Source organism: Saprospira grandis (genome assembly GCF_027594745.1).
In the GTDB taxonomy this organism is placed as follows: domain Bacteria; phylum Bacteroidota; class Bacteroidia; order Chitinophagales; family Saprospiraceae; genus Saprospira; species Saprospira grandis.
In genome coordinates this window covers 1,825,066-1,882,736 of sequence record NZ_CP110854.1, presented here as the reverse complement: position 1 = coordinate 1,882,736, position 57,671 = coordinate 1,825,066, and the positions used below count along the sequence as shown (strand labels likewise).

General features: G+C 47.0%; 40 protein-coding genes and 1 pseudogene (2 of these 41 only partly in view). 32 read left to right on the top strand and 9 right to left on the bottom strand.

The window, feature by feature from the left end:
* From OP864_RS07550 to OP864_RS16965, 20 genes and pseudogenes are all read left to right on the top strand, one after another.
* Positions 1-474 carry the 3' portion of a hypothetical protein gene (locus tag OP864_RS07550; protein WP_270100607.1) on the top strand. The gene continues 63 nt to the left of window position 1, outside the view, so the window shows 474 of its 537 coding nt (coding positions 64-537); its start codon lies off the left edge, out of view; the stop codon is at positions 472-474.
* Between the two features lie 15 nt (positions 475-489).
* Positions 490-1,623, top strand: a complete 1,134-nt coding sequence (locus OP864_RS07545; protein ID WP_270100606.1) for a DegT/DnrJ/EryC1/StrS family aminotransferase — start codon at positions 490-492, stop codon at positions 1,621-1,623.
* Between the two features lie 574 nt (positions 1,624-2,197).
* Entirely contained in the window at positions 2,198-2,992 is a 795-nt protein-coding gene (gene rsmA / locus OP864_RS07540) for a 16S rRNA (adenine(1518)-N(6)/adenine(1519)-N(6))-dimethyltransferase RsmA (RefSeq protein WP_349294438.1), read from the top strand.
* Between the two features lie 141 nt (positions 2,993-3,133).
* Positions 3,134-4,078: an NAD(P)-dependent oxidoreductase gene (locus tag OP864_RS07535; protein ID WP_270100604.1), complete on the top strand. Its 945-nt coding sequence runs from the start codon at positions 3,134-3,136 to the stop codon at positions 4,076-4,078.
* A gap of 368 nt (positions 4,079-4,446) precedes the next feature.
* Positions 4,447-8,265, top strand: a complete 3,819-nt coding sequence (locus OP864_RS07530; RefSeq protein ID WP_270100603.1) for a TonB-dependent receptor — start codon at positions 4,447-4,449, stop codon at positions 8,263-8,265.
* Positions 8,266-8,510: 245 nt separating this feature from the next.
* The gene (locus OP864_RS07525; RefSeq protein WP_270100602.1) at positions 8,511-10,448 is read left to right on the top strand and encodes a hypothetical protein; all 1,938 of its coding nucleotides are present in this window, start codon (positions 8,511-8,513) and stop codon (positions 10,446-10,448) included.
* Positions 10,420-12,594 (top strand): hypothetical protein, encoded by a 2,175-nt coding sequence (locus tag OP864_RS07520; protein ID WP_270100601.1) that lies wholly within the window; start codon positions 10,420-10,422, stop codon positions 12,592-12,594. The genes OP864_RS07525 and OP864_RS07520 overlap by 29 nt, the downstream gene beginning before the upstream one ends.
* 66 nt (positions 12,595-12,660) lie before the next feature.
* Positions 12,661-13,737: a PorV/PorQ family protein gene (locus OP864_RS07515; protein WP_015692280.1), complete on the top strand. Its 1,077-nt coding sequence runs from the start codon at positions 12,661-12,663 to the stop codon at positions 13,735-13,737.
* Positions 13,738-13,882: 145 nt separating this feature from the next.
* Complete coding sequence (locus tag OP864_RS07510; protein WP_270100600.1) at positions 13,883-15,640, top strand: hypothetical protein; 1,758 nt, start codon at positions 13,883-13,885, stop codon at positions 15,638-15,640.
* Positions 15,641-16,120: 480 nt separating this feature from the next.
* A complete protein-coding gene (gene mnmE / locus OP864_RS07505; RefSeq protein ID WP_270100599.1) occupies positions 16,121-17,488 on the top strand; it encodes a tRNA uridine-5-carboxymethylaminomethyl(34) synthesis GTPase MnmE in 1,368 nt (455 codons plus the stop codon).
* Positions 17,489-17,589: 101 nt separating this feature from the next.
* Positions 17,590-18,597, top strand: coding sequence for a hypothetical protein (locus OP864_RS07500; protein WP_270100598.1), 1,008 nt, complete (start codon positions 17,590-17,592; stop codon positions 18,595-18,597).
* Between the two features lie 89 nt (positions 18,598-18,686).
* Complete coding sequence (locus tag OP864_RS07495; protein ID WP_270100597.1) at positions 18,687-19,658, top strand: Fic family protein; 972 nt, start codon at positions 18,687-18,689, stop codon at positions 19,656-19,658.
* A 77-nt stretch (positions 19,659-19,735) separates the two neighbouring features.
* A complete protein-coding gene (locus OP864_RS07490) occupies positions 19,736-20,173 on the top strand; it encodes an NUDIX hydrolase (protein ID WP_270100596.1) in 438 nt (145 codons plus the stop codon).
* 78 nt (positions 20,174-20,251) lie between these two features.
* Positions 20,252-21,229: a UDP-3-O-(3-hydroxymyristoyl)glucosamine N-acyltransferase gene (locus tag OP864_RS07485; RefSeq protein WP_270100595.1), complete on the top strand. Its 978-nt coding sequence runs from the start codon at positions 20,252-20,254 to the stop codon at positions 21,227-21,229.
* Between the two features lie 505 nt (positions 21,230-21,734).
* The gene (locus OP864_RS07480; RefSeq protein ID WP_270100594.1) at positions 21,735-23,075 is read left to right on the top strand and encodes a peptidoglycan-binding domain-containing protein; all 1,341 of its coding nucleotides are present in this window, start codon (positions 21,735-21,737) and stop codon (positions 23,073-23,075) included.
* Between the two features lie 206 nt (positions 23,076-23,281).
* Positions 23,282-24,973, top strand: a complete 1,692-nt coding sequence (locus OP864_RS07475; protein WP_270100592.1) for a tetratricopeptide repeat protein — start codon at positions 23,282-23,284, stop codon at positions 24,971-24,973.
* A gap of 189 nt (positions 24,974-25,162) precedes the next feature.
* Positions 25,163-27,868, top strand: a complete 2,706-nt coding sequence (locus tag OP864_RS07470; protein WP_270100591.1) for a valine--tRNA ligase — start codon at positions 25,163-25,165, stop codon at positions 27,866-27,868.
* Between the two features lie 208 nt (positions 27,869-28,076).
* Positions 28,077-28,607 (top strand): hypothetical protein, encoded by a 531-nt coding sequence (locus OP864_RS07465; protein ID WP_270100590.1) that lies wholly within the window; start codon positions 28,077-28,079, stop codon positions 28,605-28,607.
* A gap of 7 nt (positions 28,608-28,614) precedes the next feature.
* Entirely contained in the window at positions 28,615-29,607 is a 993-nt protein-coding gene (locus OP864_RS07460; RefSeq protein WP_270100589.1) for an SDR family oxidoreductase, read from the top strand.
* A gap of 193 nt (positions 29,608-29,800) precedes the next feature.
* Positions 29,801-33,160, top strand: a pseudogene (locus OP864_RS16965) (methylmalonyl-CoA mutase family protein).
* A gap of 834 nt (positions 33,161-33,994) precedes the next feature.
* On the opposite strand, the gene OP864_RS07445 reads toward OP864_RS16965, so the two are convergent.
* A complete protein-coding gene (locus OP864_RS07445; RefSeq protein WP_148268309.1) occupies positions 33,995-35,158 on the bottom strand; it encodes a coiled-coil domain-containing protein in 1,164 nt (387 codons plus the stop codon).
* Positions 35,159-35,582: 424 nt separating this feature from the next.
* Here OP864_RS07445 and OP864_RS07440 point away from each other — a divergent pair, with 424 nt between their 5' ends.
* The 3 genes from OP864_RS07440 (at position 35,583) to OP864_RS07430 (ending at position 39,545) form a co-directional block, all read left to right on the top strand.
* Entirely contained in the window at positions 35,583-35,990 is a 408-nt protein-coding gene (locus OP864_RS07440; protein ID WP_270100587.1) for a lipocalin family protein, read from the top strand.
* A 331-nt stretch (positions 35,991-36,321) separates the two neighbouring features.
* A complete protein-coding gene (locus tag OP864_RS07435; RefSeq protein WP_270100586.1) occupies positions 36,322-37,902 on the top strand; it encodes a peptide chain release factor 3 in 1,581 nt (526 codons plus the stop codon).
* Positions 37,903-37,904: 2 nt separating this feature from the next.
* On the top strand, positions 37,905-39,545 hold the full coding sequence (locus OP864_RS07430) for an Ig-like domain-containing domain (protein ID WP_270100585.1): 1,641 nt from the start codon (positions 37,905-37,907) through the stop codon (positions 39,543-39,545).
* A gap of 217 nt (positions 39,546-39,762) precedes the next feature.
* Here the strand turns inward: OP864_RS07430 and OP864_RS07425 are convergent, their stop codons facing one another.
* From OP864_RS07425 to OP864_RS07415, 3 genes are all read right to left on the bottom strand, one after another.
* Positions 39,763-40,722, bottom strand: a complete 960-nt coding sequence (locus tag OP864_RS07425) for an Rpn family recombination-promoting nuclease/putative transposase (RefSeq protein WP_270100790.1) — start codon at positions 40,720-40,722, stop codon at positions 39,763-39,765.
* A 470-nt stretch (positions 40,723-41,192) separates the two neighbouring features.
* The gene (locus OP864_RS07420) at positions 41,193-41,552 is read right to left on the bottom strand and encodes a DUF779 domain-containing protein (RefSeq protein WP_270100584.1); all 360 of its coding nucleotides are present in this window, start codon (positions 41,550-41,552) and stop codon (positions 41,193-41,195) included.
* Between the two features lie 13 nt (positions 41,553-41,565).
* The gene (locus tag OP864_RS07415) at positions 41,566-43,086 is read right to left on the bottom strand and encodes an aldehyde dehydrogenase family protein (protein WP_270100583.1); all 1,521 of its coding nucleotides are present in this window, start codon (positions 43,084-43,086) and stop codon (positions 41,566-41,568) included.
* Positions 43,087-43,366: 280 nt separating this feature from the next.
* On the opposite strand from OP864_RS07415, the gene OP864_RS07410 reads away from it, so the two are divergent.
* The 5 genes from OP864_RS07410 (at position 43,367) to OP864_RS07390 (ending at position 50,677) form a co-directional block, all read left to right on the top strand.
* Entirely contained in the window at positions 43,367-44,257 is an 891-nt protein-coding gene (locus OP864_RS07410) for an AraC family transcriptional regulator (RefSeq protein ID WP_270100582.1), read from the top strand.
* A gap of 373 nt (positions 44,258-44,630) precedes the next feature.
* Positions 44,631-47,963, top strand: coding sequence for a preprotein translocase subunit SecA (gene secA / locus OP864_RS07405; protein ID WP_270100581.1), 3,333 nt, complete (start codon positions 44,631-44,633; stop codon positions 47,961-47,963).
* A 284-nt stretch (positions 47,964-48,247) separates the two neighbouring features.
* Entirely contained in the window at positions 48,248-48,721 is a 474-nt protein-coding gene (locus OP864_RS07400) for a DUF1569 domain-containing protein (protein WP_270100580.1), read from the top strand.
* A 200-nt stretch (positions 48,722-48,921) separates the two neighbouring features.
* The gene (locus tag OP864_RS07395; protein WP_270100579.1) at positions 48,922-49,137 is read left to right on the top strand and encodes a hypothetical protein; all 216 of its coding nucleotides are present in this window, start codon (positions 48,922-48,924) and stop codon (positions 49,135-49,137) included.
* A 28-nt stretch (positions 49,138-49,165) separates the two neighbouring features.
* Positions 49,166-50,677 carry a S8 family serine peptidase gene (locus OP864_RS07390; protein ID WP_270100578.1) on the top strand — a complete coding sequence of 504 codons (1,512 nt, stop codon included), beginning with the start codon at positions 49,166-49,168 and terminating at the stop codon, positions 50,675-50,677.
* Between the two features lie 70 nt (positions 50,678-50,747).
* On the opposite strand, the gene OP864_RS07385 is transcribed toward OP864_RS07390, so the two are convergent.
* The 3 genes from OP864_RS07385 to OP864_RS07375 are packed head-to-tail and all read right to left on the bottom strand — an operon-like array spanning position 50,748 to position 52,740.
* A complete protein-coding gene (locus OP864_RS07385; protein WP_270100577.1) occupies positions 50,748-51,074 on the bottom strand; it encodes a HesB/IscA family protein in 327 nt (108 codons plus the stop codon).
* A 24-nt stretch (positions 51,075-51,098) separates the two neighbouring features.
* Complete coding sequence (iscU, locus tag OP864_RS07380; protein WP_015692242.1) at positions 51,099-51,485, bottom strand: Fe-S cluster assembly scaffold IscU; 387 nt, start codon at positions 51,483-51,485, stop codon at positions 51,099-51,101.
* A 34-nt stretch (positions 51,486-51,519) separates the two neighbouring features.
* Positions 51,520-52,740: an IscS subfamily cysteine desulfurase gene (locus tag OP864_RS07375; RefSeq protein WP_270100576.1), complete on the bottom strand. Its 1,221-nt coding sequence runs from the start codon at positions 52,738-52,740 to the stop codon at positions 51,520-51,522.
* Positions 52,741-53,120: 380 nt separating this feature from the next.
* Here OP864_RS07375 and OP864_RS07370 point away from each other — a divergent pair, with 380 nt between their 5' ends.
* The 3 genes from OP864_RS07370 to OP864_RS07360 all read left to right on the top strand — a co-directional run bounded on the left by OP864_RS07370 (position 53,121) and on the right by OP864_RS07360 (position 55,926).
* On the top strand, positions 53,121-53,873 hold the full coding sequence (locus OP864_RS07370; protein WP_270100575.1) for a TrmH family RNA methyltransferase: 753 nt from the start codon (positions 53,121-53,123) through the stop codon (positions 53,871-53,873).
* A 20-nt stretch (positions 53,874-53,893) separates the two neighbouring features.
* Positions 53,894-54,655: a coiled-coil domain-containing protein gene (locus tag OP864_RS07365; protein WP_270100574.1), complete on the top strand. Its 762-nt coding sequence runs from the start codon at positions 53,894-53,896 to the stop codon at positions 54,653-54,655.
* A gap of 227 nt (positions 54,656-54,882) precedes the next feature.
* On the top strand, positions 54,883-55,926 hold the full coding sequence (locus OP864_RS07360; RefSeq protein WP_270100573.1) for an OmpA family protein: 1,044 nt from the start codon (positions 54,883-54,885) through the stop codon (positions 55,924-55,926).
* A gap of 79 nt (positions 55,927-56,005) precedes the next feature.
* On the opposite strand, the gene OP864_RS07355 is transcribed toward OP864_RS07360, so the two are convergent.
* Together OP864_RS07355 and OP864_RS07350 are read right to left on the bottom strand one after the other, a co-directional pair.
* Positions 56,006-56,245 carry a hypothetical protein gene (locus OP864_RS07355; RefSeq protein WP_015692236.1) on the bottom strand — a complete coding sequence of 80 codons (240 nt, stop codon included), beginning with the start codon at positions 56,243-56,245 and terminating at the stop codon, positions 56,006-56,008.
* A gap of 196 nt (positions 56,246-56,441) precedes the next feature.
* Positions 56,442-56,903: a DUF2147 domain-containing protein gene (locus OP864_RS07350; RefSeq protein WP_270100571.1), complete on the bottom strand. Its 462-nt coding sequence runs from the start codon at positions 56,901-56,903 to the stop codon at positions 56,442-56,444.
* A gap of 234 nt (positions 56,904-57,137) precedes the next feature.
* Between OP864_RS07350 and dnaN the strand changes: the two genes are divergently transcribed.
* Positions 57,138-57,671 carry the beginning of a DNA polymerase III subunit beta gene (gene dnaN, locus OP864_RS07345; RefSeq protein ID WP_270100570.1) on the top strand. It continues 585 nt past the right edge of the window, so 534 of the gene's 1,119 nt are visible here — the first part of the coding sequence; it begins with the start codon at positions 57,138-57,140; its stop codon lies off the right edge, out of view.

Genomic DNA, 57,671 nt, shown 5'->3' with positions numbered 1-57,671 from the left:
GCGGCCCAAGAACGGCCCGCTCGGCTTTTTGTGCAGGCCCGCTTAAATAATCCGCCTCGAAAAGCTTTGGTGGGCATTTGTTTGTTGGCCTATGAAGATGAGGATTTTGTCTATTGGGGCTACCCTTATTTTTGCCGCTTGTTTTCTAACCAACGCTGTGTCAATGAATTTTTTAAGAGCCCAAGGGCAGAAGTAGCCGATTTATATCCCGAATATAAACTCGATTTTTATAGCCTGCGCCTAAGAGATCGGATTCGGGCTTGTATTCGAGAGCAGGAAGAGCTCTTGGATGGGGTTCATTTTTTGGGCTTTACTTACCGTATGCCGCCAAAAATTAAAACTAAAACAGATTGTTTTGAAATAGAGGTCCGGGCCTACCGGCGGTTTCGTTCTTCGGGAGAAGAGCGGAGCGAAAAACATAGCTATTACCTGAAATTGAGTCGGCCCGATTTGGCCCTGCTTGATTATCGTTAAACAGATTATTTTAAGATGAAGAAGATTCAAATGGTGGATTTGCAGAGCCAATACCGCCGCTTTAAAACAGAAATTGATGCTGCTATTCATGAGGTGTTGGATAGCTCGGCCTACATTAACGGTCCCGCTGTAAAGGGCTTTCAGGCTGCTTTGGAGGAATACCTAGGGGCCAAGGCCGTGATTCCCTGTGCCAATGGAACCGATGCCTTGCAAATTGCCCTAATGGCCCTAGATTTGGCCCCTGGCGATGAGGTGATTGTGCCTTCTTTTACCTATGTGGCCACGGCTGAAGTGGCGGCTCTGCTGCGTTTGAGCATTGTGATGGTAGATGTTGATCCTCAAACCTTTAACCTGCGTGCAGAAGATGTTGAGGCGGCTATTACGCCCCAAACTAAGGCGATTGTGCCCGTGCATCTCTTTGGCCAAAGTTGCGATATGCAGCCCATTATTGAGCTGGCCGAAAAACACCAACTCTATATTGTAGAGGATAATGCGCAGGCGATTGGGGCCGATTATAGCTTCCCCAATGGCGAGCAGAAAAAGACGGGTTTGCTGGGCCATATTGGCTGCACCTCTTTTTATCCCTCCAAAAACTTGGGCGCTTATGGCGATGGCGGCGCCATTTTTACCAATGATGAGGCCCTAGCCGATAAAATTCGCATGATTGCCAACCACGGCCAAAATCGCCGCTATTATCACGATCGGGTAGGGGTGAACTCTCGCCTAGATGGGATTCAAGCGGCCCTTTTGCATGTAAAACTCAAGGCCCTAGATGAGTTTTCGGCCGCTCGCCAAAAAGCTGCGGACTACTATGATGCGGCCTTTGCCGAGCTAGAGGAGGTCCAAACGCCTTATCGCGCGCCTTATAGCAGCCATGTTTTTCATCAGTACACCCTTTTGGTCCCCGCCGATCAGCGAGATGCTTTGCAAGCGCATTTGCAGGCGGCTGAGGTGCCCTGCATGATTTATTACCCCCTGCCTTTGCACGAACAAGCCGCTTTTGAGGGCTTTGCTCGCAAGGCCAAAGCCGAGCTGCCCAATACCGAAATGCTTTGCCAGCAGGTTATTTCGCTGCCCATGCACTCGGAGCTAGAGACCGACCAACTGGCTTATGTGGCCGAGCAAGTCAAGGCGTTTTTCAAAAAATAGCCAGCCGCATAGGGGAACATACTATATATAGTCTCTTCTGATTGTAGAATTATGTAAAGCTCCCTGCTAGACCTCTTCCTTTTTGGAAGGGGTCTTTTTTTGGGGCCTCCGCCTCGCTTTGCTCGTCGGCGCTACGTTTCGCAGCTCGCTGTTCGCTCGGCCCTGCGGCGGCTTTGCCGCCTTGGTCTGGCCTGACGGCCACTGCTGCACATCGCTAGGCCTGCGGCCCTTCGGGCCTGTAGGATGGATATATAGACCTGCGGGTTAAAACCCGCAGCCAATTTCGGAACAGATTAGTTAAGATTTAGCCGCCCTCTGGCCTGCAGCTTAAAAGCCGCAGGACCTGAAAAATCAAATAGCTCCTTTCTTAATTGAAGCAGGGGCTTTTAAGCCGCTGCGGCGAGAAAAATAATGACCCAAGCAAATTGGCTGCGGCCTTTAGGCTGCAGAAACAGGGATTTTGGCCTCTAATTGTTAGTAAATTGTTAAAAATAGAAATAATGTAACAAAATCAAAAAGGGCAAAAGTTCGGTCTAGTGTTCTAATTTGGTGTATCCGAGATAAAAGCGTAATTTTGGGCTTCACAAATACAGGAAAACAGTTGAAAGCAAAAAAATCATTTGGCCAGCACTTTTTGAAGGAGGGGCCTATTGCGGAGCGGATCGCCAAGAGTTTGATAGAAGAGGGGCCCAAAGAGGTATTAGAAGTAGGGCCGGGCATGGGCATGCTCACGCAATATCTTTTGCAAGAAGACTGGGATTTAAAAGCGGTAGAGGCGGATAAGGACATGGTCAGTTATTTGGCCCAGCATTATCCTCAGTTGCCCGTTTTTGGAGAAGACTTTTTAAAATTAGACTTTCAGACTGTATTTGATGGGCGGCCCTTTCGTTTGATTGGCAACTTTCCCTATAATATTTCTTCACAGATCTTGATTAAGGCCGTAGATAATGTAGCCTTAGTTCCGGAAGTAGTGGGGATGTTTCAGCGGGAGTTGGCCGAAAGAGCGGCGGCCAAGCCGGGCTCTAAAATATATGGGGCTTTATCGGTAGTGGTGCAAGCCTTTTATGAGGTAGACTATCTGTTTACGGTCAAGCCGGGTAGTTTTAACCCACCCCCAAAAGTATTTTCGGGCGTAATAGCTTTGAAAAGACGAGAAAATTACTTAGATTTAGGATGTAACACGCGACTTTTCCGAACCTTAGTCCGTGCTAGTTTTGGCCAGCGCCGCAAAATGTTGCGCAATACCATGAAGCTCTTTTTACCGAAAGAGGTCTTATTTGGGGATGCGTTTTTTCAGCAGCGGCCCGAACAGCTGAGCCTTGAAGATTTTATTTCCTTGACGAACATTGTGGACGAGCATCGTAGCTAGAGAGCTGCCTTGCTGCTTTTTTATGCCTTTTATCTACTGAGGATAAACAGGCTATAATTCTTTGTGCCTATTTGGACCTTTTCCAAACAACTTTTAGCAAAAAGCGGAAAAGGCTGTATCTTGGGCGCCAAAATGCTCAGTATGCAAAAGAAAGTACTTATCACGGATGCCGTAGATCCTTTATTGATATCGGGTTTGGAGGCGGCGGGATATGCTTGTGATTATCGGCCCAAGGCCAGTTTGGCGGAGGTACGTCAGATGTTGGCGCCTTATGCGGGTTTGGTCATCAACAGTAAAATCATAGCGGATGCGGCTTTTTTGGCAGCGGGTCCCCAGTTAGAATTTATAGCTCGTTTGGGTTCTGGATTAGAGATCATTGATTTGGAGGAGGCTGAAAAGCGGGGCATCTTGGTCCATAGAGCGCCAGATGGCAATTGCGATGCGGTAGCGGAGCACATTCTGGGCATGTTGTTAATGTTGGCTCATCGGCTTCGGTTGGGGGACCAGCAAGTGCGGAGCATGGCTTGGGACCGAGAGGCGGCCAGAGGATGGGAGCTAAAAGGGAAGAAGTTGGGTATTTTGGGCTTTGGCTATACGGGTCGGGCGCTTTGGCGGCGTTTGGCTGGTTTTGAGCTAGAGTGCATGGTTTATGACAAATACCAGAGGGATTATCCTGGGGAGACGGAATTAGAGAAGTTGTTGGCGGAGGTAGACATATTGAGTTTACATTTGCCGGCAACGGCCGAGACCTTAGGTTGGATGGACGGGGCGTTTTGGCAGCGGCTAGCCAAGCTGCGGGCAGGGCGGCCATTAGTTTTGCTCAATAGCTCTAGAGGGAAGATTATCCCGATAGCGGCATTAGTGGGGGCCTTAGAGTCGGGAATTATTTCGGCGGCGGCCTTAGATGTATTTGAGCAAGAGAAAACGGCTTTATATACAGCAGAAGAGCGAGTATTATATGGTCGGTTGGTAGAAATGCCTCAGGTTGTTTTGAGTCCGCATGTAGCGGGATGGACAAAAGAATCTAAGGAGCGACTAGCCAAATTGCTCTTAGGGCGCATCTTATCAAAAGCGGCTAGAATATAGGGCGTAGGCAAAACTGCTATTTAGAGCAAGGACTGCGCCGATTTTGGTCCAGAAAGGGGGCGCAGCCCCCTTGGCCTAGCGATGTGGAGCAGTGCGGCGAAGCCGCAGACCCAGGCCGTTAGGCCGCAGGGCCGAGCAGACTTGCGAGCTGCGCAACGTAGCGCCCGCCGCAGGCGGGAGGCCCCAAAAGCAAAATAGCAGTAAAAAAAGCTGATATTTTTGAAAGAAGGGCCGCTTAAAAGACTGGAAAATTGTAACTCTTTCTTAACAAGGGAAATAATTTATTAACTTTGGCATGCAAGCCTTAGGGCTTCAGCCGAAAATTTTTTTAGACATTCATTACAAACACTTTTAAAGTTTATGTGCTTATGATTCGTTACATGCTTTTACTCTTGCTCCTGTCAGTGGGCTCGGTGGTGGCTTTTGGCCAGACCACGGGGGACCTGCAGGGTAAAGTAAAGGACGAGAACGGGGAACCCCTAGCGTTTGCGAATGTGGCTTTGTATAAAGAAGACGCATTGATTCGGGGAACATCCACCAACTTCGACGGCCTTTACAATTTTGCCCAAATTGAGGCAGGAACCTATGACCTAGTGGTGACCTATGTGGGTTATCCGACGCTAAAAACCGAGGGCGTAATTGTTAAAATTGGTCAAACGGTGGAACTAAACGTAGATTATCAGGAAGATGATTTGATTGCGGGATTAGATTCGCTTGCCGAGGAGACCGTAGTGGTTCGAGGATATCGGATTCCTTTGATTGAGACGGATAACACCACCGGTGGACAGACCTTGGGATCTGAGGATATTGAAAAACTGGCCACACGTAACATTTCTAGTATTGCGGCCACTACGGCTGGGGTCAACCAGAAAGATGAGGGCGAGGAGCTCAACTCGAATGGTGGGCGTAGTTCTGGAAACGATGTTTATGTGGATGGTGTACGTGTAATTGGCGGTGCATCTATTCCGGAGACAGAGATTGACCAGGTGCAGGTAATTACCTCTGGTGTACCTGCCGAGTTTGGTGATGCGACTGGAGCGATCACCAACATTATTACCAAGGGTCCATCTGCGCAGATGTCTGGAGGAATCCAGGTAGAGACCTCGCAGTTTTTGGATGCATTTGGTGCTACGACTATTGACTTTAGCTTGGGTGGACCTTTGATGACGGAGGTTAAATTGAGCCCTAGCGGAGATACCTTGAAAAAAGACGGTAAGCCTCAGCGCAAAGCGATTTTGGGTTATCGTATGGCGGGTCGTTATGCGACCAACTTGGACTCACGTCCTTCTGCTTTGGGATCTTTCCGTTTGACGGATGAGAAGCTCAGCAGCATTTTGAATGATCCTTTGTTGAATGTAAACGGCGGTATTGTACCTAATGCCGAGACCATTACTGAAGATGATTTGGTAGAGGTAGATGTACGTCCGAATGGCCGTAACTCTGTAGGTTTATTGACTGCAAAGGTAGACTACAAGCCTAGCGAAGACTTTTACTTTGTAGCTGGTGGTCAGGGTTCATTTAACTGGGGGTATTCTCCTTCAACGGTGAACCGCTTGATGAACTCGGACTTTAATCCTTATTACAAGAGCAGTGTTTTCCGTGTGTACGGTCGTTTCCGTCATACGATTTCTAGCACAATTTATAAAGCAGGAGCGGATGCAGATTCTACTACAGTAGAGCCTGTTTTCCAGAACTTCAGCTATGAGGTACAGGCCGATTATACGCAGAGCAACAACTCTATAGAAGATTCACGTTTTGAGGATCGTGCTTGGGAGTATGGCTATGTGGGGCAGATTCGTCGTAGCCTTACGCCTGTAGTTGGTGTAGTAGATACGAACTACATCATCAACTCTGCTGGCGACACTTTGGGAACAGAGGAAGTACAGGGACATGCCTTTAACCAAGTAACCTTTGATGGTTATTCTGATGCAGGTCAGTTTGGTTATAATGATGGTTTGTCTCGTTACAACCGAGTGGTAGATTTTGATGCAATTACAGATATGGAGCAGATGCAAGTGATCAACGGACGTTTCACTTCTTCTAATTCTACTGTATTTGGTCTTTTCAATAATGCTTATTATACAGGAGCAGGTCTTGTTCGTGGTTCTATAATTGGAAGTGGTATTGAAAAAAGCCAATCTAGCCAGGTATGTGGAAACATCAAGACCAACTTTGACTTGGTGACCAATGGCGGTAAAGTTCGTCACTCTATCCAAGCGGGTGGGGTATATGAGCAGCGGGTATTCCGTTCTTACAGCATGTCTCCATTTAGCTTGTGGACCTTGGCGGATCAGTCGGCCAACTCTCACATCTCTAATGCAGCCGATGCCAACAGCCCTGTATTGGATGCCAATGGCAATCCTGTAGAATTCTTTGATCCTGTTACACAGCGTTACTACATCCAGAACAACTCACTGATCCGTACGGATGAGAATGACGAGCAAGTCTCTATGAGTGCATTTGGAGAGAACCTACGTAACTTCATGGGCAAAAATCCTGAAGATTGGGTAAACGTTCATGAAATGGATCCTAACGATATGGACCTTGCTTGGTTTGAGCCGACTACCCTAATTTTGGGTGCTCAGCAGCTAGTGAGCTACTATGGTTATGACTACTTGGGTAATGCTTTGGGGACCAACACGACCTTTGATGACTTCTTTAATGCTGTAGATGCCAATGGTCGCAAGACTCGTCCTGTAGCTCCTTTTGCTCCTATTTATGTAGCGGGATACATTCAGGATAAGTTCAAGTACAATGACATCATCTTCCGTATTGGTGTACGCTTTGACAGCTACGATGCCAACACAAAAGTATTGAACGACCCCTACTCTGTAACGGGATACTACACGGCATCTGAGTTTACCAACTTAGAGTCTGGCTATACTGCTGGCCAACAGCAAGGCTTTAGCCATCCTTCCAACATTGGCGACGACTTTGCCGTCTATGTAAATGAAAACAGCCCCGACGCTTCTGTTGTTGGTTACCGTGATGGTGAGCAATGGTATGACGCTAGCGGTAACCCTGTGACTACCCCTACTCAGCTAGGAAGCACAATTGTACCTGCTCTACGTGGCTTTAGCACAGCGCAGATTGATCCTCAGGGTGAGGAATACGATCCTTCTCAAGCCTTTAGCGACTATGATCCTAACTTGGTAGTGATGCCTCGTATTTCATTCTCTTTCCCTATTGGTGATTTTGCCAACTTCTACGCCAACTACGATATCTTGGCCATGCGTCCACCAGAGGCTACTTTGGCTACGGCACTTACTTACTTCAACTTCCGCGAGAACAAAGACTTGATGTCAAACCCCAACCTTCGTTCTCAGAAAACCATCAACTATGAAGTAGGTTACCAGCAAAAAGTATCTGACAACTCTAAGGTGAAATTCTCTTTGCTTTACCGTGAAGAGCGCGACCTTATCCAGGCTCGTCAGTATATCTTGGCTTACCCCATTACCTATACTTCTTTTGGTAATGATGACTTCTCTACTGTAAAATCACTTAAGGTAGAGTATGATATGCGCCGCGTTAAGAACTTCCGTTTCTTGGCCAACTATACCCTACAGTTTGCAGAAGGTACCGGCTCTAGCCCCACCTCTTCTTTGGCTGTAGCTGCAGAAGAACTCAAGTATATCTTCCCACTAGATTTTGACCAACGCCACACTTTCTTCTTCCTATTCGATTACCGCTACGGAGAAGGCAAAAAGTATGATGGTCCCAAAATCGGTAAGTTCGATGTTCTAGAAAATACAGGAGCCAACCTATCATTCAACTTTAGCTCAGGTACCCCCTACACACGCAAACTCACTCCTGGTGGTATCGGAACTAGCTTCCCCAATGCTGTAACTGACGGAAGCATTAACGGCGCCCGTATGCCTTGGAACTTCCGCATAGATCTTCGCTTCGATCGCGATATCGTGATCGGTAAAAATAGCGATCATCCTATCTATGCTAATGTTTACCTACGTGTACAAAACTTGCTCAACACGCAGAACGTACTCAATGTCTATCCCGTAACAGGTAGCCCCACAGAAGACGGCTTCTTGACTATCGACGATAGCCCCGGTCTAGGACTATTGGCCTCTCGCGCTCAGTCTTACCAGTTGTTGTACGATCTTCGTATGCGTAACCCCTTCAATATCTCACGTCCTCGTCGGATCTTCTTGGGTGCACGCTTTAGCTTCTAAAACCAAGTCTTAGTTTTTGCCAATATTGAGGTTTGCCCTGTTTTGGGGCCTCCCGCCTTCGGCGGGCGCTACGTCCGGCAGCTCGCTATTCGCTCGGCCCTTCGCAGGCTTCGCCTGCTCGGTCTGGCCTGCGGCCACTGCCTACCATCGCTAGGCCGTTTTGGGCCTTCGGCCCAATTGCAGCGCAAACCTCAAGCTTGGTCTTCTGTCTAAACTGAATCATTTTTATTAAAATAATTGCAAACATGAGTAGATTGAAAAACTTCTCTACAATCGTGCTATTCCTCTTCACGGCCAGCTCACTCTGGGCCATCGAAGACCGGAATTTTGTGGGAGGTAATAGCAATAGCTCCAACAGCACCAATAACAACAGTTATCGTGCTGCTTGTATCGAGGCTCGCTCAGAACGCGATCTAGATATTAACAACGTCCGCGCTCGCCTCCGCACCGGAGGTGATCTCTGGTGGGACGGTGACCGAGCTCGCTATATCGTTCCTAATGTAGACCCTGCTTCTGGCCAACCAGAAGTATCTTCTCTCTTTGCCGGAGGTATCTGGCTAGGGGCTTTCGATGATGGGGGGAACCTTATCCTCGCTGCCCAAACTTACCGCCAAACTGGTAACGATTACTGGACTGGCCCCCTAGATGTAAATACGGGTACAATCGAAAAAACCGATTGTGAAAAATGGGACCGCTTCTTCGAAGTATACGGTTCTGAAATTGACGCCCTCCGTGCCGACTATTTCGAACCCGACCCCGTTACTGGCCAACCCGATGAGTCTATCGAGAACCGCCCCGCCCGAAATATCTTGGGCTGGCCCGGCCGCGGTAACCCCTATTTTGCAGAAATTTACGGTTTCGACCTTCCTGACCAAGAACTTGCTCCCTTTATTGAGCCTCCCGGAAAGGAAGACGGTATCTATAACCCCTACGATGGTGACCACCCCGTAATTGAGGTAGTGGGCTGTCCTAAGGATTATTTCAACCCCGTATATGCTGACCAAATGGACTGGTGGGTCTATAACGATAATGGTAACATTCACACCAATACTAACGGTCAACCCATGTTTATGGAGGTACACGGTCTAGCTTTTGGCTACCGCACTACCGATGCCATTAACAACATGACGTTCTATCGCTATAAGTTGCTCAACCGAAACAACTTGAGCCTTAACGATACTTACTTCTCGCTTTGGTCAGATCCCGATTTGGGCTGTTTCAATGATGACTATATTGGTGTAGATACTATTACTGGTATGGGCTATGTATACAATGCCGATGCTGATGATGATGCTACCTGTGGTAATGACGCCGTAGGATATGGTGCCGCTCAAATTCCTGCCCTAGGGGTAGACTACTTCCGTGGTCCTCTAGATTCTACAGGTGCAGAGCTTGGCCTCTCCTCTTTTGTTTACTATGAAAATACCAATGACGCTATCCGTGGTAACCCGAATAGTGCTGTACAGTACTATCGTTTGATGGATGGTCTTTGGTTGGATGGTCGCCCCATCTCTCGTGGTGGAACAGGAGACAACGGTCCTACTGCCGATAAATTCCCTTACGTATTCTACTCTTTCCCCAACGAATCGGGAACAGATGTATGGTCTATGTGTGAGGAAGGAATTACCGGTAATGACTACCGCTTCTTGCACACTTCTGGTCCTTTCGTTTTGGCACCTGGTGCAGTAAACGAATTGATCTCAGGTGTAGTTTGGGTTCCCGAAATTCCAGATTATCCCTGTCCTGCTTTGACCGAATTGGTAGAGGCCGATATCTTGGCCCAAAACCTTTTTGATGACTGTTTCAAAATTACTGACGGTCCCGATGCACCTTATATGGATGTAGTCGAGCTCGAAAATGAGTTGATTTTGAACTTGAGCTATGTTCCTGCTCAAAATAACTACGAACTCAATTACTCTGAGTCTCCTGCTATTCTTCGCAACACTGCCGATACTACTTATACCTTCCAAGGCTATAAAGTATATCAGGTAATCAACGAGAATATCTCTGTAACTGAATTGAACGATCCTGAAAAAGCTCGTCTTATCCGTCAGGTAGACCTTCGTGACTCTATCGGCAAAATTGTAAACTGGAATGCATTCAGCGATCCCGATGTACAGGCTTTCATTCCTACTATTATGGTAGATGGCGCCGATGAGGGAGTTAAGCATACCTTTATTTAATATTACAACAGACGAATTTGCAGAGGGATCAAGCAAACTCGTTAACCATAAGTCTTACTACTTCTGTGTAGTTGCTTATGCCCACAATGAGTATCAGGCTTATGATCCTACACTCAATACCGGACAAGCACTTCCTTATCTACAAGGTCGTCGTAACTTCCGCGTCTATACTGCTGTACCTCGTCCCAATGATCCTGAGTACAACGGTTTGGTCCTCAACTCTGCTTATGGAGATGGCCCAGAAATTACTCGCGTAGATGGTAAAGGAAACGGTGGAGGACTCTTCCTCGACTTTAAAGATCCTGCCGCTGCAGAAGCCGATGTATTGAACAACGGCCGTATCGGTCGTGTGACTTATGCCGCTGGTCAAGGTCCTGTTAATGTAAAAGTAGTAGATCCTTTGCGCGTTCCTGCCGCTCAGTTCCAACTCTACATCAGCGACCAAAACTATACTTTCCGCTATGATACTGCTGCTGACGGTAGCATTGTCGTTACTCCAGAGCCTCCTACAGGCGTTACCGCTTTGTCTGACTCTCTCTTCTGGTTGCTAAAAGATGCCAATGACCCCTCTGCGGTTTGGTCTTCTTACCAGCCTCTAGATGTGAACTATGAGCAGTATATCCCCGATTTGGGTATCTCTCTTCTCGTTGAAGATATTCCCGCTCCTGGTACAAATGGCGTAAGCGGATTTGTAGGTTCTGCTGCCGTTTATGAAGATGAAACTAATGCAGGTTGGTTCCAAGGTGTTCAAGATGGCAATGGCATCAACGATATCTTGAAAACTGGAAATGCTCAAGATGATCAGGCACTAGATCCTAATCAAGATTACTCTGGTATGGCCGGTGGCTGGCACCCTGTTCGCCTAGCTGACTGTGTATTCCGTACTGATGAATACTATTTCTCTACTTCAGAAATCGTGCTTTCTTCAAATGCCTTGAGCTTCTGCCAAGCATGGAGAGCTGGTAATACCAGCCAAGTGCTACGTAATGTACGCAACGTCAATGTGGTCCTCACTCCTGAAAAGAGCCAGTGGAGCCGCTGTGTGGTTGTAGAATCTGCTAGTATGTACCATACACAATCACTCGGACTTAGCATTCCTGGTGGTTATGGTCAACTACAATGGAAACGCAATGAGCCTAGCCGTGATATCGATGGCCAAGTAGAAGCCGGTACCGGTATGTCTTGGTTCCCCGGTTTTGCTTATGATGTTGAAACTGGTGAGCGCCTCAATGTATACTTCGGAGAAAACTCTCTCTATGATGGTTCTTTCTTTGATGCCAATACTTATCCCGGTGCTGCTACAGGTAATGACATGCTCTTTAACCCCACCGATTTGCAACAGGTGACGCCTACCAACGGATTCCCCGTATTTGGTAATGCCAACACCTTTATGTCAACAGTGAATGGTGGACAGCACGTTATTTATGTAACCAACACTGCCTACGATGAATGTGCTTCTGTAGTGACTGCCCTAACCACAAACTTGGGTATCTTCACTCCTCCTTACCGTTCTTTGAAAGACCAATTGGTTTGGGGTACATTTATGTATATGGCTCCTGGTACAAGCATGCTTAACAATGCTGGAGCTCCTGAAGTAGGTGGACATGTGCCTCCTTCTAAGGTGACCTTCAAGTTGCGTGTTTCTACTCCTTACGAAATCTATGCAGCAACTAACGATAACCAAGGTTATCCGCTCTATGAGTTCGACCTTACTGGCCTTGCTCCTACCAAGGAAGATAAAGCCACGGCCGAAAGTGCTCTAGATCTTATTGGGGTAGTTCCTAACCCTTATTATGCTTACTCTGAATATGAGCAGACAGAAACGCAAAACGTAGTGAAAATTACGAACTTGCCAGCTAGCTGCGAAGTGAATATCTATTCTATTGAAGGCCGCCTGGTTCGTCATTATGATGTTGCTCAGGATTACAATGCAGAGGTACGTAGTGGTATCGCTCGTGTAGGTGCTTTTGGTAGCGGTGATATTGAAACTCAGGTAAGTACTTCTCTCAACTGGGACCTCAAGAACCAAGCTGGTGTTCCTGTAGGTAGTGGGGTATACCTCATCCATGTTGTTGTAGAGGGTGTTGGTGAAAAAGTAGTGAAAAGCTTTGTCATCAACCGTGCACTTGATGCTCAAAAACTCTAGTGATTTATTTTCGTTTTGCTCCCTCTGTCTTGGAGGGGGCAAAACCCTTTTAAACGATTTCATAGCATGACTAAATATACTTCTTTGTTGTTTGTGGGCCTTTTTTGCCTCAGCTTTCTAGCTGCTTCGCCCACAGCAAAAGCAGGAAATCCGGACCGACAAGGGGAAGCCGGTGCCTATGAGTTGATCATGAACCCTTGGGCTCGCTCTGCTGGCCTCAATGGCTTGGTGGCTGCTCGCGTAACTGGGGTAGAGGCGCTTCGCTTTAATCCTGCCGGAATTTGCCGCATCTCTGGAAAAACAGAGGTGGCATTAGGACATACACAATATATGGCCGGTACGGGCATTAGCCTTAATGCTGCTGGATTGGTCCAGAAAATTGGCGATAATGGCGCCTTTGGTGTAGAACTAATGTCTGTTGGTTTTGGAGATATTCCTTTGACTACTGTTGACCAACCTGGCGGAATTACCACTTTTAGCCCTTCTTTCTTTAATATTGGCCTCTCTTATGGCTATGTATTTAAAGATGAAGACGGAAACGAGAAGGTTTCTGTAGGCTTTGGTGTTCGCGTGGTTTCAGAATCTATTGCCAATGCTTCTGCTACTGGTGTAGGTTTTGACGCTGGTGTACAATATGTTACAGGTGTTGATCGCCAAATCAAATTTGGTGTGGCTCTCCGTAATTTTGGAACCAAAATGTCTTATTCTGGCGATGGTCTAGCCTTTGTTGGTGTGGCCCCCAATAATACAACAGCACTTACCGTAAATAGCCGAGGCGCTGGCTATGAATTGCCTTCTTTGCTGCATATTGGTATGTCTTATGACTTTTACCTCGGTAGCAAGATTAACCGCCTAACGGCAGTGGGTAATTTTACCGCCAACTCTTTCTCTCGCGACCAATATGGTGTAGGCTTTGAATATGCCTTTAAAGAGATGTTTATGGCACGTACCGCTTTCCGCTATGAAAGCGATATGTATAGCTCAGAAACTTCTAGCACAGCTTCTGGTGGATTAACCGCAGGTGTTACTGCCGAAATCCCTCTCCGTAAGGGCTCTGCTAAGAAAATTGCCTTCGATTATGCCTATGAGTATACTCAGGTATTTAAAGGGACGCACTCTTTGACTTTGAAGTTGAAGCTCTAATTGCTCCCCGCTAAATGATTAGACCTCTAAGCCCTCGGCTTAGAGGTCTTTTTTTTTGAGAGAATAGATAAATTGGCGTTCTTGCAGACATTTGTTTAGGCCCAAAGCCGCCTAGGCTATTTTTTCACTTCATTGTTCCCCTAATATGAAGCTCAGTCCAACTTTTTATCTTGCCGTTTTAGTTGTATTGCTTACTCACTTTTTGTACTACCCAAAATGGAGCAAAGGCGGAACGGAAGCGACGATCTCCTGGGATGTTTCTGGCTATTATATGTATTTGCCCGCTAGCCTGATTTATCAAGATATTAAGGGCTGTGGCTTTAAGGATAGTATTCTTCAAAACTATGGCCCCACCCCCAATTTTCAACAGGCTTTTGTGCATGAGGCTTCTGGCAATTATGTGATGAAGTATTCTATGGGCCAAGCGATTTCTTTTTTACCCGCTTTTGGCCTCGCTCATTTATATGCCAAAAGCACGGCCTATCCCGCCGATGGATTTTCTTTTCCCTATCAATTGGCCATTTCTTTAGGGAGCTTGTTTTGGGCGCTTTTGGGCCTTTATTATTTGCGCAAGTTTTTGCTCTTTTTCTATCGACCTAAAATAGCTGACTGGAGCATTTTAGGGCTGGTTTTAGGCAGTAATTACCTCAATTATTCCGCTATAGATGGGGCCATGACGCATAATACCCTTTTTACGCTCTATAGCCTGCTGCTTTATGTTACGGTCCGCTTTTATCAACAGCCTAGCTACCTAAAAGGAGCGGCTATTGGGGCTTTGGTGGGCTGGGCCGCCCTGATTCGCCCTACCGAAATTATTGCCTGTATTATTCCCCTAGCTTGGGGCCTGCAAGCTTGGGTCTGGACGGACTTGAAACAACGCCTGCAGTTTGTGGCCCAACATTTTGGGAAGTTGCTTTTGGCGGTTTTGATTACGGCTTTTATTGGTAGCTTTCAGCTGATGTACTGGAAGTATGCAACAGGAGAATGGATTGTTTATTCTTATCAAGATCAGGGCTTTAGTTGGTTGAGCCCTCATTTGCATGCTGGCTTTTTGAGCTATAAAAGTGGCTGGCTGACCTATTCTCCTTTTATGCTGTTGCCGCTTTTGGGGTTTGGGCCTTTTTTCAAACAGCAGAGAAGCTTGTTTTCGGCGGTGTTTGTCTTTAGTTTGCTCTTTATTTATATCACTTTTGCTTGGGATATTTGGTGGTATGGCGGCTCTTTGGGCCAAAGGGCCATGGTGCAGGCTTATCCCGTTTTAGCCCTGCCTTTGGCGGCATTGGTTCATTGGCTTAGCCAACAAAAGTTATGGCTAAAATTGCCCATTTTTGCTTTTGTCCTACTGAGCTTTTATGCCAATCTTTGGTTTACGCATCAGGCGCATAAGGGCGGTTTGCTGCGCCCTGGCGAGATGACAAAGGCCTATTATTGGGCCACGCTTTTCCGCTACGATAAGGATCCTGAGCGCCTGAAATTATTGGATGGGGTTCGCCAATTAAAGAAGGGGGAGCTCAAGGAGGCTAGTCTGGTTTATTCCGATACCAGCTGGCAGGCGCAGTTGGACCAAAACCAGCAGTTTGCGCCAATTATTTCCTTGACTTTGCCCAAAATGCCCGAAAAAGAGGGCCTTAGAGTGAGCATTCTAGCCCAAATTATGGGTCCAAAAGAATGGGAGTTTTGGTGGATGACGCAGTTTACCGTTAGCCTCAAAAAAGAGGGGCAGCTTATTGATGAGCAGATGTTTCGTCTGCAGCGCCATATACAAGAGGGAGAAGAAAAGCGCTTGTATATGGATTTGCCCGTTCAGGGAGCCGATAGCCTAGAAATTAAGTTTTGGAATGCCGATGGAAAGAAGGCCATAAAGTTGAGTCAGCCAGAGGTTTGGCGTTATGTTTTAGACTGATGATTTGGGGCTGCCCCGCCCTTCGGGCGGGTCGCTCCCTCCGCAGCTCGCAGGGCTAGCGCAAATCGGCCTAGCGATGTGCAGGGGTGGCCGTCAGGCCAGACCAAGGCGCTTTGCGCCGCAGGGCCGAGCGAACAGCGAGCCCCGAAACGACAACAAGCCCTTTAGGGCGCAGTTCGACGACCAAAGGGAGTAACCGCCGCAAGCGGAGCGCAGCGGAGGCCCTCAAGGCTGGGCGGGCCCTTTTTCATTCGCTCCAGCCCGCAGGGCTAGCGCAAATCGGCCTAGCGATGTGCAGGGGTGGCCGAAGGCCAGACCTAGGCGCTTTGCGCCGCAGGGCCGAGCAGACCTGCGAGCCCCGAAACGTAGCGCCGCAAGCGGAGCGCAGCGGAGGCCCCAAAACATCAAAAAAAAGGGAAAAGAATAGTCTTTTTCTCCAAAGGCCTGTATTTTTGAGTTTGCATAAAAAAAGGCGCTAAAATGTACAACTACCTAGATTTACAAGACACCATTGTGGCCGTGGCCAGCCCTGCCGGAGCTGGAGCCATTGCCGTCATTCGCTTATCGGGCAAATCGGCCATTAGCATTGCCAACGGGATGTTTCGGGCCAAGGATTTGAGCCAGCAAGACAGCCACAGCCTGCATTTGGGCTACATTTATGATGAGGCGGGGCAGCGGGTCGATCAGGTACTTTGTTCGGTTTTTAAGGGACCAACTTCTTACACTCGAGAAGACGTCATTGAGTTTTCTTGTCATGGTTCGCCATATATTCAGCAGCGCTTGCTTAGTTTGTGTTTGCGTTCGGGCGCGCGTTTGGCCAAAGAGGGGGAATTTACCCTGCGGGCTTTCCTCAATGGGCAATTGGATTTGGCCCAGGCAGAAGCCGTGGCCGATCTCATTGCGGCAGATTCGGAAGCGGCGCATCAGATGGCTTTGCAGCAAATGCGAGGCGGTTTTTCTCAGCAAATTGAGGGCTTGCGGAAAGAGCTTTTGCAATTTGCCTCCCTGCTAGAGTTGGAGCTTGATTTTGGCGAAGAAGATGTGGAATTTGCGCAAAGAAAAGAGCTAGAGGAGCTCCTTTTGAAAATTCGGGCCATGATTAAGCAATTGATGGACTCCTTTCAGTTGGGCAATGTATTGAAAGAGGGGGTAAGCACCGTTTTGGCGGGCCGTCCCAATGCGGGAAAATCGACCTTGCTCAATGCTTTATTGAATGAAGAGCGGGCCATTGTGTCGGATATAGCGGGCACCACTCGCGACAGCATCGAAGAACTGCTCAATATAGACGGGATTCAGTTTCGCCTAATTGATACGGCGGGGATTCGGGAGGCCAGCGATCAAATTGAGGCCATTGGGGTAGAAAAAACCTATGAAAAAATTGCGCAATCTACGGTCTTGCTCTATGTCTATGATGCCAGCCAATTGAGCCAAGAAGAATGCGAAGCGGACCTTGCTCGTTTGCGCAGAGAGGGCTTGGCTGTCTTAGTCTTGGCCAACAAATGCGATCAATTGGGAGAGGGGCAAACCTTAGCTGCCGATCATTTTCGGCTTTCGGCCAAGCAAAAAGAAGGCTTGAGCGAGCTGCGTTCGGCCTTACGCAACTTAGTTGTTGAGGGGCAAATTCATCAGCAAGGGACCACGGTAAACAACCTACGGCATTATCAGGCATTGGAAGAAGGTTATCAGGCCATAGATGCGGCCTTACTGGGCCTAGAAGAGGGCCTTAGTGGCGACCTACTGGCGATGGATGTTCGGGCTGCGCTTCGGGCTTTGGGCGAAATTACGGGCAAGGTAGATGTGGAAGATTTGCTGGAGAATATTTTTGGGCAGTTTTGTATTGGGAAGTAGGTTGCAAATTTTAAATGAGTTTACTGCTTTTAAACTAAAAGTAGTAAATAGCTAGTGAGCTATAATTTGCTGGCATTTTCGTTAAATTATTAAAGAATAACATGAATAAACAGGATATAAAAAGAGCTAAAATAAATGTTAAGTGTAGAAAAAAGGCAATAGGTGAGATAAATACTTGCTTTTTCCCTGGATGTAACCAAAGATCAATTAACTCTCACATCCTTCAAAAGAATGGTATTCTTTCTTCAATTGCTCCAGACAATCATCTTTGGGAAATTGGTATAAATTTGTTTAAGTCACCTATTTTCCAGCTACAAAAAATTGGAATAAATAAAATTTTTGCATTCAATTGTTTTTGTAATGACCATGACACCAATTTGTTTTCAGAAATAGAGCAGCCGTCAGAAATTGATTTTACAAAGTATAGAATACTTCTCTTATTTGTAGTGAGAACATTTTATAATGAATTATTTCGAAAAAAAGTTTTAGTTAGTGAATTTTCTTGTTTAGAGAAGGAAACGAATGATGTAAAGAAGAAAGAATGGCTAAGAGAAAATGTTGATCAAATGAATAAGGCAATAAATGACTTAGTTTTTTGGGAGAAGTTTATTTGGCAAGACTATAATCAAAATACACAATCATTCGTTTTTGAATATCGAGAACTTAGCAAAGCTGATTTAATAATGTCTTCTTTATATGATTATGAGACGACTAAAGAGATACAAGAGCATAAGTATAGGACAGGAAGAGATAAAGAAAGACTATCTTCAATATTTGTTTCGTTCTTCCCCTATAAAGATAAGTCAATATTGATAAAAGGATACCTTAAAGAAGATGAAAAAGCATTAAAAGGGTATTTTAATACTTTTTTTAAAGATTCTGAGAAAAGGGTGCAAAGAAAGTTGACTAATTTACTATTGTTTCAATGTGAAAATTGGGTCTGTTCTCAAGATTTTTATGATGAAAAAATAAATGGTAAGGAGGATTTATTTAATAATGCTATTAACTATTCAAATAAAAATGACAATGAACGAAGATGTTTTGATATCAATATATTTAGAAATGATTTTGATGCAAAGTTTAAAGGATGGAACGAAAAATATGTCTAATTGAAGACAAGAAAGCTAGCCATACTTACCAAAACTGTAAAACAGAGCTAACGATATTTAACTGAAACCATGAACTAAGGCATTGATGTATGAAACCACCGTATCAGCTTACAGATAAAATCTTAAGGTTAGTTGTGGCTATTTCCGAGCGTTTAGGAGAGGTTAATGCTATTCATATACACAAGCCAGCGACGGCATTGCGAAAAAAAAATCGCATCAAAACCATACAGTCTTCTTTAGAGATAGAAGGAAATACGCTAACGGAAGAGCAGATTACAGCGCTTTTAAATAACAAGCGAGTTATTGCTCCGCAAAAAGACATTATAGAGGTACAGAATGCTATAAAAGTGTATGATCAGCTAGATAAATTTGATCCTAATAAGTTAGCAGATTTAGAAAAAGCGCATGCTATTTTGATGGCTGGATTGATAGAAGGGGCGGGGAAGCTAAGAGTAAAAAATGTGGGCATTGTGAAAGGGGATAAAGTAGCGCATTTGGCTCCAACTGGATATATGGTGAGAGGACTGATGCAAGATCTTTTCCATTATCTTAAAACAGATCAGGATGTGCTACTCATTAAGAGCTGTGTTTTTCATTATGAGTTTGAGTTTATCCATCCTTTTTTAGATGGAAATGGCCGAATGGGGCGTTTATGGCAAACGCTTATTTTAATGCAAAAATATCCTGTTTTTGAATACTTGCCTGTAGAAAGCTTGATTAAGGAAAATCAAGAGGAGTACTATAAGGTATTGAGTTTGTCTGATAAAACAGGGCAATCGACATTATTTATAGAATTCATGTTGGGGCTTATCTTAGAGGCATTAGATCAGCTTTTAGTCATTCAGCACAGGCCTCTTCGAAAAGAAGATCGAATTCAGTTATATAAAGATGCTCTTCAAACAAAAGCTTTTAGTCGTAAAGACTATCTTCAGTATTTTAAGAATATAAGTCAAGCTACCGCAAGTAGAGATTTGAAGTGGGCTGTGGAAGAAGGGGTTTTAGAAAAACAGGGAGATAAACGCTTGACAAAGTATCGGTTTGTTCCTGAAATAGACCTTTAAAAGCACTAGAAAGATTTACTTAAAACTACCTTGATAGTATCATTTGATACTATCACTCATCCATTCAATCCCATAAAATGACTTCTTTTCACCTTGGCGTTGGCGCCATTATCTGTAGTTCGGACCAGCAATTATTTTTTGTGCAGCAAAAGGATGAAACTTATCCGCTGCCGCAATGGCAACTGGCCTTATCGGTTTGGGGTGGGGCTGTAGAGGCCGAAGATGAAAGCCCAGAAATTGCCTTATACCGAGAGTTGCAAGAAGAGTTGCGCTGGCAACCTGAGCAGCCGCCTATTTTTATTGGGCAGTTTAAGATCAAAAGTATTCAGGAGTTTGAGCTTTGTTTGTTCAAAATTATCTTGCCCCAAAAAGAGCTAGAACAGTTGGCCCAGCAGCCCGTTTATGAGGGTTATGGCCGCTTGCTCGATGCAGAAAGTTTGCAAAAATATAGTTGGGTTTGGGATTTGGGGACAGTTATTTATCAAGAGATTATAGAAAAGGGCCCTAAGGGTTAGTGCTTTCTTCAAATTTTAACGAACTTTGGGCGATTTAGCCCTATGGGGCCTTCTGTTCCTGAATAAATTTGGAAATCAATGAAACTTGCGGAATCGATTCTCGTCTCTGAGCTAGCCAATATGCTAGGCGCCAAACTCATCGGAGATCCCAATGTGGAAATTACTCATCTCAACGAAATTCACAAGGTGTGTAAAGGCAGCCTGATCTTCGTCGATAATGAGAAGTATTATACTCAAGCTATTTATTCTACGGCCTCGGCTATTCTGATTGATCAGGCGGTAGATTGTCCCCCCAATAAGGCCCTTTTGGTGGTGGAACGCCCCTTTGAGGCCTATAATAATTTGGCCAAAAAGTATTTGCCTTTTACACCTATGAGCAGCCAAATTAGTCCCACGGCCCAAATTGGCAAAGGGACAGTGATTGAGGCGGGTGCTGTTGTGGGCAATCATGTCGTGATTGGCGAAGATTGCTTGATTCGGGCCAATGCCGTGATTTCTGATTATACGGTGATTGGCGATCGAGTGAAAATCCACTCTAATGCTGTGATTGGCAATGATGCTTTTTATTACCATCTAGAGGAGGACCGCAGTTATAAGCCTTGGCATTCTATTGGCCGAGTGGTGATTGAAGATGATGTCCGCATCGGGGCAGCTTGTACTATTGATCGCGGGGTTTCTGGCGATACGCATATTGGTAAGGGCTGTAAATTAGATGATCAGGTGCATTTGGGCCATGGGGTGGTTTTGGGCAAACATTGTTTGATTGCGGCCCAAACGGGAATTGCAGGCAAAACCATTATCCAAGATTTTGTCACCATTTACGGACAAGTGGGTATTTCTAAGGGCTTGGTGGTTGGTGAAGGGGCCGTTTTGCTTGCGCAAACGGGGGTCTCTAAGTCTATTCCAGGCGGCAAGCGCTATATGGGCGCTCCTGCGGTAGAGGCTTACAGCCGCTTTAAGGAGTTGGCGGCCATTCGCCGCTTACCCGAATTGACGAAAACAGTGGATCAACTTCAAAAACGATTTAAGAATCAAGATCTTAATCCTCAAGATTAGGCCCTGATCCATAAAAGATAGGAGAGAAGTATTGCTTTTTAGCAGTACTTCTCTTTTTTTTGGGGCCTCCCGCCTTCGGCGGGCGCTATGTTGCGGGGCTCGCAGTTCTGCTCGGCCCTTCAGCCCTTCGGGCTTCGGTCTGGCCTGCGGCCACCCCTGCACAGCGCTAGGCCCTGCCGCCCAACTGCTCAGCTACAAGCCGCTTTGCGGCTTCAAGCTTCGCAGGCTCGCGCCAAGCGCGCCCGGCCGGCGGCTGGCGGCAGCCCCCATCTTCCCTGCGCCTCAGCCAATTAACCCCTCAATATATTACATTTCAGTTTCGGTCCTCCCCTTCGCCGCCCCCGCCTGGGGGCTGGGCTCCTTTGGCCTTGGGGGCCAAAGCGCCCAGCATTGCATTCGTCGCTCCGCTCCTCATCCTTAAAAAAACAAAACAAAAAATGCCAAAACAAGAGATTTTTTGTAATTTAATAGGGCCAAAATTTAACCACCCTTATTTACCACTCCCATGAGTCAAATAGAAACCATCAAGCAGACCCTGCAAACCTATCAGCAGGAACTGCCCAAACTCCGTCAACTCTTCATGCAAGACGGCGTCATCGACGCCCAAGAAAAGGCCCAACTAGAAGATATTGAGGCCCGAATCAAAAGCCTACAAGCCCAGCTCGGCCAAGCCTCCGCTGGACCTAGTGGCAGCGTAGAAAACAGCAGCGGCCTAAGCGGCTCTGTCGGCTACAAAGGCGACAACCAAAAAGCCGACGTCATCAAGGTCCAAGAACTGCTCAACAAAAAAGGAGCAAGCCTCAAAGTAGACGGCAAATGCGGCCCCGCCACCATCTACGCCATCCGCGACTTCCAAAAGGCCAACTTTGGCGGCGCCGATGCTCGAGTAGACCCCAACGGAAAAAGCTGGCAAGCCCTCACCGGCAGCGGCAAAAACTTTACCCCCTCGGCCCCCCCAGCCAAAGAACAGGTCCAAAACTTCTCTAGAGCAGAAAGCACCGTAGATACCAGCGCCAAAGATACCAGCCCCTCGGCCATCGGTAATTTGGTCTCTAAAGAAAACCTAGAAAAAGGCGCCCGTTTTGCCCTACAGCAATTCATCAACCAAGGCAATGTCGATATCGAAGTCTTTAATGTAAGCAAAGATATCCCCTTGGCCGAATACCTCGTCTTTTCGCTACATCTCACCATGGGGGTCCAAATGAACCTCACCCTAGAACATACCCTAGTCGAAAAAGAACTGGCCATCGAGTCTAAAGCTAGCGGCGTTATTGATGCCTACTTTGGCATCAAAGGAAGCGCCATTGGTATTCTGGGCTACAACCTACTAGATGTTACCGCCGCCCTGCATGGCGCACTAGACGCTAACGGTACCGCTAAATTGGCCATCCAAAAAGATACGGTCCTAGAAGGAAGCCTAAGGGCCGAAATGGTCCTTAAAGCCTATGCCGACTTCAATGTGAAAATCTTGGCCGAATCGGTAACGCTTTATACCACCAAAACCAATGATTTCAATTTCTTCATCATGACGGCCCCCACCTACGCTATCTCTTTTCAAGTAAATAGCTGGACCTATAAGGGCGCCCGCCGTGTTGGGGGCGAATTTGCCGCCGAAATGCACCCCGATTTCCGCAATTTCTTGCAAAAAACAAAAGAGGTGATCAGCAGCCCCATGACCTATATCAAGAAAGGCGCTGCGGCCGCTGCCCACCTAGCCGAAGAGGTTTGGGAGGGCGTAGAATATGTGGCCGGAGAAGTAGGCGAAGCCGCCGAATGGGCCTTAGATGCCGCCGCCGATGCCGTAGAATACATGAATCCCTATAATTGGTTTGCCGAAGAAGGCTAAAGGCATTTCCTGCGTTCCGAGGCGAGCGTAGCGAGCCGGCTGAGGGATGGAAAGCAGTGGCCCGAAAGGGCCAGACCCAGCGGGCAAAGCCCGCGCAGGGCCGAGCAGACCTGCGAGCTGCGACACAGCCCGACCCCAAGGCCCAAAGGGCCGAGGGGGCAGCCCCAAAATCATTCTAAAAAAGCAAAGAAAAATACCCGAAATCGATGTCAAAAGCAGAACAAATAGAAGCCCTCAAAACGGCAGCCGCCGCAGCAGAATGGCCCAAATTGCAAGAGTTGGCTTTGGGCGCCCTAAATGAATACCCCGAAGAAGGCTTTGGCTACGATTATTTGGCCCAAGCATTAGATGCCCAAGAGGGCGGCTCTCTAGAAGCTATTGAGCGCTGTTTGCTCAAGTTGGTAGAGCTCAATCCCAAAGATACTAAGGCCCTTTTGCGCCTAGCGCAAACCCAACTAAAAATGGGAGATGCCCCCCAGGCGATGGTGGCCTACCGCCAAATACTCAAGCTACAACCCGAGCAGGATGAAGCCCTAAACGCCATTGGGGAAGAACTGCTTTTTGAGCAAAATAAAGCCGCCGAAGCCCTCAGCTTTTTTCAGGCCGCCATGAAGGTCAAACCCAATGAATTGCTCTATCAAATCAATGCCCTTTTGGCCATGAGAAGCATGGGCAACCGAGAAAAAGAAGCCTTGCTTTTACTGACCAAAAGCATCAAGCTACATGGCTATCAAGAGAAGCTATTTGCGGTAGGGGCAGAGCTCTACCTAGTAGAAGGAGAAAAGAAAAAGGCCCTCAAATTGTTGCAAATGCTGCGCGAAAAGGACCCCAATCTGACCTATGTCTATAATGTGGGCCGAATTGCCAATGAGCTAGAAGATTACCCCCTCGCTTATGCCGCCTTGGCCGAAGCTTATGAACTGGCCAAAGCGAATAACGAAGTCAGCTCGGTGCTTTTGCAAGCCTACGCCAAGGCCGCTATGGAATTGGGCCATGCCCAAAAAGCTCAAGAACTGATTGAGCAAGGAATTCAGATTAGCCCCAGCCTAAGCGCCAACCTCTTATTGCTCGATAGCCTTTTGGCCCAAGGCAAACTAGAAGAGGTGGAAAAAGAATTGGAGGTCCTCCTGCGTAAATATCCGCTAGGAAGCACCTTTGGCCTAGATGTTATTCTTAAACAAGGCAGACTCCTACAGGCTAAAGGCGATTATGCCGCAGCAGAAACGCTCTATCTGGACCTCATGAAGGCCGAGGGGGGACAAAAAGATGCCGCTATGGCTTTGGGCCTAATGGCCATTAAGCAAGAAAATAATCCCGCCAAGGCTTATTTTTACCTCTCGAAAGCAGAGACCCTAGGCGCTCCCAGAGCCAGCCAACTCATCAAGGAACATCTTTATGATTACCTAAAGGGCTATGCAGAGCAAACCCTAGCCGATATGGCCCCCGCTATTGAGCAAAATAAAAATCAAGCGGTATTCCAACAATTGGCCGGTAAATACCTCAGCTTTAAGGCGGTCCGCTCCGAAAGTATGCGGCAAATTAACAAAGAGGTGGCCGATATGATTGAGGAACAACTCAAAAAACGAATCATCTTTTTTAGCCCTCAGGCAGGCTTTAGCATCAACCCGATTGGACAAACAACGGTCTTTGCCTACGAACTCAAGGTGGCCCATTCGCCCAATATGCTCGATTTTGAGCTGCGCCCCCTAGATGGCCGCCGTGGACTTGGCGTTCGCCTCAATATGAGCCCTCAAGGTTTGGTCTGGAGCGAAAAAAGAGGGGAGTTCCTCCTCTTTGAACTGAAAGATTGGTCCGAACTAAGCGAAGAACAACAATCGCATGTGCAAGAAAGCTTAGCAAAGGTGGCTTATCTGCCCGATGCAATTCCCCAACATTAGGCGGTTTTTTACTAAAAGAAAGGAGCTTGTCGGCAAATTTAGCCGGCAAGCTCCTTTTTGTTTGTCTCTAAGGCCAGCAAAGCAGCGCAAAAATGCCCCTAAGCAAGAAAAAGCCGCAATAAAGCTCTTTTCTCCCCACGAACTTCTGTATTTTTGGCCTTCGATTTAGAATCACTAGTTATACAGAATATGGAATTATCTAAACATTATGATGCCGCCAGCGCCGAAAAACGCTGGTATGCTCACTGGGAAGAAAAGGGCTATTTCCGCTCTACCCCCGATGAGCGCCCCGCTTATACCATTGTTATCCCCCCACCCAATGTAACGGGGGTCTTGCATATGGGCCATATGCTCAACAACACCATCCAAGATGTGCTGATTCGTAAAGCACGCTTGCAAGGTTTTAATGCTTGTTGGGTACCTGGTACCGACCATGCCTCTATCGCTACAGAAGCTAAGGTGGTCAAAATGCTCAGGGAACAAGGCATCAAGAAGTCAGATATTTCTAGAGATGAGTTTTTAGAGCATGCCTTTGCCTGGAAAGATAAGTATGGCGGAATCATCCTGGACCAACTCAAGTTGCTAGGCGCTTCTTGCGATTGGGAACGCAGCCGCTTTACGATGGAACCCAAGCTCTCTAAGTATGTGCAAAAGGTGTTTGTAGACCTGCACAAAAAAGGCCTGATCTATAGAGGCTTGCGCATGGTGAACTGGGACCCCGAAGCACAAACGGCCCTCTCTAATGAGGAGGTGATTCATACCAATGAGCAATCTAAACTCTATCACCTCCGCTATCAAATTGAAGGCAGTGAGGACTATGTCATCATTGCAACCACCCGCCCCGAAACTATTTTGGGCGATACGGCCATTGCGGTCCACCCCAATGATGAACGCTACCAGAAACTAAAAGGGAAAAAGGTGTTGGTGCCTATCATCGGCCGCGCTATTCCCGTTGTTTTTGATCGCTATGTCGATCAAGAGTTTGGGACCGGTGCCCTTAAGGTAACTCCCGCTCACGATATGAATGACTATGAGATTGGCCAACGCCATGATCTCGAAAGCATCGATATTTTCTACGATAATGGACGCATGCACCCCAACGCTGGCCTTTATGTCGGTATGGACCGCTTTGAGGTGCGCAAGCAAATTGCTAAGGACCTCAAGGCCCAAGGCGCTCTAGTTAAAGTAGAAAATTATAGCAATAAGGTGGGCCGCTCAGAACGTACTCAAGCGGTTATTGAGCCCCGCCTCAAGGAACAATGGTTCCTCAAAATGGAAGGCCTTGCCGCTACGGCCCTAGCCGCTGTAGAAAAGGGCGAGGTGAATTTCTTCCCCGAGCATATGCTCAATATGTACCGCAACTGGCTGAAGGAAGAAAATGTCAGAGATTGGTGTATCTCTCGCCAGCTTTGGTGGGGACAGCAAATTCCCGCTTATTATGGCCCAAATGGCGAAATCGTCGTGGCCGAAAGCTTAGAAGATGCCCTAGCCCAACTCCAAGCCGATGGCAAGGAGTATAGCGCCGAAGACCTTACTCAAGATGAGGATGTAGTGGATACTTGGTTCTCTTCTTGGCTCTGGCCCATGGCCGTTTTTGATGGCTTCGATAATCCCGAAGAGCTTCGCTATTATTACCCCACGCAGGTGCTGGTAACAGGCTGGGACATTATGTTTTTCTGGGTGGCCAGAATGATTATGGCGGGCTACGAATGGGCTCCCGAACTCCTAGGCGAGAAGTTGGCCCAAGAAAAAGGCGTGCAGCCTTTTGAATCGGTTTACTTTACCGGTATGGTGCGCGATAAACTCCGCCGCAAAATGTCTAAGTCTTTAGGCAACTCGCCCGATTCTATCGAGCTGATTAAGAAGTATGGCGCAGATGGCGTCCGCTTCGGTATCCTCTCTTGTGCCGCCGCCGGAAATGACGTTATTTTTGATGCTCCCTTTGCCGATAAAGCGAAAACAGCCATCAAAAATGAAAGCAAACTCTGTGAGCAAGGCCGCAATTTCTGTAATAAGCTTTGGAATGCCCTCCGCCTACTCGAAGGTTGGGAGCAAAGCGAAAAAGCAACGCCCAAAGAAAGCGAACTGGCCATGCGCTGGATCGAACAGAAGATGGCCCAAACCCTAGAACAGCTCAATGCCTCTTTTGCCGAATACCGCCTATCAGAGGCCTTGATGACGCTCTATAACTTCATCTGGGGCGATTTCTGCTCTTGGTATCTCGAACTCATTAAGCCCGCTTATGGCGATAGCATCGATAAAAAGACTTATGCCTTTAGCATCGATATTTTTGAGCAAATGATGATCTTGCTACATCCCTTTATGCCTTTCATCAGCGAGGAAATTTGGTCCAAATTGCGCAAACGTGCCCCCGGCGAAGATTGTGTGGTCGCCCAATGGCCAGAAGTTAGCCAATACGATCAGCAGTTTTTGCAAGAGGTAGAAAATATGCAAGAGGTGGTCAAAAATATCCGTGAGCAAAGAGCCAAAAACCAACTGCCTATCAAGGAAGAACTGGAACTCTTGCTCCGCAAAAGCACTACCGCCGACCAACTCCTAGCCCTAGAGGGCTGGGCCGAGGCCGTGAGCAAATTGGGCTTCCTCAAACGCTTTGAATTGGTCCAAGAAGAGGTAGAAGCTAGCTCTTTCCTCGTGGGCCCCGATCAATATTATCTCCTTTTTGATAAGAAAATTGATCTGGCTGCCGAAAAAGAACGCTTAGAGAAAGAACTCAGCTATTCGCAGGGCTTTATCAAAGGCATTATGAAAAAATTGGGCAATGAGCGCTTTGTCAATAACGCCCCCGCTCAGGTGGTGGAGCTAGAGCGCAAGAAATTGGCCGATCATGAGGCAAAGGTCCAACTCCTAGAAGAAGAACTCAAGAAACTGAACTAGGAGCCAAGATGAATATAAAGCGCTCAGTTTTGGGCGCTTTTTTTTTGGGGCTTCCCCGCCCTGCGGGCGGGTCGGGCTGTGCCGCAGCTCGCAGGTCTGCTCGGCCCTGCGGCGGCTTCGCCGCCTAGGTCTGGCCCTTCGGGCCACTGCTATCCATCCCTAAGCCAAGGCGCTTCGCGCCTTTCTAGACGCTTTAAATCTGCCGCAGATGAATATAATTAGCCGCATTTTTATCCTTTCTATTCTGATGATTCTGGGCTTTTCGGCCCTTTTGGCCGCTGCCATGACTTTTATGGTCGACAATCCAGAGTCTCACTACCTTTGGCCCTACTTTTTGGGCTTTGGGCTCTTAACGGGCCCCGGCTCGCTTTGGGCCATTATTTATTATAATCAGCAGTTTAAGCAGTTGGCCAAAAAAGAAGCCCTCAGTAAAAAAGACCGCATCTTGGCCCAATGGCAAAAAGAAGATGGCAAAGAGGTGCTCCTTACCCTAGATGCCCTATTTATTGGGCCTAGCCATTACCCCTTTTGGGCCCATTACGAGCGCCTGCTCCAAATAGAAGTCCTAGAAGATAAAGCCGCCCTCCGCTTTCAACTAGAAGTGGGCTTCAATAGCCAGAAAAAACATTATCGAAGTATTTATTTGGATGTTCCTGAAGAGCTCTTGGCCCAGCGCCAAGCTTGGGCGGCAGACATCCAAGCAGCTTCTGCCCATGGGCATAGCTGCGACATAAAATAGTAATCGCATGTATCAAACCGCTTATCACGATCAAGACCTTAGCCAGTTTTCTGTACTCATTACTGGAGGCGCTGGCTTTATTGGCAGCAATCTGGTCGAATATTTTTTGAAGTATGGGGCCAAAAAGGTCCGTGTTATTGACAATTTCCTCACGGGCTTCCGAGAAAACTTGGCGCCTTATCTGGACCATCCCAATTTTGAGCTAATTGAAGGAGATATCTCCCTTTTGGCCGATTGCGAAAAAGCCTGTGAAGGCATGGATGCCGTTTGCCATCAGGCCGCTTTGGGCTCGGTGCCCCGCTCTGTCGCCCAACCCCATCTTACCACTCTTCACAATGTCAATGGCTTTGTGAATATGGTGCATGCCGCTCATCAGGCAGGGATCAAGCGCTTTGTTTATGCCTCTTCTTCCTCCGTCTATGGCGATGAGCCCAATTTGCCCAAAGTAGAAGACCGAATTGGGCAACAATTATCGCCTTATGCCATTACCAAGTATAGCAATGAGCTATTTGCTAAAAACTTTGGCGATTTGTACGGAATGGAGTTTATGGGTTTCCGCTACTTTAATGTATTTGGACCAAAACAAAGCCCAAAAGGGGCTTATGCCGCCGTTATTCCTCTTTTTGCAGAGGCTTGTCTTTTGGGCAAAACCGCTTATATTAATGGCGATGGCCTACAAACTCGAGATTTTACCTTTATCGAGAATGTGGTCCAAATGAATGTAAAGGCACTCTTGACTGAAAATCCTGCAGCTTACAATCAGGTGTATAATGTGGGCGTAGGGGGCCGCTACTCGGTCCTAGATCTTTATGAGGGCATCCGAAAAGCCGCCGGCAGCGAGCAAGCTCCCGTACATCGAGAAAGCCGAGCAGGCGACATCCGTGACTCTCAAGCGAATATTGAGAAAGCCAAAACGCTTTTGGGCTATGATCCCCACTTTAGCTTTGAGGAAGGTCTGGCCATTACGGTCCAGCATTTTAAGCAGCTACTAAAGGCCTAGCAACCAAAGAAAAAGGCCAAAAGCAGGCTGGCCTAGCGATGCGGCGGGGTGGCCGAAGGCCAGACCAAGGCGCTGCAAGCGCCGCAGGGCCGAGCAGACCTGCGAGCCCCAAAGCGTAGCGCCCGCAGCTTGCTGCGGGAGGCCCCAAAAAAACAGAAAAATAATCAGCAACAACAGAATATAAGATAGAATGATGCAAACGCAAGCCCCTTATGAGGCCCAGAACAAGATCAGAATTGTGACGGCCGCCTCTCTATTTGATGGGCATGATGCCGCGATTAACATCATGCGGAGAATCATGCAGCGCTCTGGCGCAGAAATTATTCATTTGGGCCATAACCGCTCGGCTCAGGAAATTGTCGATACCGCTATTCAGGAAGATGTACAGGGTATTGCCATTACCTCTTATCAGGGGGGACATATCGAGTTTTTTAAGTATATCTACGATCTTTTGCAAGAAGGTGGAGCCGGCCACATCAAGATTTTTGGTGGGGGAGGAGGGACCATCCTGCCCACAGAAATCGAAGAGCTGCATGCCTATGGCATTAGCCGTATTTACTCGCCCGATGATGGACGAGAATTGGGCCTGCAAGGGATGATTAACGACCTCTTGAGCCAATGCGATTTTCCCACCGGGAAAAATATCAATGGCGAGCTTAAGCAATATGCAACAGGCGATAAATACGCCCTGGCCCGCCTGATCTCTGCCGCAGAAAACCAACCGCAGGAGGCCGAAAGCTGGTTGAGCGAGCTAGAAGCCAAAGCCGCCGCTAAAAATACTCCCATTTTGGGGATTACAGGAACAGGCGGAGCGGGTAAATCCTCTTTGGTGGATGAATTGGTGCGCCGCTTCCTCCTCGATTTTGAAGATAAACGCATTGCCGTGATTTCGGTAGACCCCTCTAAGCGCAAAACGGGCGGGGCCCTGCTGGGCGACCGTATTCGGATGAATGCCATCAACAGCGAACGGGTGTACATGCGTTCTTTGGCCACCCGCCAATCTAATCTATCCGTTTCTAAGCATATTGGCGATGCCGTGAATATCTTGAAGGCCGCAGACTTTGACCTTATCATTCTGGAAACCTCTGGAATTGGGCAGTCAGATACCGCTATTACCGATTTCTCGGATGCTTCTTTGTACGTGATGACGCCAGAATATGGGGCCGCCACACAGCTGGAGAAAATTGATATGTTGGATTTTGCCGACCTCATCGCCCTCAATAAGTTTGATAAGCGAGGGGCGCAGGATGCCCTGCGGGATGTTCGCAAGCAATACCGCCGCAATCATAACCTCTGGGAGGCCAAAGAAGATGATTTGCCCGTATTTGGGACCATCGCTTCTCAGTTTAATGACCCCGGCATGAATAGCCTCTACAAAGCCTTGATGGATAAAATTGTAGAGCGAACGCAGGCGCCTTTGGCCTCTAGCTTTAAGGCGACTAAGGAACAAAGCGAAAAGCAATTTATCATTCCTCCAGCCCGAGTGCGCTACCTTTCAGAAATTAGCGAAAGTATTCGCCGATATAACGACAAGATTGAGCAAGAAGCCCGCTTGGCCAGTCAGCTTTATCAGCTGAAGGGAGCGATGGAGCAACTAGGCGAGGAGAGTCCCGCTAGCTTGAAAGAAACTTATGAATTTAAATACGCCAACCTCAGCGGAGCGCAACAGCGCTTGCTAGAAGGCTGGAAAGAAAAACTGGCCCGCTACCAAGCCGATGAGTTTGTCTATAAGGTGCGCAACAAAGAAATTCGAGTAGAAACCTTTACCAAATCCCTATCGCATAGCCGCATTCCCAGAATTGCCCTGCCTAAATACAGCGATTAGGGAGATATCGTCCGCTGGTCTGGCCAAGAGAACTTCCCCGGGGAGTTTCCTTATACCGCTGGGGTGTTCCCCTTCAAGCGCAAAGGCGAAGATCCCACGCGTATGTTTGCAGGAGAAGGGCATCCAGAACGGACCAACCGCCGCTTCCATTATGTCTCTTTGGGCATGCCTGCAGCCCGCTTGTCTACGGCTTTTGATTCCGTGACCCTCTATGGAGAAGATCCCGATTATCGTCCAGATATTTATGGTAAGATCGGTAACTCTGGGGTAAGCATTTGTAGCCTAGACGATGCCAAGAAGCTGTATTCTGGTTTTGATCTTTGCGATCCCAAAACCTCGGTTTCTATGACCATCAATGGTCCAGCCGCTACCATCTGCGCCTTCTTCATGAATGCCGCAATTGACCAGCAATGCGAGAAGTACATTAAGGAACATGGCTTAGAGGTTCAGGTAGAAGCCGCCTTGAAGGCCAAATATGATGATAAAGGCTTGGCCCGCCCCCAATATATGGGCGAATTGCCCGAAGGTAACGACGGTCTCGGCCTAATGCTCTTGGGCTTGACTGGCGATGAGGTGCTTCCTGCCGATGTTTATGCCGAAATGCGGGCAAAAGCCCTGCGTTCTGTCCGCGGAACCGTACAGGCCGACATCCTTAAGGAGGACCAAGCGCAAAATACTTGCATCTTCTCTACAGAGTTCTCGCTCCGCCTAATGGGCGATGTGCAAGCCTACTTTATTGAGGAGCAGGTGCGCAATTTCTACTCGGTCTCGATCTCTGGCTACCATATTGCCGAGGCTGGCGCCAACCCCATCACCCAATTGGCCTTTACCTTGGCCAATGGCTTTACCTTTGTGGAGTATTACCTCTCTAGAGGGATGGATATCAACGCTTTTGCGCCCAATCTCTCTTTCTTTTTCTCCAACGGAATTGACCCAGAATATGCCGTGATTGGTCGAGTGGCCCGCCGCATTTGGGCCAAGGCAATGCGCGAGAAATACGGGGCTAATGCCCGCTCACAAATGCTTAAATATCATATCCAAACCTCTGGCCGCTCTTTGCACGCACAGGAAATTGGCTTCAATGATATTCGCACCACTTTGCAGGCCCTCTATGCAATTTATGACAACTGTAATTCATTGCACACCAATGCCTATGATGAAGCCATTACCACCCCTACAGAGGAATCTGTGCGCCGGGCAATGGCCATTCAGTTGATTATTAACCGAGAATTGGGCTTGACCAAAAACGAGAACCCCTTGCAAGGCGCTTTCATTATTGAGGAGCTCACCGACTTGGTGGAGGAGGCCGTTTTGACCGAATTCGACCGCATTACCGACCGTGGCGGCGTGCTAGGCGCCATGGAAACCATGTATCAAAGAGGAAAGATTCAGGAGGAAAGCCTGTATTATGAAACCCTCAAGCATACGGGCGAAATGCCCATTATTGGCGTGAATACTTTCTTGTCTGATGAGGGTTCACCCACCATTATTCCCGAGGAGGTAATTCGTGCGACCAAGGAAGAGAAGGAGGCACAAATCTCTGCCCTCCAACGCTTGCATCAAACGCATGAAGAACGTGGACCTCAGGCCCTCAAGGCTTTGCAAGAGGCCGCTATCGAGAACAAAAACCTCTTCGATTGCCTGATAACCGCCGTGAAGTTCTGCTCTTTGGGCCAAATTACCCAAGCCCTCTATGAGGTCGGTGGGCAATATCGCCGCAATATGTAAGGACTCCCCTTAATCTATAGTTTAGCTAGCGCTCTCCAATTCTTCTTTGGAGGGCGCTCTTTTTTTATCCTGCTTGATATGTTCAATTGCTTTTGGGGCCTCCGCTGCGGCTTCGCCTTGCGGCGCTACGTTCCGCAGCTCGCAGGTCTGCTCGGCCCTGCGCCGCCTGCGGCGGCTGGGTCTGGCCCTTCGGGCCACTGCTGCACATCGCTAGGCCGAAACAACTTCCTTGGGCTAATCTGCAGTTTACAAATGCCTCTGGCCTCGCGCCAGCCTTGATTTGCAATTGCAAAACAGCTCTGAACGATGCCCGGAGCTAATCTGCATTTGCAAAACAGCTCTGAACGATGCCCGGAGCTAATCTGCATTTGCAAAACAGCTCTGAACGATGCCCGGAGCTAATTTGCATTTGCAAAACAGCTCTGAACGATGCCCGGAGCTAATTTGCATTTGCAAAACAGCTCTGAACGATGCCCGGAGCTAATTTGCATTTGCAAAACAGCTCTGAACGATGCCCGGAGCTAATTTGCATTTGCAAAACAGCTCTGAACGATGCCCGGAGCTAATTTGCATTTGCAAAACAGCTCTGAACGATGCCCAGAGCTAATTTGCAATTGCAAAACAGCTCTGAACGATGCCCAGAGCTAATTTGCAGTTTGCAAATTCCTCCGGGCGTATCTATAATCTCCTATCTTTTTTTTCTGGGCTCACCCTACTACAGTTTAGTTAGAGGCGCTTAGAAGCAAAACTATGGAGACCGCTGAAAAAAGAAAGCCTATAGCTCCTTATTGGAGCTATAGGCTTTCTTTAGATCTATATAAAAGGGCTTAAGGGTTAAGCTTGATCCTCTTCGCTATTATTTTCGCTAGCTTCCTCCCTTTTGGGAGTTTCTTCTACTGCGGGGGGCGTTTCCGTTTGAGCTTCCGTCTCTTTTTGGAGTTCGGCAGCTTGTTTTTGCATTTTGGCGAGGCGTTTTTGGAGTTCCTTCATGGTTTTATTCATGTCGGCCAGTTTTTCGGCCTTAGAGCTAATGCGTTCGCGTAGCATTTTGGCCTTGACCTCACGGAGTTGCGTTTCGATTTGGGTAGCATGTGGGGCATTGATCTTACCGTCTTGGATATCGAGTTCTTTTTGGTCTCGATCAATAGAGCGTTGCATCTTCTTGATAGCTTCTTCTAGGCCTTGGATACGGCGTTCGAGTCGGCTATCGCCATTTTGCTTACCAAAACGTTTCACCTTCACTAACTTAAAGGCCTTATCGATACGGGTCCAGAGGCCATTGCGTTGTTTTTTGCTCAGTTTCATTTTTTTCATCTGAGCTTGCAAGCCTTTGAGTTGTTCGAAATACTTATCCCATTTGCCTGTTTCGCCTTCTAGTTCTTTTTCGATAGCGGAGAGGCCTTGGTCCAATTGGTCGTAATTGGCTTTGGCGGCTTGTTCAAAGGCTTCATCTTGAATCTTGCGCAAATTCTTCATCAGGCCAAAGAGTTCATTGAGGCTATCGCGAAGTTCTTGAACATGTTCTTTAAAGAGATTTTTCTCTTTGTCTTGAGCGTGCACTTTAGCTTGGAAGGCTTTAAGTTCTTCCCAGAGCATTTTATCATACTTTGTGGCGCGTTCTACACGGTCTTGGATTTCGCCAAGTTCTGACCAATAAGTCTTATACAACTTAGTAGAAAGGACAGCAAAGAGCCATTCTGTTTTTAGGCTATCCAGATTAAGGCTTTCGTCTAAGCATTGGTATGCTTCGGGCAAAAGGCGGCTAGCGGCCGATAACTCTTGCTCCGTTTTTTGGTAGCCTGTTGTAGGAAAAGCGACCACAAGTCCTTTGGTCCATTTCTCCTTTAATTCTTTTTCAATGGCTTCGGTAGCGGCATCGCCTTCAAATTTATGCAATTCGATGCGGTTGTCTTCAGCCTTTAACTCCATGGCTAGCAGGCATTTTTGCGTGCCTTCAGCTACGGCCTCTTCGGCCCAAAATACAAGTTTCTGTTTCATCTCAAAACAATAAGTAAATCTAAAAATCGCTGCTCTAGAAGTAGAGCGGTACAATGGTATTTGTTTAAGTAGAAAAGGAGGCAAAAGGTTTGCTTTGGCCATCTGATCGCCTTAATTTTTCTCAAAATAGTTTTTATTTTGCTTTTCCTCAAGGCGAAAGCGAACTCATTTAAAAAGGGAGATTTTATTCTGCTGTAGCGGGGAAAAAAGGGCTAAAAAAAGGGGGGGGGCTTTAAAATGGGCTTTAGTCCTTTCGCATTCAAAACTTTAGCGGTATATTTCATTGAATGAAAATTCAATTTTTTGGCTTTTGGAGTTCACAAAATGCCTAAAAACCTCATTATAGAGGTAGAAGTCGTTGTTTACCCCCCAAATTTTATAACAGCGAGGACGACAAAACAATCATGCTCAAAATCACTAATCTATGAAAAACCTAATGTTTCTTTTTGTGGCCCTTTTGGCCTTTGGCCTTGGCAGTTGTAACACGGAAGCGCCTGCAGCTTCTGTAAATGATGCGATGGAAGTGACTACTCGTGGTCAGCAATCAGAAGATAAAGTAGAGAATTTTACTGCTGGCAAATGGGAGGACCAGAACACCTTTGTCAACTTGAAGCTAGATGGTAGCTTTGAGGCCTCTTTTGATGGCGAAACGACTATTGTGGGTAACTGGACCCTTAGCGATGATGAAAAACAGCTTTCGCTCAAGGCAGAAGAATCGCTAGAGGGGAAAGGCAGTGTATTTGCCAAAACCTATGAGGTCTTAGAAATTACGCCCGAGACCTTAAAAGTAAAAGACGAAGAGGGCTACGAACTTGCCTTTAAAGCAGCCTAAGAAAATAGCTTAAACCCTAAGCGGCCTGCTCCAGATTGTTGGAGTGGGCTTTTTTTGGGCCTAGAAGCGGGCGAAGCCCGCTGGCCTAGCGATGCGGCGGGGTGGCCGTTAGGCCAGACCGAGTTTTTGAGCGCAGCGAAAAAACGAAGGGCCGAGCGAGCAGCGAGCCCCAAAGCGTAGCGCCGACGAGCGCAGCGAGGCGGAGGCCCCAAGAAACAGAAAAAAGAAAAAGCGTATTGATTTTGAGGCAAAAAAGAGAAGGGAGCGAGATGCTATTCAGCAATTACAGGCTTTTTTGCTACTTTTGTGGCGCAAAACAAAAGCAAAATCAATGTCGACAAAAATAGCTGCAGAAGTAAATAAGAGGCGCACCTTTGCCGTAGTCGCCCACCCCGATGCGGGGAAAACCACCTTGACCGAAAAACTCCTACTTTTTGGTGGGGCGATTCAGGTAGCGGGAGCGGTAAAGTCTAATAAAATCAAGAAATCGACGACTTCCGATTTTATGGAAATTGAGAAGCAGCGGGGGATTTCGGTGGCCACCTCGGTTATGGGGTTTGAGTATCGGGAGCGGCAGATCAACATTTTGGATACGCCGGGTCACAAAGATTTTGCGGAAGATACCTATCGGACCTTGACGGCCGTGGACAGTGTAATTGTGGTGATTGATGTGGCCAAGGGGGTAGAGGAGCAGACCGAGCGATTGGTAGAGGTTTGCCGTATGCGAGACACCCCCGTGATGGTCTTTATTAACAAATTGGACCGTGTGGGCAAGGATGGGATGGACCTATTGGATGAGATTGAGGAAAAGCTCAAGCTCCATGTTTGTCCCCTGAGTTGGCCTGTGGGTATGGGCCCTGATTTTAAGGGGGTGTACAACATCTATGAAAAGCAGCTCAATTTATTTGCGCCGGGGACCAAATATGGCGACCTCACGGCTTTGGAAGACCTAGATGACCCTGTTTTAGATAAATTGGTGGGTGAGGACTATGCTGAAGAGCTAAGAGAAGAGGCCAATATGGTCATGGAAGTTTATCCAGATTTTGATCGAGAAGCCTATCTCAAAGGGCAACTATCGCCGGTGTTTTTTGGCTCGGCAGTAAATAACTTTGGGGTAAAAGAACTGCTTGATTGCTTTGTAGAAGTAGCGCCTACGCCAACGGGATTTCATACAGAAGAGCGAGATATTGAGCCCTTAGAGCCTAAGTTTACAGGTTTTATCTTTAAGATCCATGCGAATATGGACCCTCGTCACCGCGACCGCATTGCCTTTATGCGGGTCTGCTCGGGGGTATTTGAGCGCAACACCAACTACCTGCATGTTCGGAAGAACAAAAAGATGAAATTCTCGAATCCCACGACCTTTATGGCCTCTAAAAAAGAGGTGGTCGAGCAGGCTTATCCGGGAGATATTGTGGGCCTTTATGATTCGGGCAACTTTAAGATTGGCGATGGCTTGACAGAAGGAGAAACCCTACATTTTAAGGGGATCCCTAGCTTCTCGCCCGAGCTTTTCCGTTATATAGAAAATGCCAATCCCATGAAATCGAAGCAATTGGCCAAGGGAATTGACCAATTGATGGATGAGGGCGTGGCGCAGATCTTTACCAAAACCTCGAACAATCGCAAGATTATTGGTACCGTAGGGCAGCTTCAATTTGATGTATTGCAATATCGTTTGGAGCATGAATATGGGGCCAGCTGCCGCTATGAGCCCGTGCAACTGCACAAAGCTTGCTGGATAGAGGCCGAAGACGAGGAGCAACTCAAGGAATTCTTGCGGAAAAAGGCTCAATTTATTGCCAAGGATAAAGAGGGGCGTTATGTCTATCTGGCTGAATCTAAATGGATGCTCAGCACGGCTCAGCAAGACTACCCTAAAATTAAATTTCACTTTAAATCAGACTTCTAAGGATGCGTCAATTGCCTGCTTATCTGCTTTTGGCCCTTTTGGCCCTGCTTCTTCTTCAATGTGCTCAGCAACAACCTCTGCAAGGAGGGCCAAAAGACGAGCAGCCGCCAGAGCTAGATTTGCGGCGCTACTCTACGCCCAACTATCAAACAAACTTTAAGGAAAAAGAGATCTTACTGACCTTTAACGAATGGGTGCAGCTCAAAAACGCCCAGCAGCAAATCTTAATCTCGCCGCCTCTGGACAAAAAACCAAAGGTGAAGGTCAAGAATAAAACGGTCATTCTCCGCTTCCAAGAAGAGCTAAAAGAAAACACCACCTATAGCATTCAGTTTGGCCAAAGTATTGTCGATTTTCGAGAGGGGAATCCCGTCAAAGACCTGCGTTTTGTCTTTTCTACAGGCCCCCAACTCGATTCGCTTCAGTTGGGCGGCCAACTGTTTGATGCCAAAACGGCGGCCCCGGTCGCCGAGGCTTGGGTGATGCTCTATGAAGGAGTGCTAGGCGACTCTACGCCCATCCTTCAGCGGCCCAACTACCTGGCCCGAACCGATGAAAAAGGAAACTTTAAGCTAGAAAACTTGAAGGCGGGCCGCTATATTCTCTTTGGCTTGATGGATAAAAATAACGACTATCGCTATCAGCCTAATGAGGAGCTAGCGTTTTGGTCCGAGCCCATTATTTTGACCGATAGCAGCGCCGGAAACCCCAAGCTCCGCTTATTTGCGGCGGCCCAAGAACAGAAGTTGGTTTCGGCCAAACAGTTGGCCCAGCAACAGGGGCAATTGCAGTTTCTAAACCCCTTTTCAGATAGCCTGAAAATTCAGCCCTTAGAGGAGCTAGAAGACTGGACCTATTACCAAAATAAGGAGTTTGTCTGGCTGTTTTGGAAAGGCGCCCAAGGCGATGAACTTCGATTTGTACTAGAGGCTGGCGATTATCGAGATACGGCCAAAATTAACCTTTATACGGGCCTAGATCCTAGCGAATTGCGCTTGATTGATCCCAAAAAAGCCGGCAAGGCTAGGGCCACAGAGGGGCTGCAAATTCCACTACCTATTTTGCATCCCAAAAACCCGATGCAGCTTGATTTTGGGGCCCCAGTTCAACGCATTGACACTAGCCTTTGTGTTTGGCAAAATGACACGGGCCTCAGTTTCGGCCCCCTGAGTTTTCAGCCTGCGGGCAATTATCTCTGGACCTTAGATGCGCCCAAAGCGCCTTCTGCAACGTATAGCCTTCAGTTGTTGCCGGGTGCTTTGACTGACTTTTGGGGGCAGCAAAATGAAGATACCCTCAAGGCTACTTATGCCCTAGAAACCGATAAGACCTTGGGCAATATTTTGGCCCAAATCCAAAATGCCGATAGTAGCAAGCAATATGTTTTTGAGCTGCGCCGCAATCAAGAGGAGGTCGTTCACAAGCAGTTGCTTTTGGGCCAAAGCCAATATGCGCTCGATTTTCCCCTGCTCCCGCCCGGCAATTACCAAATTCAACTGATTTGGGATGAAAACCAAGATGGGCAATGGACCACAGGAGACTACCTAAAATTAAAGCAAGCCGAAAAAATATCTAGTTCTAAGGAGTTGCCTTTGCGCCCAGGTTGGGACAATGAAATTTCTCTAGATCTAAAAGAAGATTAGCCGGATGATTTGGGGCTGCCCCGCCCTGCGGGCGGGTCGCTCCACTTCGCAGCTCGCAGGTCTGCTCGGCCCTGCAGGCTTTTTCGCTTTGCTTCAAAAGCCTTGGGTCTGCCGCCTTCGACGGCCCTGCTTCGGCAGCTCAGCCTGCGGCCCTTCGGGCCTGTAGGACCAAAAAAAGCTTGAACCTCAGCAGGTTCAAGCTTTCTATTGTTTAGGGCTAGTCCTTTAGCCAGTTTTTGATTTGTTCTAGGCTACAGCCAGTAATTTTGGCAATTTGCTCTAGGGGGAGGTTGGCGGCTTGCATTTGTTTGACCATGGCTTTTTTGGCGGCTAATGCGCCTTCTTCTTTCCCTTCCTCTCGTCCTTGTTCGAGTCCTTTTTCTAAGCCTAGTACTTCTCCTTCTTTTAGGCCCTCCTCTCGTCCTTGTTCTAAGCCTTCGGCTCTGCCTTTTTCTAGGCCCTCTTCTAGGGCGGTGTCAATAGCATTTTTAATATCTCGATGCTTTTTGAGAGAGACCTCATAATTTTGGCGCTCCTCAATAGAGTAGCTGGCAATTTCGGCGGCATGGAAAAGCCCTGTAAAAATGCGCTCTTGCAAAGCTGCGGGCCGATCTTCTAATTTGGCCAAATAACGGAAAAGATAAAGCCATTTGTCCTGTAGATCTTCTAGCTCATCTAGGGTTTTTGTGAAATTAGGCAGCTCGATATAAATATAGGTAAGGTCTTCAAAGAAGAGCTCTTTGTCTTGGTCCTTGAGCTGTACATAGCGAATCACTCGATTATGGGGATTGGGCTGATTGATCTTAAAATCGAGAATACAGATCGTATAAATGGGCCAAAGCTTAAAATTCCAATCGCCCCTTTCAGATTGCTCTTGAATGGCGAAGGTGCTATAAAAAATAGAGCGGTCGATGAAATGATTTTGCTTACTGCGCTGCAGCTCAATAATAAACTGCTCGCCTCGGCTGCTGGTGCAATAGATATCAAAAATAACTTTTCGGTCCAGAAAACTGGAAGGCAGGCGTTCGCTAGGGAGATATTCGAGGTCCTCCACCTGATGCTTTTCGGGCAGCAGCTGATTGAGAAAATGGATGAGCAGCTCTTTATTGGCGGCCTCGCCAAAAAGCTTCTTAAATCCAAAATCGGTCAGTGGATTGATATAGCGATCTTTGATCATCTTTTTTTCTTCTTTTCCCAAAATTAAGGCATTTAAATGAGGTGATGAAAAAATGCAGCACTAAAAAACTGCGTATACTACTAACTATAAGGACTGAAAACCAGATAGTCAACAGTTGAATACACTTAATTTAAAATTTGGGCCAAATTTGCGGTTTTGGGGGCGCGAAGCGCCCGGCCACAACAAGGCCTTTAGGTCGCCGTTCGACGACCGAAGGGAGTAACCGATGTGCAGTAGGGGGCGGCCTAGCGATGTGCAGCAGTGGCCCGCAGGGCCAGACCAAAGCGGCATAGCCGCTGCAGGGCCGAGCGAATAGCGAGCTGCGCAACGTAGCGCCCGCCGCAGGCGGGAGGCCCCTAAAAAAAAGAAAAACCCTCCTTATCTATAGACAAGGAGGGTGGAGCTTGTTCAAAAACTACATAATTAGGAGGGGATCATAGTTTTCAAAGCACTCTTGATAAAAGAAACAACTATGCATCTTTAACTTGAGCGGCTTCTTCATCGGTTAGTAATCTAGACTTAATGACAAAGCGGACGCCCAAGGGAATTTCGAGAGAGAAGCTAGCGCCTCTGCCAGGAACGACATCCAGGGTAAGGTGGCTATTCTTCCAGTATTTGTATTGAAAAGCTGACATATAAAAAGGGCAGTCTTCAATTTCGGCGAGCAGAACATCCGAATCGTCAATCATGAGTTCTCCAGCCTCGAAACACATAGGGGCTGATCCATCGCAGCAGCCGCCGCTTTGGTGAAACATCAGATCGCCGTGTTTGGCTTTCAATTTTCGGATTAACTGCCGCGCTTTTTCTGTTGCATCGACTAGTTCTGCCATAAAATTGAGGAGTTTAGAAGAATCCGAGGGCGTTCTTATCGTAAGAGATGAGCATATTTTTGGTTTGGCGATAGTGAGCGAGCATCATCTTGTGGGTCTCGCGTCCGATTCCCGACTTCTTATAGCCACCGAAAGGAGCGTGAGCGGGATAAGCGTGATAGTTATTCACCCAAACGCGTCCGGCTTCAATTTTTCTAGAGATTTGGTAAGCTTGGTGCATATCGCGTGTCCAAACACCGGCGCCCAAACCATAGGGGGTATCGTTAGCGATTTCTAGGGCTTCGGCTTCATCCTTAAAGGTGGTAATACAAACAACGGGGCCAAAAATTTCTTCTTGGAACACTCTCATTTTGTTGTGTCCTTTTAGGATAGTGGGCTGAATATAGTAGCCACCAGAGAGGCTATCTACTGCGGCGGCGGCACCACCTGCCAACACTTCGCAACCTTCTTCTTTACCAATTTTGATATAGTTGAGGATTTTCTCGTATTGATCGTTAGAAGCTTGTGCGCCCATCATTGTAGTAGGATCTAGGGGGTGGCCCATCTTAATGGCGTTGACGCGTTCGATTAGGCGTTCGATAAACTTATCGGCGATACTTTCTTGGACCAAAATGCGGGAGGGGCAAGTACAAACTTCTCCTTGATTTAGGGCAAACATAGCGGCCCCTTCTAGGCATTTATCGAAGAAGGCATCATCTTCTGCCATCACATTAGCGAAGAAAACGTTGGGCGACTTACCGCCCAATTCCAAAGTAACGGGAATCAAGTTTTTAGAAGCATACTGCATAATGAGCTGGCCGGTAGTTGTTTCTCCGGTAAAGGCCACCTTGCGTACATCGGGGTGAGAAGCTAGGGGTTTACCTGCTTCTACGCCAAAACCGTTGACTACATTTAGTACGCCTTTGGGCAAAATATCCTGAATAAGCTCCATTAGAATGAGGATACCTACAGGAGTTTGCTCTGCGGGTTTAAGGACTACGCAGTTACCAGCGGCTAGAGCGGGAGCGATTTTCCAAGCAGCCATAAGGAGTGGGAAGTTCCAGGGAATAATCTGGGCCACTACACCAAGGGGTTCTTGGACATTGATACAAACTGTATTAGCATCGAGTTCGCTCATGCTACCTTCTTCAGCGCGGATAACGCCAGCAAAATAGCGGAAATGGTCGATAGCTAGGGGCATATCGGCTGCGCGAGTTTCGCGAATGGCCTTACCATTGTCCCAAGTTTCGGTACGAGCGAGTAGTTCAAGATTTTCCTCCATACGGTCGGCAATCTTGAGTAGAATATTGCTACGGAAAGCGGCTGCGCTATTGTTCCATTCTGGAGCGGCGGCCCAGGCGGCGGCTACGGCCTTATCAATATCTTCTTTGGTAGAGCGGGGGATAAGCGTAAAGCTTTTACCGTCTACGGGAGATACATTTTCGAAGTATTCGCCATTGGTGGGTTTTACCCATTCTCCGCCGATAAAGTTTTCGTATTGAGGTTTGAAGTCGGGAGCTTTTAGGACTTCATCCATTACATTTGTTTCTTGCATGTTGTTGTTGGTTGTTCAATTTAGCAAAAGCGGGAGCTTTTATTAAACTGATTATTAGCAAATAGTTTTACTGTTGACTAGCCAAAGGTAATTTATAAATTTGGGGTCTTTTTGTAGCTTTCTATCAAAGACTTGAACAATCCTATCAATTTTAATTCGCTATACCCACAAAAAAACTGTAAATTAAGGAGATGGCTGCATTTTTATTTGGCTACAGCATTTGCTTGTTCTCTACTGTTCAGCTAATTCAAAATTCCTCTCCACATCAAAATCAACTCCTATGCTATTACCAGATAACTATCGGGCTGGGCGTCCACTCCATACTTTAGTCGAGCAGCAAAACAGTTTTGCGGCGGCCCAAGCGGAGCTTCATATTTTTGAGACGCATCAGATGGCAGAGGCGGTAGAATTGCAGTTTCGGCAGCCGGTATTGGCGGCTATGTTGATGGGGAAGAAGCGGATGCATTTGCGAGATAAGGCGCCCTTTTGCTTTTTGCCTGGGGAGTCGGTGCTTTTGCCGCCCAATGAATTGATGCGCATTGATTTTCCGGAGGCCAATATGCATCAGCCCACCAAATGTTTGGCTTTGGCTTTGGATGAGGATATGGTACAGCAGGAACTAGATTGGCTGAATAGGGAGCGTCCTCGGGAGGATGGATTGCTTTGGTCTTTTCAGTCGGGGAATTTTCATTTTACGCATTCCTTGGCGGTGCAGCAGATTTTGCAGCGGCTCATCTTTTTATTTACGGAGGGGCATCCTTCTAAGGATTTATTTGTGGGAATGGCCTTAAAAGAGTTGTTGTTGCGGGTATTGCAGCAAGAAAATGAGGTAAAAATAGGGGAGGAAGACAGTCGGTTGGCGCAGTTGGTCCAGTATATCCGCCAGCATTTGAGAGAAGAGCTTAGCGTTGGGGAATTGAGCAAAAAAGCCTGTATGAGTGAGGCTCATTTTTATCGCTCCTTTAAGGCAGAATTGGGGCAATCGCCCAATGATTTTATTCAGGAAGAGCGTTTAAAATTGGCGGCTAGTCTTTTGTTGCAGACCGAAGAAAAGATTGGGGATATTGCCCTATATTGTGGTTTTAATAGCCTGTCTTATTTTAATCGCTTATTTAAGCGGCGCTATCAAAAAACGCCCTCTCGTTTTCGGAAAGAAAAACAGGGCCGTTAATGCTGCAGGAGCAGGCTGCTCATTTGGCCTAGCGATGTGAAAGGGGGGCCGCAGGCCAGACCAAAGCCGCCGCAGGCGGCTGCAGGGCCGAGCGAGTAGCGAGCCCTGCAACGTAGCGCCCGCCGAAGGCGGGAGGCCCCAAAATAGCAGTTAAATTAAAATAAAACTGACAGATTGTCAGTTGGTTATGCCAAGGGAAATAAAATAAAAAAAGCCTAAAGTCCCTATAATGAGGGCCTTGAGCTATAATTGCGGCCATTAATTGCGCAACTTCTTTATTTAAGTTGTATTTTTGTATGAGTTTTGCTCAGAGCAGACGGCAGAAAGGGATAACCCCTTTCTAATTTACAGATTATAAACTTTATACCTTAGCATGTTTGGTTTCTTAAAAAAGATATTTGGGAACAAGCAAGAGCGCGATATTGAAGAGTTGCGCCCTGTGGTAGCCCAAATTAACGAGGAGTACGCCAAGCTCAAGAGCTTGAGCCATGACGAGCTCCGTCATAAAACAATTGAATTTAGAGCGGCCATTAAAGATTATTTGGCAGATATTGATGTAGAGATTGAAAAGCTGCAAGAGCAGGCGGTCTCTACCGAAGATATCTTCAAAAAAGAAGACCTTTATAAGGAAGTGGACCAATTGAAAAAGGACCGCGATCAACGCCTAGAGGAAATTCTAGAAAATCTTTTGCCTCAGGCTTTTGCTGTAGTTAAAGAAACGGCTCGCCGCTTTACAGAAGAAGAAACCCTAGAGGTGACTGCTACTGATTTTGATCATGAGGTGGTGGGGAATTGGATCAATGATGAGATCCGTCCGCTAGAGCTAAATGGAGATAAGGCGATTTGGAAAAACCGCTGGATGGCTGCTGGAAATGAGGTGGTCTGGAATATGATCCACTACGATGTGCAGCTTATTGGTGGTGCCGTTTTGCACTCAGGTAAAATTGCCGAGATGGCGACGGGGGAAGGTAAAACCCTAGTGGCTACTTTGCCCGCTTACCTGAATGGTTTGGCCGGAGAAGGGGTGCATATTATTACAGTAAACGATTATCTAGCTAAACGGGATGCCGAATGGATGGCCCCCTTGTTGAGCTTCCTTTTCCTTACTGTAGATTGTATTGATAAGCATCGCCCGCATTCTGATGGACGCAAGGCGGCTTACCGTTGTGATGTAACTTATGGAACCAATAACGAATTTGGTTTTGATTATCTAAGAGATAATATGGTCCATAAGGTAGATGAAAAAGTACAGGGCAAGTTCCACTATACTATGATTGATGAGGTGGACTCGGTCTTGATTGATGATGCCCGTACACCACTTATTATTTCTGGCCCAACGCCTAAAGATGATCGCGCAGAGCTATTTTTGGGCCTCAAGCCTGCAGTAGAGCATATTATGAATGCCCAAAAGAAATTGGTCGTTCAACTCATTCGCTCGGCTAAACAAAAAATTGCCGCTGGCGATACTGGACCCGAAGAGGGTGGGGGAGGACTCGATCTTTTCCGCGCCTATCGTGGTCTACCCAAAAACCGCGCACTCATTAAGTTTTTGAGTGAACCCGGTATGCAGCAAATTCTACAGAAAACAGAGGCGCATTATATGGCCGAACAAAGTAAGCATATGCACAAAGCCGATGCTGAACTGTTTTTTGTGATCGAAGAGAAAAACCGCAGTGTAGAACTGACCGACCGCGGAACGGATTTATTGGGTAAGGGCGGCTCTGATAAGCACCTATTTGTTATGGAGGATATCAATGATAAACTCTTGCAAGTAGATAATAATAGTAGCCTTAACCCCGAAGAAAAACAGCTCAAAAAAGATGAGTTGATTCAGGCTTTTGCCGCCAAAAGTGAGCGCCTGCACGCTATGCGCCAATTGCTCAAGGCTTATGCACTCTTCCATAAAGAAGATGAATATATCGTTGTAGAGGGCAAGGTGAAAATTGTCGATGAGCAAACGGGCCGTGTTATGGATGGTCGCCGCTACTCAGACGGCCTACACCAAGCACTAGAAGCTAAGGAAAATGTAGAGATCGAAAATTCTACCCAAACTTATGCTACCGTAACGCTACAGAACTTCTTCCGAATGTACCACAAACTAGCAGGGATGACCGGTACAGCGGAAACGGAATCGCAGGAGCTTTGGGATATTTATAAATTGGATGTGGTGATTATTCCCACCAACCGCCCAATCGCCCGTGATGACCGTAACGATTTGGTCTATAAGACAGAACGCGAAAAGTATAATGCGATCATTGAAGAGGTGATAAAGATGCGTGAAGCTGGCCGACCTATCCTTGTCGGTACAACTTCGGTCCAAAGCTCAGAGGTCTTGAGCCGTATGCTTAGCCTCCGCAAAATTCCGCATAACGTACTTAATGCTAAACAGCACGCCCGCGAGGCCGATGTAGTAGCAGAAGCCGGTAAGAGTGGACAGGTAACCATTGCCACCAACATGGCCGGTCGAGGTACCGATATTAAGTTAACTGATGAGGTGAAACAATTGGGGGGGTTGGCCATTATTGGTACAGAACGCCACGATTCTCGCCGGGTAGATCGACAGCTCCGTGGTCGTGCCGGCCGTCAAGGAGATGTAGGTTCTTCTCAGTTTTATGTTTCTCTAGAAGATAAACTGATGCGCCTTTTCCGCTCTGATCGTATCGCTAAAATGATGGACCGCCTAGGCCATAAAGAAGGCGATGTTTTGCAACATCCCATGATTAGCAAGTCGATCGAAAGAGCACAGAAGAAGGTGGAAGAGAATAACTTCGGTATTCGTAAACGCCTACTCGAATATGATGATGTAATGAATATGCAGCGGGAAGAAATTTACCGCCGCCGTAATAATGCCCTAGAAGGCGATCGCCTAGCGATTGACCTCAACGATATGTTCCTCGATTTGCTCTACGAATTGATCGCTCAATATCAAAATGAACGCAATTATGAGGGCTTCGAACAGGCCATGATCCAAAACTTTGGGATCGATCCACAAATTACGGCTGAAGAGCTCTACACGACAGACCCCAATGATTTGACGGACCAACTGTCGGCCCCGCTTTTTGCCGCCTATAACCGCAAGTTCGAGCATATCGCTCAGGCTATTTTGCCGCTTATCCAACGGATCTATGAGGACGAAAGCAATAACTTTACAAAAATTGCTATCCCCTTTACTAACGGTATCCAGGCCCTGGAGATCAATGCCGATATGGAACAGGCCGTGAAAACTAATGGCAAGAGCCTGATTAACCAAATCGAACGCTCAATCACTTTGGCCCTTATCGATTCTAATTGGAAGGAGCACCTCCGCGATATGGATGAGCTCAAGGATCAGGTCCAAAATGCTTCTTTTGCCCAAAAAGACCCCTTGGTGGTCTACAAAATTGAGTCGCGCAAGCTTTTTGCCCAACTCCGTAGCCGAATCAATCAAGAGGTTTGCTCTTTCTTGTTCCGTGGCCTAATTCCTATCCAACAGGAAAGCCAAATCCAAGAAGCACAGGAGGTAGAAGAAGAGGAGTACTTCGAGGAGGTACACAGCAATATCGAAGAGCAAAAAGCCGAACAGGAGGCCCAAAGACAGGCCGCTCAACAAGAGCAAACGCCTATCGAAAAGGTAGCCCCTCGCCGTGTAGAAAATAAGGTCGGTCGCAACGATCTTTGCCCCTGCGGTAGCGGCAAAAAATACAAGCATTGCCACGGCAAAAACTAATTTGATTTAGTTTGTACCCATAAATCGCTCACTTATAAGTATCTTTCTTGTAAGTGGGCTTTTTTTTGGGGCCCGCGGCCGCCCATGGGCGGCCGCCGCTATGCTGCGGGGCTCGCAGGTCTGCTCGGCCCTTCAGGCTTCACTTTGTTTCGCCTTCGGTCTGGCCTGCGGCCACCCCTCCGCAGCGCTGGGCCGGCTCGACAAAAAGGCCCTGCGGGCCAAAAAGGGCTTCGCCCCCGCCTAAACCAAATGGACCATATTTCCCTCACCCAATTCACTAAAAAATGAAAAAAGAAGTAGATATGGCTCAGCAGAGCCTAAAGGATTTAGCCAGCTATTTGGAGCAAGCGCCGCTTTTGGCCCCTGAGGTATCGGAAAGAGGGGTAGATTGGCATATTGAGCACTCGCTTAAGGCAGCTATTGCTATGTTGCAAGCTATTGTCGATAGCGATCCCACTCAGTTTAAACCTAAGTTTAGTCCCTCCAAATCACTGATTTTGGCCACGGGCAAAATCCCCAGAGGAAAAGCCAAGGCCCCAAAGATGATTAACAACCGAGAAGCCATAGACCTGAGTCAGTTGCCTAGCTTATTGGAAAAAAGCGAGGCTCTGCTGCAATTGGTCCAAAAACAAGCAGAAAAAGCTTATTTCGACCATCCGTTTTTTGGCCACCTTAAGAGGAACCAAGGCATTAAGTTTGTAGCCATTCATACGAATCATCATCTCAAAATTATAGCAGATATTGTGGCCGCCCAATAAAACCAAAAGGGCCGAAGCCCCAAGCCTTTAGCTGGCTCCTCGGTGGAGCGGCTGAGGGATGGACAGCAGTGGCGCAAAGCGCCAGACCAAGCAAAATGAGCGAAGCGAATTTTGTGAAGGGCCGAGCGAATAGCGAGCTGCGAAACAGCCCGACCCAAGCGAAGCGCAGGGGCAGCCCCCAAAAAATATAAAACAGAACTATGAAACTAATCGTAACCGTCATTCATGTCCCACTATCTGGTGGATTTTGGGGCCTCAAAGATGATCAGGGCCAAGAATACTTGCCCACAAATTTGGAAGAAAAGTATGCAAAAGCGGGTTTGCGCCTAGAAATTATGGCCAAGGAGGCAGAAGATTATTTTTCTGTGCAAATGTGGGGAACCCCCATCGAGATCCTCGAGTTGAAAGTACTTTAGCCCCATTTTTTACTGTAAAATACTAACTATGAGTTGGATAGGATTGATTTTTATTTGGACCTTTGCCTCTTTGTCGCTTTGGTTGCTCTTTAAGGAGGAGGCCCATATTCGCAAATATTTTGGCCCTAGCTTTATCGCCTCTTTTCTGATTTTCTTGGCTTATCATCTGGTTTTGCCAAGCACCTTTGGCTACATTCGGCTAGCGGTTTATCTCTTTATTTTGTTTGGGGGAGCCTTTGTGCTCAATATTTTCTCCAACAATAAAATCGCCTTTCTCTCTCTTTTAGGGGCCAGTGTTTTTGGCCTTTATCAGCTAGATGTGCAGGGCCTCAATTTGTTTTTTGGCCAAAAGGCCACTGCCGAAAACCTCGATCCACAATCAGAGCTATTGATTGAATTGGAGGAGGGGCAAACGCCCAAATTGCTAGATAAATTGGCGGCCAAATATGGCTTTAGCTATGAGCCCGCATTTAAATTGCAAAATCCAGAGCAAACGGATTTAGATGATTTTTATGCCTTGAACATTCCAGAATCAGCTTTGGACCAATTGAGCGAGATTGAAGAGGAGCTCAAAGGGTTGCAAGGGGTAGAAAGTTTGGAGGAAAATGAGATTTTGCAACTTTGGGAGCCTCAAAGCGCTGCCGCAATTAGTCGCTCGCCCAAACAACCTTTGCTCAATGATCCTGGCATTGCCAAAATGTGGGCCTATGAAGCTTTGAATTATAATGGGCTGCACCGCTTGTTGCAGGAAGAAGGGATCCGCCCCAAGAAAAAGGCGCGCATCTTCATTTTGGATACAGGCGTAGATGCCAAGCATGAAGATATTAAGGACCAATATCGCTCTGTGAGTAGCGAATATGATAAGGATGTTCAGGGCCATGGAACGCATTGCGCAGGAATTGCCGCCGCTGTTTCTAATAATGGTAAGGGTGTGGCTTCGGCTTTTCCCTCTTCAGATTTTGTGGAGCTAAGTAGCATTCAGGTTTTTCCTCGCTCAGGAGGAACCACCCAGCGCCGAATCATTAACGCCATGCTCTTGGCTGCCGACAAAGGGGCCGATGTGGTGTCTATGTCTTTAGGTGGCCCCTCTAGCGATGAGCGCCAAAAGGCCTATGAAGAGGCGGTCCGTTATGTGAATAAAAAAGGCGGTATTGTGGTTGTTGCTGCGGGAAACAATGGTTTTGATGCCCGTCGGATTGTACCCGCTTCTGTAAATGGGGTAATTACGGTTTCTGCTTTGGACCCTCAATTGCGCAAAGCGAGCTTTTCTAATGAGGTGCAGCACCTTAATTATGGTTTGGCGGCTCCTGGAGTAGATATTTACTCGACTATGCCTAACTCTAAGTACGATAATATGAGTGGAACCTCTATGGCTACGCCTTATGTGGCGGGAACCTTGGGGCTTTTGCGAGCGCTTCATCCGCAACTGACCACCAAAGAAGCTTATGAGCTATTGGTAAAAACAGGAAAACAAACAGCCGATGGCCAAAAAACAGGCCCATTGATTCAGCCTATGCAGGCCGTAAAGGCCTTGAAATAAGCCCAAAGGGTACAAAAAAAGCCCCGCCGAAAGGCGGGGCTTTTTTGTGTCATCACTTTATCCCGAGCAACTAGAGCGAAAAACTTTCGCCACAGCCACAGGTTCTAGCAGCATTGGGGTTTTCAAAATAAAACCCCTTGCCATTGAGCCCGCCCGAAAAGTGCAGGGTCGTATCAAAAAGATAAAGAAAGCTCTTGAGGTCTGTAACCACCTTTACGCCCTTATCTTCAAAGACCTGATCTTCGGTTTGCGACTCATTGTCAAAATCCATTTTGTAGCTAAGGCCAGAGCATCCTCCGCTCGTCACAGAGACTCGGATAAAAAACTCATCGCCAAGTTGTTCTTGCTCCTTAATTTCTTGGATTTTTTCCTTGGCACTATCGGCTACATAAATCATAGTACAATTGTTTTTGGGCCAAAATTAGGCCTTGGCATTTTTCTCTTGATAATCCTTAATGGCTGCCTTAATGGCATCTTCAGCCAAAACAGAGCAGTGAATTTTTACGGGAGGAAGCTCGAGCTCTTCCACGATAGCCATATTATCAATAGAAGCGGCTTCATCTACAGACTTTCCCTTGAGCCATTCGGTGGCCAAAGAAGAAGAGGCAATAGCAGAGCCACAACCAAAGGTTTTAAACTTGGCTTCTTGGATAATGCCATCTTCGCTTACCTCAATTTGGAGACGCATCACGTCGCCACATTCAGGAGCGCCGACAAGGCCAGTACCTACCGTATTTTTATTCTTGTCCAAGGTGCCTACATTACGAGGGTTCTTGAAGTGATCGAGCAATTTTTCAGAATAAGCCATAATATATGCAGTTTAAGCAGTTTTCAAACAAATTTTAGTGTTCAGACCATTCTACAGAGTCCAAATCAATTCCTTCTTGATACATTTCCCAGATAGGAGACAAAGAACGCATGTGGTTCACTCCGTCGCGGATGCGCTCAATCGCATAATCTACATCTTCTTCTGTAGTAAAGCGACCCAAGCTGATGCGCAAAGAAGAATGCGCCAAATCATCTCCCAATCCCAAAGCTTTGAGTACATAAGAGGGCTCCAAAGAGGCCGAAGTACAAGCAGAACCAGAAGAAAGGGCAATATTTTCATTGAAGGTCATCATGAGTCCTTCCCCTTCCACATGCTTAAAAGAAATATTCGTCAATTGAGGCAAGCGGCTTTCTTTGGCGCCATTCAAGACCACCTCTTCCATTTGCAACAATTCATGGTCAATTTTATCGCGCAAAGCTTGCAAGCGAACCGTTTCCGCTTCCATTTCTTCGCCGGCCAATTCGCAGGCCTTACCCAAACCAACAATAGCAGGCACGTTTAGGGTTCCAGAACGCATCCCTCTTTCATGTCCACCGCCATCAATCTGAGCAGTCAATTTAACTCTAGGGTTTTTGCGGCTCACATAAAGTGCACCTACGCCTTTGGGGCCATAAATTTTGTGTCCGCTAAAGGCCAAAATATGAATGCCCATATCTTTTACATCTACAGGTACTTTCCCCACGGCCTGAGTGGCATCGCTAAAGAAAAGCGTTTTGTTTTCTGCACAGATTTTGGCAATTTCCTTTACGGGCTGAATGGTCCCAATTTCATTATTGGCAAACATAAGGGCCACCAAAATGGTTGTATCCTTAATGGCTGCACGCAATTCCTCCAAGTCAATCAAGCCCTGACGGTTCACATCCAAATAAGTTACTTCCATGCCTTGGCGCTCCAAAGCTTTACAAGTATCCAAAACCGCTTTATGCTCTGTTTTGGCCGTAATAATATGGTTTCCTTTGCGGCGGTACATATTGGCTACCCCTTTGATGGCTAGATTAACGCCCTCGGTGGCACCAGAAGTGAAAATAATTTCACGGGGGTCGGCCCCCAATAATTTAGCAATGCGCTCGCGTGCTTGGTCCACTGCATCCTCAGCTACCCAGCCAAAGGAGTGGTTGCGGCTGGCCGCATTCCCAAATTTATCCTGAAAATAGGGCAACATTTCTTCCAAAACTCTAGGGTCTACAGGAGTGGTGGCGCTATTGTCCAGATACACAAGTCTTTTATCGCTCATAGCAGTTATTTTTTGTCCTTTCTATTTAGATTCAATCTAATCACAAAGATAACAGACTTCTATGATTAATTGTTTGTCTTTGCCCCCTTTTTTCTCTGCTAGTGACAGCTATTTTTTATTTTGAGCCTCCTAAGGGCTTAGAAGTCCTTTTTTTATGATTTTTTTAAGGGGCCTCCGCTAGGCTGCGCCTTGCGGCGCTCCCTTTCAGGGCTCGCAGGTCTGCTCGGCCCGTCGCCGCCCAAGGCGGCTCGGTCTGCCGCTGCGCGGCACCCCTACAGGCAGCTAGGCCTGCGGCGGCTTCGCCGCCTGTCCGCCGCAGAATTTCAAAGCAATCTCATAAAAATGCCGTAACTTTGGCCCCCTAAATAAGAAATGAAAATATGCCAAAACATCCTAGAGATCGCTTTATTAGCGTGTATGGACGCAAGCCTGTTTTAGAGCTGCTCGAGCAAAATCCCCTGCCCAAAATTCATAGCATCCGCCTCGATAAAAAGGCCAAAGGACCCACTATTGCCGCTATTCTCAAAAAGCTGAAGCAATTGGGCCTAGAGGCAGAACGTGTGAAGAGCGAAGAGGTGCACCGCATTTCTAAAAACCCTAAGCAGGATCAAGGAATTGTGGTGGATGTAGAAAATAGTGCTATGGATGATTTTAGCGATTTTTTTCAAGGCCCACTGCCTAGTAAAATGGCTTTTTTGGCCCTAGATGGGGTAACCACTCCGGGCAATTTGGGCCTGATTATTCGCTCGGCTACGGCTTTTGGTCTAGCTTTGCTCTTGCCCCGAAAAGGCAGCGCCAAGCTTAGCCCACTTGTGGTAAAAGCTTCTGCTGGGGTGCTGTTCAAAAGCCAAATTGTGGGCTGCGAACGTCTAGGCCCCGCCCTAAAAATGGCCAAGGCAGCCGGCTTTAAGGTCTATGCCTTAGCGGGAGGTGGCAGCAGTAATTTTTACCAAACCCAATTTGCCGATCGGGCCATATTTATTATGGGCAATGAAACCGAGGGCGTAGGGGCGCATCTGGCCCAATATATAGATGAATACTGCCATATTCCGATGTGGAATGCCGTAGAGTCTTTAAATGTGGCTTGCGCAGCCACCACCGTCGCTGCCGAATATGCCCGTCGTCAACTCTAAAAAGTTTAAACTTATCGCTTATGCGTTTATCCTATTATGGCTGTTGCTTTTTACTGATGCTATTGCTTGGCGCCTGTGGCAGTAGCAAAAAGTATAAACTACTAGAAAGTAATCGGCAGGTATTGCAGTTGCAGCTAGATAGCAGCCGTAGCCAATTGGCCCAATTGCTTAGAGAAGAAAAAAGCAAGCAACAGCAGCAAAAAGAGCAGTTGGCGCAGGCTGTGGCGGCCCAAGAACAGGCCGAAAAAGCAAGGCAAAATAGTCTGCAGCAACTAGCCGAAACACAAAAGGCCAAAACAGCCTGCGAGCAGCAATTGGCCCAAAGCGAAAAAGCCCTACAAATGTTTCAGGCCCAATTGGGAAAAGAAGTGCGCAAAAAAACGGAATTGGTCCAAGCAGAAGAACGCATACTCAAGCAAATGAAAGCCTATAAGGGCCTAGAATTTGAGCGAATTGCGGCTAGCCAAGCCCTTAAAATTGCTTGTCCCGACAGCCTACTTTTTAAGGGTAAAAACTCGGTGCATAGCTCAGCGCTTCCCTTTTTAACGGATTTGGCTTCTCTTTTGAGCGAAGAGGAAAACTGGGCGCTAGAGCTTAGAGCCACCGCAGATAAGGGAACAAAAGCCAAGGCTCGCTTGGCCCAAGCCAATACTCGAGCCAATTCTGTAGCGATAAAACTGCGTCTACTTGATTTGCCTTTGGAGCGACTTTATGTGGGGGCTTGGGCTCAAGAAGATGATATTCCGCTCTATTTGTACATTTACCCCAAAGGAAAACCTTAGGCGGGAGTGGCCAACTTTGGCCGCAGGCCAAAACGGCCTAGCGATGTGCAGCAGTGGCCCGAAGGGCCAGACCAAGGCAGCGAAGCTGCCGCAGGGCCGAGCGACCCGACCAGCGGGAGCCGACGCAGCGAAGCAAGTAATAGCGAGCTGCGAAACGTAGCGCCGCAAGGCAAAGCCGAAGCGGAGGCCCCAAAACAGGATTTACTTCATTAAAAAATAAATAATTTATGTTGCGAAGAAACTACTTAGTTGCTGTTGCCCTACTATTTTTGATGGTGGGCGGCCTCAGCTCTTGCGTGTCTAGCCGCCGCTACAAAGAGGAGGTAAGCGCCAAAGAAGCGGCCGAGAAAAATGCCTCGGAAGCAGAGCGCAAGCGCCAAGAAATTCAGGAAGAATTGAGCAGCGTTCAGGGAGAGTTGAGTAAGCTCAAGGCCTCGCATAAGGAATTGACCTCTGATTATGAGCTTTTGCAAGAGCGCTACAATCAACAACAACGATTGAATAAAGATTTGCAGGCTTCTTATGATAAGCTCTTGGCCCTGAATGAAAAACTGAAAGAAGAAGCGGCCTCTAAGAAAAGAGAACTATCTGAAGAATTGAGTATCAAGCGCCGAGAATTGGAGCGCCGAGAAAGAGAGCTCAAGGCGGAGCAAGAGCGTTTGGAGCAATTGCGCAAAGAGCTACAAGGAAAAGATGCCAATATTACCGATTTGGAGAAATACAAAAAGGAATTGGAGGCAGATTTGGCGGCTCGCGAACGCCGAGTAAAAGAGCTAGAAGCCGCTATTGCCGAAAGAGATGCCAAGGCCAATGCTTTAAGAGCCAAATTGTTAGAAGCCCTAAAAGGCTTTAAGGATGCGGGCGATTTGGATGTAGAAATCCGAGATGGAAAAGTATATGTGTCTTTGAGTCAAAAATTACTGTTCTCTTCAGGAAGTGCAAGAGTAGACCGCCGTGGTGTTTCGGCCCTAGAAACACTTTCGGGCGTACTCAATCGCAACAAAGATTTGTCTATCTTGATTGAGGGCCATACCGACTCTGACGGAGATGCCAAAATGAACTGGGACCTTTCTACCGATCGGGCTTTGGCGGTGAGCCAGGTCTTGATTAAAAACCAGGTAGATCCGGCCAGAATTACCGCTGCTGGCCGTGGAGAACATGCGCCCAAGGCTTCTAATGATACCACAGAAGGGAAGGCCAAAAACCGCCGGACCGAAATCATTTTGGAGCCACAGCTCAATGAAATTATGGGCATTTTGTCGCAAGACTAAACGTAAGGACCATACAATAAGCAAAGCCTAGTTTACCGAAGTAAGCTAGGCTTTTTTATGAAAGTACTGTATTTCTGCTTTAATGAAGCTCGGTCTCTAAATGAGAGAGGCGGCTATAGTCTAAGATATTATCTAGGATATCCTGCTCAGGCTCCAAGAAACAATCTGCTAACTGAGCTTGGCCGTTTTTCAATTGCTGCAGTTCTGTTTGTAGGGCAACATCTGTTTTTAGGGCTTTTTGCAAGGCCATAGATTCCAAACAATCGAGCTCATCGTAGAGGTAAAGTAGAAGATCCTGAGTAGTAAATAATTGCTTCATGGTGGTTGGAATTAAGTGTGTGGAGTATATTCAACTATTTTAAGCAAATAGAATTATATTCGGTGTATATAGTAAAAACGATAGCCTGCTAACAAATGTTGCAGGCTATAGAATATTTTTTCAAAATTTTATTTTGTAAAAAAGTATTGAATTTACCCAACCCTTTTTTATTTACTCTCGTTTTCAATTACCAATATTAGTCTACGCGATGCCAAGTTTGGGTTCTGTAGAACATGCCCCACCAACCTCTTACTTTGAGGGTGTTGGCATTATCTAGCCAAATCGTGCAAGAATAGAGTTTTCCTTTTTTAGGGTCAAGGATTTGGCCGCCAGCATAGCGCTTGCTTTCTTTTTCCATGCCATCAATAATAGTCATACCGACCACCTTCTTGTTTTTGCGGTCGCCCGGACAAACCTCGCAGATGGGGTCTTTATCTTCATCGGCTGTGCGGTTGAGCAGTTTGGTGATTTTACCGTAGTATTTGCCGTTCTCTTTATAGATTTTTACATAAGAGCGGGCTTTGCCTGTTTCATCATCAATGGTTTTCCAGGTCCCTACACAGGTTTTACCATCTACAGAAACTTGGGCCGATAGGGCCAGAGAAAAAACGAGGAAGAGGCTCATAATGCCCCAACGAATGGATGCTGTCCAGTTCATAGTTGTTAACATTTAATAGTGATTATAAAGTAGAATTTAATGACCTATCACTTCTCCTATTATAAGGAACAGAAGTCGGTCTAGTTGTTATGCGCTGTTTTAGCTGTCCTAAGTTAATGGATTATTTGAAATATTTGTTTACTACCTATTTCTTTATAGGGCCATAACAAGCAAATTCGACTAGCTTTTTGTATATTACGCCCAAATTTTATCAAATTTTCATTACAGAAAAATATGCGTTTTACCCTATCCTCTGCAGAGCTCAAAGAACAGCTCCAGCTCGTTAATGGAGCTTTAGGCTCTAACCCAGTGCTACCTATTCTGGAAGACTTCCTCTTCCAACTTGAAGATGGCCGCTTGCGTATAACCGCTACCGACCTAGAAACCTTCGTGCAGGCAGAACTCGAAGTTAATGCCGAAGAGGAAGGGGCTGTGGCCGTTCCTGCAAAAATTTTGCTCGATACACTCAAACAGTTGCCCACGCAACCTCTTAGCTTTCAAGTAGATCCCAATAATTTTGCCATAACGATTACTTCGGCTTTTGGACAGTACCAATTGGCCGGCGAAGATGGCGACGATTATCCCAAGTTGCCGCAAGCCGATAGCGCCGAGGAAATCGAAATGCCCGCATTACTCCTCTTAGAAGGAATCAATAAAACGCTTTTTGCCGCTAGTAATGATGAGCTCCGCCCCGCTATGACTGGGGTTTTGCTCGAAATTAACCCCCAGGGCGTTACTTTCGTCTCTACCGATGCTCATAAGTTGGTG

What these genes read in the sequence shown, in the direction of transcription:
- OP864_RS07545 (WP_270100606.1), top strand. Translation starts at nt 490, where the DNA reads ATGAAGAAGATTCAAATGGTGGATTTGCAGAGCCAATACCGCCGCTTT.
- OP864_RS07535 (WP_270100604.1), top strand. Translation starts at nt 3,134, where the DNA reads ATGCAAAAGAAAGTACTTATCACGGATGCCGTAGATCCTTTATTGATA.
- OP864_RS07530 (WP_270100603.1), top strand. Translation starts at nt 4,447, where the DNA reads ATGATTCGTTACATGCTTTTACTCTTGCTCCTGTCAGTGGGCTCGGTG.
- OP864_RS07525 (WP_270100602.1), top strand. Translation starts at nt 8,511, where the DNA reads ATGAGTAGATTGAAAAACTTCTCTACAATCGTGCTATTCCTCTTCACG.
- OP864_RS07520 (WP_270100601.1), top strand. Translation starts at nt 10,420, where the DNA reads ATGAGGGAGTTAAGCATACCTTTATTTAATATTACAACAGACGAATTT.
- OP864_RS07515 (WP_015692280.1), top strand. Translation starts at nt 12,661, where the DNA reads ATGACTAAATATACTTCTTTGTTGTTTGTGGGCCTTTTTTGCCTCAGC.
- OP864_RS07510 (WP_270100600.1), top strand. Translation starts at nt 13,883, where the DNA reads ATGAAGCTCAGTCCAACTTTTTATCTTGCCGTTTTAGTTGTATTGCTT.
- mnmE (WP_270100599.1), top strand. Translation starts at nt 16,121, where the DNA reads ATGTACAACTACCTAGATTTACAAGACACCATTGTGGCCGTGGCCAGC.
- OP864_RS07500 (WP_270100598.1), top strand. Translation starts at nt 17,590, where the DNA reads ATGAATAAACAGGATATAAAAAGAGCTAAAATAAATGTTAAGTGTAGA.
- OP864_RS07495 (WP_270100597.1), top strand. Translation starts at nt 18,687, where the DNA reads ATGAAACCACCGTATCAGCTTACAGATAAAATCTTAAGGTTAGTTGTG.
- OP864_RS07490 (WP_270100596.1), top strand. Translation starts at nt 19,736, where the DNA reads ATGACTTCTTTTCACCTTGGCGTTGGCGCCATTATCTGTAGTTCGGAC.
- OP864_RS07485 (WP_270100595.1), top strand. Translation starts at nt 20,252, where the DNA reads ATGAAACTTGCGGAATCGATTCTCGTCTCTGAGCTAGCCAATATGCTA.
- OP864_RS07480 (WP_270100594.1), top strand. Translation starts at nt 21,735, where the DNA reads ATGAGTCAAATAGAAACCATCAAGCAGACCCTGCAAACCTATCAGCAG.
- OP864_RS07475 (WP_270100592.1), top strand. Translation starts at nt 23,282, where the DNA reads ATGTCAAAAGCAGAACAAATAGAAGCCCTCAAAACGGCAGCCGCCGCA.
- OP864_RS07470 (WP_270100591.1), top strand. Translation starts at nt 25,163, where the DNA reads ATGGAATTATCTAAACATTATGATGCCGCCAGCGCCGAAAAACGCTGG.
- OP864_RS07465 (WP_270100590.1), top strand. Translation starts at nt 28,077, where the DNA reads ATGAATATAATTAGCCGCATTTTTATCCTTTCTATTCTGATGATTCTG.
- OP864_RS07460 (WP_270100589.1), top strand. Translation starts at nt 28,615, where the DNA reads ATGTATCAAACCGCTTATCACGATCAAGACCTTAGCCAGTTTTCTGTA.
- OP864_RS07445 (WP_148268309.1), bottom strand. Translation starts at nt 35,158, where the DNA reads ATGAAACAGAAACTTGTATTTTGGGCCGAAGAGGCCGTAGCTGAAGGC.
- OP864_RS07440 (WP_270100587.1), top strand. Translation starts at nt 35,583, where the DNA reads ATGAAAAACCTAATGTTTCTTTTTGTGGCCCTTTTGGCCTTTGGCCTT.
- OP864_RS07435 (WP_270100586.1), top strand. Translation starts at nt 36,322, where the DNA reads ATGTCGACAAAAATAGCTGCAGAAGTAAATAAGAGGCGCACCTTTGCC.
- OP864_RS07430 (WP_270100585.1), top strand. Translation starts at nt 37,905, where the DNA reads ATGCGTCAATTGCCTGCTTATCTGCTTTTGGCCCTTTTGGCCCTGCTT.
- OP864_RS07425 (WP_270100790.1), bottom strand. Translation starts at nt 40,722, where the DNA reads ATGATCAAAGATCGCTATATCAATCCACTGACCGATTTTGGATTTAAG.
- OP864_RS07420 (WP_270100584.1), bottom strand. Translation starts at nt 41,552, where the DNA reads ATGGCAGAACTAGTCGATGCAACAGAAAAAGCGCGGCAGTTAATCCGA.
- OP864_RS07415 (WP_270100583.1), bottom strand. Translation starts at nt 43,086, where the DNA reads ATGCAAGAAACAAATGTAATGGATGAAGTCCTAAAAGCTCCCGACTTC.
- OP864_RS07410 (WP_270100582.1), top strand. Translation starts at nt 43,367, where the DNA reads ATGCTATTACCAGATAACTATCGGGCTGGGCGTCCACTCCATACTTTA.
- secA (WP_270100581.1), top strand. Translation starts at nt 44,631, where the DNA reads ATGTTTGGTTTCTTAAAAAAGATATTTGGGAACAAGCAAGAGCGCGAT.
- OP864_RS07400 (WP_270100580.1), top strand. Translation starts at nt 48,248, where the DNA reads ATGAAAAAAGAAGTAGATATGGCTCAGCAGAGCCTAAAGGATTTAGCC.
- OP864_RS07395 (WP_270100579.1), top strand. Translation starts at nt 48,922, where the DNA reads ATGAAACTAATCGTAACCGTCATTCATGTCCCACTATCTGGTGGATTT.
- OP864_RS07390 (WP_270100578.1), top strand. Translation starts at nt 49,166, where the DNA reads ATGAGTTGGATAGGATTGATTTTTATTTGGACCTTTGCCTCTTTGTCG.
- OP864_RS07385 (WP_270100577.1), bottom strand. Translation starts at nt 51,074, where the DNA reads ATGATTTATGTAGCCGATAGTGCCAAGGAAAAAATCCAAGAAATTAAG.
- iscU (WP_015692242.1), bottom strand. Translation starts at nt 51,485, where the DNA reads ATGGCTTATTCTGAAAAATTGCTCGATCACTTCAAGAACCCTCGTAAT.
- OP864_RS07375 (WP_270100576.1), bottom strand. Translation starts at nt 52,740, where the DNA reads ATGAGCGATAAAAGACTTGTGTATCTGGACAATAGCGCCACCACTCCT.
- OP864_RS07370 (WP_270100575.1), top strand. Translation starts at nt 53,121, where the DNA reads ATGCCAAAACATCCTAGAGATCGCTTTATTAGCGTGTATGGACGCAAG.
- OP864_RS07365 (WP_270100574.1), top strand. Translation starts at nt 53,894, where the DNA reads ATGCGTTTATCCTATTATGGCTGTTGCTTTTTACTGATGCTATTGCTT.
- OP864_RS07360 (WP_270100573.1), top strand. Translation starts at nt 54,883, where the DNA reads ATGTTGCGAAGAAACTACTTAGTTGCTGTTGCCCTACTATTTTTGATG.
- OP864_RS07355 (WP_015692236.1), bottom strand. Translation starts at nt 56,245, where the DNA reads ATGAAGCAATTATTTACTACTCAGGATCTTCTACTTTACCTCTACGAT.
- OP864_RS07350 (WP_270100571.1), bottom strand. Translation starts at nt 56,903, where the DNA reads ATGAACTGGACAGCATCCATTCGTTGGGGCATTATGAGCCTCTTCCTC.